Origin of the sequence: Streptomyces sp. SID5464, assembly GCF_009862985.1 — a bacterium.
Taxonomy (GTDB): Bacteria; Actinomycetota; Actinomycetes; order Streptomycetales; family Streptomycetaceae; genus Streptomyces; species Streptomyces chartreusis_D.
Genome location: NZ_WWIQ01000044.1, coordinates 123584 through 174571 on the forward strand (window position 1 = coordinate 123584; position 50988 = coordinate 174571).

Genomic DNA, 50988 nt, shown 5'->3' on the forward strand with positions numbered 1-50988 from the left:
CACTGGCGCTACGGCTACCCGGTGATCATGGGCATCACCGTGGTCATCTGCCTGGGCATCCACCGCACATTGAAGCGGAACGGGTGGCTGTGAACGGCGTGGATAGGCTGGGGGGCATGACAAGCGAGCTGCTCGGCCAGGCCCTCGTCGAGGAGGCCACGAAGAAGTCCGGCCTCGTCTGGGTCCAGGGCCCCGACGGCCCGGCGCGTGCGCTGTGGCACGTGTGGCACGAGGGTGCCGCGTGCCTGGTCGGCGACGGTCCCGGCGAGCAGCCGCTGCCGGGCCTGGCCGACGGGGCCGAGGCCCGGGTGACGGTCCGCAGCAAGGACAAGGGGGGCCGGCTGGTCTCCTGGACGGCCCGGGTCACCCAGCTCGCCCCGGGCTCCGAGGCGTGGGACGCGGCCGTCGCCGAGCTCAAGGGCAAGCGGCTGAACGCGCCCGACGGCGAGGCCATGACGGACCGCTGGGCCCGCGAGTGCCGGGTGCTGCGCCTGGAGCCGACCGGGGCGACGTCGCCGCTGCCCGACGACTCCCTGTCCGAGCCGCCGCTGCCGACTCCGGCGATCACCCGCCGGCCGATTCCGGCGGGCCTGCCCCGCCTGCTGCTGAGGAAGCGCAAACGCAGCTGACCGGCTACGACGTCGGCAGCTGCCTGCCGTAGTCCACCGTCTCGTTCTTCTCCGGCTCCCTCAGGGAGAAGTCCTGCCCCCAGGCGGAGAACGTGAGGGTACCCGCCCCACCGGCCCGCTCCAGGCGTAGCGGATACGGCTTGCCCTCCAGGGACACCTCCAGGGTGCCGCCGGAGCCCTTGCCGCCCGAGATGCGGATGGTGCGGATGCCCGCCTGCTCGTCGTGGCCGTCCGTCGCGAGCTTGCCGTGCAGGGTCAGCAGACCGTCGAGGAGGACACCCTTGTCCGTGAAACCGCTGAACTTCTGGTACGAAGGGTCGCCCTGGGGCACCTTCACGAACTTGCCGCCGAGCTTGGACGCCGCGGCGGCGTCCGCCTTGCCGCCCTCGCCCTGGCCCGCGCCATGACTCCAGAACTCCGCGTCGGCCTTGACGAAGAGCTGCTCGCCGACGCGCAGCAGCCGGAAGGTCGTCCCCTTGGTGGTGACCGACCCTTCGCCGCCGTCGTCCTTCAGTCGCATGTCGAGCGCGTACGTGCGCCCGCCGCTGACGACGCTGCCGTGCACCCGGACCGCCCCGGCGGACTCGGCCGCCGCACGGGTCTTGGCCTGGATCTTCTCGGCGGGCAGTCTGCCGACCCCGTTGGTGCCCTCGTTCGGGTCCTCCGCGCAGCCCGTGAGCACCGTTCCGGTCACGGCCAGTACGCACATCGCGCTCGCGAGTGCGGCACTGTGCTTGCGGCCCTGGCGAATCGGAGTCACAGGTGGGGCTGCCTCTCTGACGGGAGACCTGAACGGCGTACCGCAGGGTACCGGGGACGTGCGGGCAGGTCGGAGCCAGTCCGTCCGGACGGCCCGCCGACGCGCCCCCGATCAGGACGGGCTAGCCTGAAGCCCACCCGAGCGGGCAATTCGGAAAAGACAGGCACACAGACCGGCACACAGTCAGACACCACGGAACACCCCGCACGAAAAGGAGCCGCGGCCATGGCAGCGGGCGCCCCCCGGATCTTCGTATCGCACCTCTCCGGTGTCGCCGTCTTCGACCCCGCCGGCGACCAGGTGGGGCGTGTCCGCGATCTGGTCGTCATGCTGCGGGTGGCACAGCGACCGCCGAGGCTGCTCGGCCTCGTCGTCGAACTCGCCACCCGCCGCCGCATCTTCCTGCCGATGACCCGGGTCACCGCCATCCAGTCCGGACAGGTCATCACCACCGGCGTGCTCAACGTCCGGCGCTTCGAGCAGCGGCCCACCGAGCGGCTGGTCTTCGGGGAACTGCTGGACCGGCGCGTCGTCCTCACCGAGACCGGCGAGGAGGTCACCGTCCTCGATCTGTCGGTGCATCAGCTGCCGGCCCGCCGGGAGTGGGAGATCGACCGGGTCTTCGTCCGCAAGGGCAGGAAGGGCAGTGCCTTCCGGCGCGCCAAGGGCGAGGCGCTGACCGTCGAGTGGACCGCCGTCTCCGGCTTCTCCCTGGAGGAGCAGGGGCAGGGCGCCGAGAACCTGCTCGCCACGTTCGAGCAGCTGCGCCCCGCCGACCTGGCCAACGTCCTGCACCACCTCTCCCCCAAGCGCCGGGCCGAGGTCGCCGCCGCCCTCGACGACGACCGGCTGGCCGACGTGCTGGAGGAGCTCCCGGAGGACGACCAGATCGAGATCCTCGGCAAGCTGAAGGAGGAGCGCGCCGCCGACGTCCTGGAGGCCATGGACCCCGACGACGCGGCGGACCTGCTGGGCGAGCTGCCGACGGACGAGCAGGAGCGGCTGCTGAGCCTGATGCAGCCCGGCGACGCGGCCGACATGCGGCGCCTGATGTCGTACGAGGACCGCACGGCGGGCGGTCTGATGACCACCGAGCCGATCGTGCTGCGACCGGACGCCACCGTCGCCGACGCCCTCGCCCGCGTCCGCAACCCCGACCTCTCCCCCGCCCTGGCCGCCCAGGTCTACGTCTGCCGGCCACCGGACGAGACACCGACCGGCAAGTACCTCGGCACGGTCCACTTCCAGCGGCTGCTGCGCGAGCCACCGCCCTCCCTGGTCAGCTCGATCGTGGACAGCGACCTGCAACCGCTCGACCCCGACGCGGACCTGCCCGCCATCGCCGGGTTCTTCGCCACGTACGACATGGTCGCGGCGCCCGTGGTGGACGAGGCCGGCTCGCTGCTGGGCGCGGTGACCGTGGACGACGTACTCGACCACATGCTCCCGGAGGACTGGCGGGAGACGGAGTTCCACCTGGCCGAGGAGGAGGTGGCGACCGATGGTTCCTGAGCGCGAGACCCTGCGCGAGCGCACTCCGTCCGGTTCCACGGCCGCGGGCCGGCCGCGCACCGCCCGCCTCGACCAGCCGGGCGTGCCCAAGCGCCGGATCCTGCCCGAGTACGACCCGGAGGCCTTCGGGCGGTTGTCGGAACGCATCGCGCGCTTCCTCGGCACCGGACGGTTCCTGGTCTGGATGACGGCCGTCATCATCCTGTGGGTGGCCTGGAACAGCCTCGCCCCGCGCGACCTGCGCTTCGACGAGTACCCGTTCATCTTCCTGACCCTGATGCTGTCGCTCCAGGCCTCCTACGCCGCGCCGCTGATCCTGCTCGCGCAGAACCGGCAGGACGACCGCGACCGGGTCAACCTGGAGCAGGACCGCAAGCAGAACGAGCGGTCGATCGCGGACACCGAGTACCTGACCCGCGAGGTCGCCGCCCTGCGCATCGGCCTCGGCGAGGTCGCCACCCGCGACTGGATCCGCTCGGAACTCCAGGACGTGGTCAAGGAACTGGAGGAGCGGCACGACGGCCACCGTCACGACCCCGTCGTATTCCCGGCGGAACGGTCACGGGGACGTGACGCAGACGACCGCTGAGACGCTTTCCTACGCCCCGGTACGTCGCCGTACCATCGTCCTTATGGCTACGGAAGACGCGGTGCGCGAGGCACTGGCGACGGTGAACGACCCCGAGATCCACAAGCCCATCACCGAACTCGGGATGGTCAAATCCGTGGAGATCGGCGCGGACGGGGCGGTCGCGGTCACGGTGTACCTGACGGTCTCGGGCTGCCCGATGCGGGACACGATCACGCAGCGCGTGACCGAGGCGGTGTCCCGGGTCGAGGGCGTCACCCGCGTCGACGTCACGCTCGACGTGATGAGCGACGAACAGCGCCGCGAGCTGGCGTCCGCCCTGCGCGGCGGCCAGGCCGAGCGCGAGGTGCCCTTCGCCAAGCCGGGCAGCCTGACCCGCGTCTACGCGGTCGCCTCCGGCAAGGGCGGCGTGGGCAAGTCCTCGGTGACGGTGAACCTGGCGGCGGCGATGGCGGCCGACGGCCTCAAGGTCGGTGTCGTCGACGCCGACATCTACGGTCACAGCGTGCCGCGCATGCTGGGCGCCGACGGCCGTCCGACCCAGGTCGAGAACATGATCATGCCGCCGTCGGCGAACGGCGTGAAGGTCATCTCCATCGGCATGTTCACCCCGGGCAACGCCCCGGTCGTCTGGCGCGGCCCGATGCTCCACCGCGCCCTCCAGCAGTTCCTGGCGGACGTGTACTGGGGCGACCTGGACGTCCTCCTGCTGGACCTGCCGCCGGGCACCGGCGACATCGCGATCTCCGTCGCCCAGCTCGTCCCGAACGCCGAGATCCTGGTCGTCACGACCCCGCAGCAGGCCGCCGCCGAGGTCGCCGAGCGCGCCGGCTCCATCGCGGTCCAGACCCACCAGAAGATCGTCGGCGTGGTCGAGAACATGTCCGGCCTGCCCTGCCCGCACTGCGGCGAGATGGTCGACGTCTTCGGCACGGGCGGCGGCCAGGTCGTCGCCGACGGCCTGACCCGCACGACCGGCACGAACGTCCCGGTCCTCGGCAACATCCCCATCGACGTCCGCCTCCGCGAGGGCGGCGACGAGGGCAAGCCGGTGGTCCTGACGGACCCGGACTCCCCTGCGGGCTCGGCCCTGCGGGCGATCGCCGGAAAGCTGGGAGGACGCCAGCGGGGCCTGTCGGGCCTGTCCCTGGGGATCACTCCGCGGAACAAGTTCTAGACCCGCACCCGCACCCGCCCTCAAGCTGTACCCCTACGGCGAAGGGGCGCCGAACCGAACCCGGCGCCCCACAACTCACGCGTAGGCGGCGATGTCCTTGACCGCGGCGAAGCCGAGCCCGTACGCACTCATGCCCCTGCCGTACGCCCCGACGTGAACCCCGGCCGCGGTGGAACCGGCGAGCACCCACCCGAACTCGGACTCCCGGTAGTGGAACGCCGTCGGCACCCCGTCCACCGGAAGCGACAACGTCGACCAGTCGGCACCGTCCAGGTCGTCCGCCAGCACCCACGCCGTCTCCGTCTGCTGCTCCAGCCAGTCGTCCCGCAGGGAGTGGTCCATCTGCCCGGGCCAGGTGAAGGACAGCAGCCCCACACCCGCGAGCCACGCCGCCGAGGACACCGACGTCGCCTCCAGCAGCCCCGTGCCGTCCGCACTGCGCCGTGAGGGACTCGCCGCCACGGTCACCACGACCGCGAACTTCTCCTTGGCTTCCTGATCGCCCCCGGCGGCATGCTCGTTGCGCACCGTGGGCTCGTCGCCGTGGCCGATCGACCCGTGTTCCACGGCTCCGTCGGCCGTCGTACCGACCTGCATCAGCCAGCGCGGCCCCGTGAACGCCTCGTCGAGGCCGTACCACGGGAAGGGCGCGCGCAGGTAGCCGTCGACCGTGCGCCAAGCGGAGGGGGCCTGTTGTCCGCCCTCCGCGGCCGGCGCCTGTGCGACTGCCCGACTCGTCGTCTCCATATGCCCGGACGCCTCCTCGCTCTCGTCGGGCCGGAACGGCCCGCCCCCCTTCGGGCGGCGTTGCTGGTCCAGTACGGCCCGCCCATCAACTCGGCAGCATAGCCACACCGCCGCGAGCAGCAGGGAAACCGCCCGGCGCGTGGGCCGCACGGGCGCCTGGTTCAGGCCGTACGCAGCCCGACCGGAGTATGAAACGCGTCACGCGCGCCGGGGAGCGTGCGCCCCGGTGTGTCGCCTCAGGTGGCGTCCGCGTCGAAGGGCGGCCGGTCGTCCCGGTCAGGGATCTCGGGCTTCTTCGTCATGTCGATACGGCCGCCGGAGGAGCCTGCGGACGACGAGGAGGACGTGTCGGAGTCACGGCCGTGGACGGCGTCGGTGACCTCGGCCATCTCCTTCTTCAGGTCGAAGCCGTTGCGGATCTCCTTGAGCCCCAGGTCCTCGTTGTCCAGCTGCTTGCGGATGAACGTCTTGGGGTTGAGGTCCTCGAACTCGAAGTCCTTGAACTCCGGGCCCAGTTCCTCCCGGATGTCGTTCTTGGCGCTCTCCGAGAACTCACGGATCTTCCGGATCGTGCGCGTCACGTCCTGGATGACCTTCGGGAGCTTGTCCGGACCGAAGACGAGCACGGCGAGGACGATGAGCGTCACCAGCTCGAGCGGTCCTATGTCATTGAACACCTGAAGCTCCTTGCGATGTCCTCGGTCCTCGGCCCTCGGTGGTCATGCGGGTCTTGCCGTGGTCCGGGCCGGATCCACGGTACCCGGCGATCCTGTCCGACCGGTACCGTCCCGAGACCTCCGAGTGCGGGGAGTGGGAGCGCTTTCCCGAATGTTTGCCTTCTTCGTCCCTGTTCGTGCCGGACATCACGACTCAGCTTTCGCCGGAGGACCCGAGGACGAGCGACACCGTCCGCTCCTTGCCGGCGCGCTCCACGGTCAGCTCCAGCCGGTCGCCGGGACGGCGGGCACGGGTCTTGACGATCAGTTCCTCGCCGGAGTGGACGCGCTGCCCGTCGACCTCGGTGATGACGTCACCCGCCTTGATCCCGGCCTTGGCGCCCGGACCGCCCACGGTCACCGGCGGTCCGCCCTCACTGCCCTCGGCGGCGACGCGGGCGCCGTCGCCCGTGTAGTCCATGTCGAGGGTGATGCCGATCACCGGGTGGGTCGCCTTCCCGGTGTTGATCAGTTCCTCGGCGACGCGCTTGCCCTGGTTGATGGGTATGGCGAAGCCGAGGCCTATCGAGCCGGCCTGGCCGCCGTCCAGCTCGGAGCCGCTGTCCGCCGACCGGATGGCCGAGTTGATGCCGATGACCCGGGCCTTGGCGTCGAGCAGGGGCCCGCCGGAGTTGCCCGGGTTGATGGGGGCGTCGGTCTGGAGCGCGTCGACGTACGACACGTCGCTGCCGTCGCCCTTCTCGCCGCCCGCCGTGATGGGCCGCTGCTTGGCGCTGATGATGCCGGAGGTGACGGTGCCGGCCAGGTCGAAGGGCGCGCCGATGGCCACGACCGGGTCGCCGACCTGCACGTTGTCCGAGTTGCCGAGGGGCAGCGGGGTGAGTCCGCGCACGCCCTTCACCTTCACGACGGCGAGGTCGTAGCCGCTGTCCCGGCCGACGAGCTCGGCCTCGGCGGTCTCGCCGCCGTTGAAGGTCACCGTGATATCGCCGGCGGATCCGGCGGCCCGCACGACGTGGTTGTTGGTGAGGATGTGCCCCCGGGTGTCGAGCACGAAGCCGGTGCCCGTGCCCTGCTCGCCGGAGCCGCTCACATGCAGCGTGACCACGCTGGGCAGGGACCGCCCGGCGATCCCCGCCACACTGTCCGCGTCCCGCCCGGCGGGTTCCTTCCCGGCCTGTGGCAGCTCGACGGTCCCGATGCCGCCGTTCCGCTCCAGATATGTCCCTATGCCGCCGCCGATGCCCCCGGACACGAGCGCGAGCAGCACGGCACCACCGACCAGCGCCATCCGGCCCCGCCGGCGCCTCTGCTGCGTGCTGAGCACTCCGGCCCCGTTCTGCTGGAGAGGGCCGTGGCCGCCCGGGGGCACGGGGGCCGCCCAGGGGTCGTAGCGCTGCCAGGGGTCGGCGGCAGGTGCGGGGGCGCTGGGGGGCGGGAAGGGCGCGGTGGGCCCGGGGATGCCGGGAGAGACCGCCGGTGTCCCCTGCGGCGGCGGAACGGGCGTGCCGGGCACGGTCGGCCGGTCCGCCGTCATCACGCCGTGCGCCGGCGTCGCCGGATGCTGCACCGGCGGCGCGGGCGCCCAGGGGCCGGGTTCACCGTAGGGCGGTGTGCTGTACGGGTCGGGGTCGTGCAGGGGCTTGGGGGCGCCCTCGACCGGCCCGGCGGAGGTGGCGTCCCGGGCCTCCACGGCGCTGCCTGCTTCCACGGCGCTGCCGGTCTCCGCAGCACTCCCGGTCTCCGCCGTACTCCCGGCCTCCGCGGCGCTCCCCGCAGGCCCGCCCTGGGGCGGCACGGCGGGCGTGGCGGGAACGCCGTCCTCGGCATGCCCACCGGGCACCCCGGCGGGCGCACCGTCGGCCGGTACAGCCTCGGGGCGCCTCAACTCGAAGTCGCCACCGCCCGCGTCCTGCCGCACGGCAGGACGCGCCAGCTCGAAGTCACCGTCGGTGCCGGCCGAGTCCGCCGACGCCTGCCCCGTACTCTCCGGCTCCCCCGAAAGGCCCTGCGGCCGAGGACGGCTCCACCACTTGGCCTTCGTGGGCTTCCCCTCGTTCATGCTCTCCCCACAGCCGCGGCACGGCTCGACGGCGGTAGCCGCAGTTCGTCGAATCGGCGCCACGGCCACGCCTCGGCCGCGGGCGCCACCCCCGGATTCAATCAGGTTCGCTCGCCGCCGTGCAGCGGCCGGTCAGCGAGCCGTGCGGGAGGAGGCGGGAGAGGAGGGGGACGAGGTCGTGTCCGGGAGGGGCACGGCGAGCAGGGGCGCCGCGATCTCGGGGACCGTCGACCACGAGGTGAGGACGGCCGGCGGGGCGGCCTCGAGCGGACGTATCAGCGGGGACACCGCGGCGGCTCCGGCCATCACCGGGGCGGCCAGCGCGTGGACGGCGTGCTGCCCCGCGGCGGAGTGCGGCACACCCGGCAGCAGCGGCGCGGACACCTCGGTCGGGGCGACCGGGGTGTTGCCGAGCACACTCTGGCCGTGCACCTGCCCGAGCAGCGGCCCCGTACCGCGGCGCCGCTGGGATTCGGGCTGCGTCGCGGCGCCCGTGCCCTGCGTGCGCATGGGCGTCACGTTGCTTCCCGCGCCGGCACCGCCGCGGGCCTCCGCGTCGGTCGGAGTGCCGGCGGTGACGCCGCCGAGCGCGATCGCGGCCAGCGACACGGCTCCGGCGGCCGCGAAGGCGAACCGCAGTCGCGAGGAAGATCTGTCGGGCTCATGCCGCCCGACGTCGTGGATCCGGAAGCCCCGGCTGCCCGGAGGAAGGCCGCGGCCGTCGGACGGCAGGCCCCGCCCGCCCGCGGGGAGCCTCTGACTCCCAGCGGAGGACGGCAGCACGGGGACGTGCGGCCGGGCCGGGACGTACCCGAACTCGAACCGGTCGCCGCGCTTGGCTCCGAAGGCTCCGGATGATCCGAACCGCCCGGACAGTCCGCCGGGCAGCCCTCCCCCGCCCGGCGGTGTGGCATCACCGTCCGGGCCGCCGCCCGCGGGTAGTCCCTGCAGGCGGGCCAGGAAGCTCTCGGAGGGGGGCGGCGGGGCCGCCTCCGCGAAGACGTTCTTCAGCCGGCGCTGGGCGTCCACTTCCGCCTTGCACTTCGGGCAGGTGGCCACATGCGCCAGTACACGCTCACGCGCGTCATGACCGAGCTCTCCGTCCACCAGGGCGGAGAGTCGGTCTCCCAGGTGCTGCTCTGCGAGGTGTCCCTCGGAAGCTTTCGGCCGTGATCCGCTCACGCGCTCGCGCCCCCTCCTCCCAGTGCGGGAACACGGGGCACGAAGGAGCGGCGCTCGGCGCGCGCCTCCGGGGAGCGGTGCGCGAGGGCCTTGCGCAGCTGGGAACGGCCCCGGTGGATCCGCGAACGGACCGTGCCGAGCTTGACGCCGAGGGTCGCGGCGATCTCCTCGTACGACAGTCCTTCGATGTCGCACAGGACGACCGCGGCGCGGAACTCGGGGGCGAGGGTGTCGAGGGCCTGCTGGACGTCCGCGTCGAAGTGCGCGTCGTTGAAGACCTGCTGCGGCGTGGGCTCCTTGCTGGGCAGCCGCTCGGCCGCGTCCTCGCCGAGCGCGTCGAAGCGGATGCGCTGCTTGCGGCGGACCATGTCCAGGAACAGGTTCGTCGTGATGCGGTGCAGCCAGCCCTCGAAGGTGCCCGGCGTGTACGTCGACAGGGAACGGAAGACACGGACGAAGACCTCCTGCGTGAGGTCCTCGGCGTCGTGCTGGTTGCCGGTCAGGCGGTAAGCGAGCCGGTAGACCCGGCCGCTGTGTGTGCTGACGATCTCCTCCCACGTGGGCGGAGTCCACGCCTGCCCGTCCGCGTCGGTGGTGAAGGTCGCGGTCTGGGCGAAGTCAGCGGCGTGGCTGTGGTCAGCGGTGTCGTTCACGGATGTCGGCCTGCCCGCCGATGTGAAGAAGCGCCGGAGCACTCCTCCCCTATCCACAGGCGCAGCCGCACCTCCCCTGTCAGCTCTGGTGGTGTCCAGTGGAGCCCCTACCATAGCCACCTCGCCCGTTAGGACCGGATAAGCGGTTTTACGAGAATTTGATCTGTGCTGATACGCCTCGTACTGCTGCGTCGGCACTTGCTCGGCGCCTCGATCCACTGCCTGCCCCCCGTCACGACCCGCGCCACTCGCTCATCCCTCTAAACGACCGGTCCCATCTGCGGGTTCCCGGGCCCAACGGATACAGTCACGCCCAGGCATTCACGGGGACAGGAGAGGGTCATTACCGGCAACCGGCAGACGAGCTGGGCGTTCGCCGACGCCTATGTCGCCGAGGACGAAGCGCTGCACTGGGCCCGCGACCGGGCCCGTGAGGCGGGGCTGCGCTCGGTGACGCCCGGCACGGGCGCCGCGCTGCGGTTGCTGGCCGCGTCCGTCGACGCGAAGGCCGTCGCGGAGATCGGGACCGGCTGCGGCGTCTCGGGGATCCACCTCCTGCACGGTATGCGCCCCGACGGTGTTCTGACCACCGTGGATCCCGAGCCGGAGCACCAGCAGTTCGCGCGCCAGGCCTTCCGCGCCTCCGGCTTCGCCAGCAACCGGGCCCGCTTCATCCCGGGCCGCGCCCTGGACGTACTGCCCCGCCTCGCGGACGCCGGCTACGACCTGGTCTTCTGCGACGGCGATCGCCTGGAGGTCATGGACTACCTCGCTGAATCGTTGCGGCTGCTGCGCCCCGGCGGGCTGGTCGTCTTCGAGGGCGCTTTCGCCAACGGCCGGACGGTCGACTCCGGTCCCCAGCCCACCGAGGTGCTGCGGCTGCGGGAACTGCTGCGCGCGGTGCGCGAGAGCCAGGAGCTGGTGCCGTCCCTGCTGCCGGTGGGCGACGGGCTGCTGTGCGCGGTGAAACGGTAGCCGGACCGCACGTTAGTGGAGCGGAAGCCGGGGCATGCGAGAACCATCGGTTGAGAAAACAGCCGCCCCGGCACCTCATGTGATGCCGGGGCAGCTGAAAGGGTATGGTCGCTTGCGCGTCAGCCGACGACCTTCTTGAGGGCGTCGCCCAGGGCGTCGGCCTCGTCCGGGGTCAGCTCGACGACGAGCCGACCGCCGCCTTCGAGCGGAACGCGCATGACGATGCCCCGCCCCTCCTTGGTCACCTCGAGCGGGCCATCACCCGTTCGCGGCTTCATGGCCGCCATGCTCGTTCCCCTTCCTGAAACCCAGCTCATCGTCAAAGCCGACGGCCCCCTGAGAAGGGCACAGTGCGGTCCTTGAGACAGGACACGCGACACCGGCATCGAACACATTGCTTCCAAGCCATTATCCCGCATCTCAGGACCCGATGACCAACATCAGTCGGCATCGCTTGGGCAACGCACGCGAGCAAAACCACTCAATTCGGCGATGTGACTGCGATACTCCGCCACCACACCCACATCCGCGGAACGGATCCGGACGAGAATTCTTTGACGCAGGTCACACGTCCGGTCCGGTCGACCGTCGGCGATCTCCGTCATGCTGTCCTCAGACCCGGGACGTACCGGCCGGTACGTCCCCGCGCAGCGACACGGAGGGGATACTCCATGGCCGACACCGTGCTCTACGAGGTGAGCGACGGACTCGCGACGATCACGCTGAACCGCCCGGAGGCGATGAACGCGCTGAACGTGGCGGCCAAGGTCGCCCTGCGGGACGCGGTCCGGTCCGCGGCGGACGACACCGCCGTACGGGCGGTGCTGCTGACGGCCGCCGGGGACCGGGCGTTCTGCGTCGGGCAGGACCTCAAGGAGCACATCGGGCTGCTGGTCCAGGACCGGGAGACCGGTTCACGGCAGACCATGAGCACGGTGCGGGAGCACTACAACCCGATCGTGCGGACGCTGGCCGAGGCCGCGAAGCCGGTCGTCGCCGCCGTGAACGGGGTGGCGGCCGGGGCGGGATTCGGCTTCGCACTCGCGGCGGACTACCGGATCGTGGCGGACACGGCCGCGTTCAACACCTCGTTCGCCGGGGTGGCGCTGACCGCCGACTCGGGGATCTCCTGGACACTGCCGCGGGTGATCGGCCCCGGCAGGGCGGCTGACCTGCTGCTCTTCCCGAGGAGCATCAGCGCGCAGGAGGCGTACGAGCTCGGCATCGCCAACCGGCTGGTGCCGGCCGGCGAGCTGCGCGCGGAGGCCGAGAAGGTGGCGCGGGCGCTGGCCGAGGGGCCGACGGTGGCGTACGCGGCGCTGAAGGAGTCGATGGCCTACGGGCTGACGCACTCCCTGGAGGAGACGCTGGAGAAGGAGGACGAGCTCCAGACCCGGGCGGGCTCCTCCGAGGACCACGCGATCGCGGTGCAGGCCTTCGTCAACAAGGAGAAGCCCCGGTATCTGGGGCGCTGACCGGGCTGCCGACCTGCCGCGGGCAAGTCATGCGCCACGCGCGACGCAGGCCTGGAGGTGGTCGTCGACCAGTCCGCAGGCCTGCATCAGCGCGTACGCCGTCGTCGGGCCGACGAAGCGCAGGCCCCGCTTCTTCAGTGCCTTGGACAGGGCCGTCGACTCGGGTGTGACGGCCGGGACGTCGGAGAGCGCCTTCGGGACCGGGCGGGTGCCCGGCTCGGGGGCGTGCGACCAGATCAGCTCGTCCAGTTCGCCCGGGGCCCACCCGGCCAGCACGCGCGCGTTGGCGAGCGTCGCGTCGATCTTGGCGCGGTTGCGGATGATGCCGGCGTCGGCGAGGAGGCGCTCGCGGTCCTCGTCGGTGAAGCCGGCCACCGCGGCGATCTTGAAGTCGGCGAAGGCGGCGCGGAAGCCGGGGCGGCGACGCAGGATCGTGATCCAGGACAGGCCGGACTGGAAGGCCTCCAGGCTGAGGCGCTCGTAGAGCGCGTCGTCGCCGTGGACCGGGCGGCCCCACTCCTCGTCGTGGTACGTCACGTACTCCGGGGCGGACAGGGCCCAGGGGCAGCGCAGCGCGCCGTCCGGGCCGGCGAGGGCGGCGCCGTCGCTCATGGCCGGTCCTCCTGGCGCGGGGCCGGCTTGTCCATGGACACGCGGTGCTCCGTGGAGGTGTGGTTCTCCCCGGACATCGGGCCGTGGGTGGCGGCTGTTCTGGCACCCGCCAGGGCCGACTCCAGGTCGGCGATGCGGGCGTCGCGCTCGGCGAGCTCGGCGCCCAGGCGGCTGAGGGCGTCGTCCACGTCCGCCATGCGGTAGCCGCGGGCGGCGAGCGGGAAACGCAGGCCCTCCACGTCGGCACGGTCGACCGGGCGGTCCGGGGGCAGCGGGTCCCGCAGCCGCTCGGGGGCGGCCTCGGGCAGCGGGCCGTTCTCGCCGCCGCCCACCACGGCGAGGGTCACCGCGGCGACCACGACGGCTAGCGCGACGACCAGGAACAGGAACATAACCATCGCGGAGCCCCCACGGTCGGATCTGTCGGTGTCTTCGGACACGGATGGTGTCAGGCTCCGATCGTGCCATGCGAGTCCGACAGTTAGGGTCGCAGGCGGCGGAAGACGGGGACGTACCAGGAAAGGTCACAGCGGATGCTCAGGCTGGGCAGGCGGGAATTCGGGCCGCACGAACCGGTGATCATGGCGATCGTGAACCGGACCCCGGACTCCTTCTACGACCGGGGCGCGACGTTCCGCGACGAGCCGGCCCTCGCGCGCGTGGAGCAGGCGGTGGCCGAGGGAGCCGCGATCATCGACATCGGCGGCGTCAAGGCCGGGCCGGGCGAGGAGGTCACGGCCGCGGAGGAGGCCCGGCGGACGGTCGGGTTCGTCGCGGAGGTGCGGCGGCGGTTCCCGGAGGTGGTCATCAGCGTGGACACCTGGCGGGCCGAGGTCGGCGAGGCCGTGTGCGAGGCCGGGGCGGACCTGCTGAACGACGCGTGGGGCGGGGTGGATCCGGGGCTCGCCGAGGTCGCCGCGCGGTACCGGGTGGGGTTGGTGTGTACGCACGCGGGTGGTGCGCAGCCGCGGACCCGGCCGCATCGGGTGGAGTACGACGATGTCATGGCCGACATCCTGGACGTGACGGTCGGGCTGGCGGAACGGGCGCTGGCGCTGGGTGTGCCGAGGGAGTCGATCCTGATCGACCCCGGGCATGACTTCGGGAAGAACACCCGGCACAGCCTGGAGGCGACCCGGCGGCTGGGGGAGATGGTCGCCACGGGGTGGCCGGTGCTGGTGTCTTTGTCCAACAAGGACTTCGTCGGGGAGACGTTGGACCGGCCGGTCAAGGAGCGGGTGATCGGTACGTTGGCGACCACGGCCGTGTCCGCGTGGCTGGGGGCGCAGGTGTACCGGGTGCACGAGGTCGCGGAGACACGGCAGGTGCTGGACATGGTCGGGGCGATCGCGGGGCGCCGGGAGCCCGCTGTCGCCCGGCGTGGGCTGGCCTAGGGCGTCGACCTGAGGTACCAGGGGGCTCCGCCCCCTGGCCCCCCGCTACCGGCCCGCCTCCTTCGACACCAGCGCCACCGCCTCGTCCACGTCGTCCGTCACGTGGAACAGCAGCAGGTCCTTCTCCGCGGCCTTGCCCTGGGCGATGACCGTGCGGCGGAGCCAGTCGACCAGGCCGCCCCAGTACTCGCTGCCGAAGAGGACGATGGGGAAGCGGGTGACCTTCTGGGTCTGGACGAGGGTGAGGGCCTCGAAGAGTTCGTCGAGGGTGCCCAGGCCGCCGGGCAGGACGACGAAGCCCTGGGCGTACTTGACGAACATCATCTTCCGGACGAAGAAGTAGCGGAAGTTGAGGCCGATGTCGACGTACGGGTTCAGGCCCTGCTCGAACGGCAGCTCGATACCGAGGCCGACCGAGATGCCGCTCGCCTCGACGGCGCCCTTGTTGGCCGCTTCCATCGCGCCCGGACCGCCGCCCGTGATGACCGCGAAGCCCGCGTCCACCAGGCCCCGGCCCAGCCGGACGCCCGCGTCGTACTCGGGCGAGTCCGCCGGTGTCCGGGCCGAGCCGAACACGCTGATCGCCGGCGGGAGTTCCGCGAGCGTGCCGAAGCCCTCGATGAACTCCGACTGGATGCGCAGGACGCGCCACGGGTCGGTGTGGACCCAGTCGGAGGGCCCGCCCGCGTCCAGCAGCCGCTGGTCGGTGGTGCTCGCCTGCACCTGGCCCCGCCTGCGGAGGACCGGGCCCAGGCGCTGTTCCTCCGGCGGCTGCTTCTTCCCCTCGGGGTTGCCGGTCGCCATGTGCGCTCCCTCCGTTGTGCCAGTCGTTCCACGCCAGCGTAGATCTACGCGGGTTACGAACGAGGGACGTGAGCATGTCCGCGATGGAGCGCCGTAAACACGATGGCGTCCCGGCCGGTCAGGCCGTCAGCCAGTTCCTCAGGCGCTCCTCGCCGGCGAGGATCTTCGCGATCTCCACGCGCTCGTCCCGCTTGTGCGCCAAGTGGGGGTTGCCCGGGCCGTAGTTGACCGCGGGGACGCCCAGGGCCGAGAAGCGGGACACGTCCGTCCAGCCGTACTTCGGCATCGGGGTGCCGCCCACCGCCTCGATGAACGCCTTCGCCGCGGGGTGGGACAGGCCCGGCATCGCGGCCGAGCTGTGGTCGACCACCTCGAACTCGTCCACGCCGCAGTCCGCGAAGACCTCCCGGACGTGGGCCACGGCCTCCTCGGGGGTGCGGTCGGGCGCGTAGCGGAAGTTGACCGTCACGACGCACTCGTCGGGGATCACGTTGCCGGCGACTCCCCCGGTGATGCCCACCGCGTTCAGGCCCTCGCGGTACTCCAGGCCGTCGATCACCGGCCAGCGGGGCTCGTAGGAGGCCAGGCGGGCGAGGATCGGGGCGGCCGCGTGGATCGCGTTGGAGCCCATCCAGCCGCGCGCCGAGTGGGCCCGCTCCCCGGTGGTCTTCAGCAGCACCCGCAGCGTGCCCTGGCAGCCGCCCTCGACCTGGCCGTCGGACGGCTCCAGCAGGACCGCGAAGTCGCCCGCCAGCCACTCGGGGTGCGCCTCGGAGACGTGCTTGAGGCCGTTGAGCTCCGCGGCGACCTCCTCGTTGTCGTAGAAGACGAAGGTCAGGTCGCGGTTGGGGGCCGGGACCGTGGCCGCGATGCGCAGCTGCACCGCGACGCCCGACTTCATGTCGCACGTGCCGCAGCCCCACAGGACGCCGTCCTCGTCGAGCCGGGAGGGGACGTTGTCCGCGATCGGGACGGTGTCGATGTGACCGGCCAGGATCACCCGCTCCGCGCGGCCCAGGTTCGTCCGGGCCACGACGTTGTTGCCGAACCGCTCGACCGTCAGGTGCGGCAGCGCGCGCAGCGCGGTCTCGATCGCGTCCGCGAGCGGCTTCTCGGTGCCGCTCTCGGAGCGGAAGTCGACGAGCCGGGCGGTGAGCTCCGCGGCGTCCAGCGTGAGGTCAAGGGAGGTGTCGGCCATGCAGTCGACCCTAACGCGCCAGGCCTGTGCGCTCTGTCCACACCTGGCACAAGGCACTCCGTACTCTCCAGTACCTTGTACGGCGTGCCAGAGCCGTCCTCTCCCCCCAAGCGTCGCGGCCGCCTCTTCCGATGCGGGTCCGCGTTCGTGGTCCTGCTCGCGATCGCCGGTTACCTCGTGGTGCAGTACGTCACCGGAGGTACGGGCGGACCGGGCTGCAAAGTCGTCTCCGGCAAGGGCGACGGGGCCTCGTACGAGTTCACGCCCGAGCAAGCGGTGAACGCGGCCACGATCGCCGCCGTGGGCGACGGGCGCGGCCTGCCGGAGCGGGCCGTGACCATCGCGCTGGCGACCGCCCTCCAGGAGTCGGGCCTGCGCAACATCCGCCATGGCGACCGGGACTCGCTCGGCCTGTTCCAGCAGCGGCCCTCGCAGGGCTGGGGCACGCCGAAGGAGATCCTGGACCCGACGTACTCGGCCGGCGAGTTCTACGACCACCTGGTCAAGGTGCCCGGCTACACGCGCCTGCCGCTCACGGTCGCCGCGCAGCGCGTGCAGCGCAGCGGCTTCCCGCAGGCCTACGCCAAGCACGAGCCGGACGCGGCGCTGCTCGCCGCGGCCCTCACCGGGCAGTCCGCGGCCACGCTGACCTGCGAGGGCCGCCCGGCCGCGACCCGGGCGACGGGCCCGGACGGGGTGCGTGCCGCGCTCGTGCGGGACTTCGGGCGCGATGTGCTGGAGCCGGCCGGCGCGGAGGTGGGCCGCTCGTCGGCGGCCACGCCGACGCCGTCCGCGAGCGGTGCGGACGGGGCCGACGGGCGGACCATGAGGCTGCCGGTGACCGCCGACACGAGTTCCGCCGCCGGGCAGAGCCTGGAGCAGCGCGGCTGGCAGTTGGCGCACTGGGCCGTGGCCAACGCCTCCGAGCTGCACATCGCACGCGTCACGTACGCGGGGCGGGAGTGGGTCGCAGGGAACACCGCCAGCGAGTGGCGGGAAGCCGGGGCGAAGGGCACCGCGGGTGCGGAGCGGGACGTGGACGCCGTCCGTATTGTCACGATGCGCTAGATCGAACAGGGAGACGAGCACGCACCCGTGGGGGTTACCCGCGCTGCTCTGCCGCGATGGCGTGCGCAGGTTTTCGCACCCTCACCCGGGAGTCCGTGAAAACCCTTGGGGGCAAAGGGCTGGAAGGATTCGGCGGTCTTTCCGGCAGGGGCCTTTTTGCCCGTTTGTCCGCAGCCGATAATGCGACACATTGCCAACTCTTTACGTTGCGCCGCCGCAACCTTCGGGGGCTTCGAGCGGTAGTCACTGCGTCCGAGCCGGGGCGATCAACAGCCAGTCGATCAACTCCCGGACCCGGTCGGACACTTCAGAACCTCACTGTCCTCTCCCGTCGAAGGAGCACCATGTCCCTCCCCCTGACCCGCCGGATCGCCCGTGCCGCGCTGATCGTCGCTGCGGGGGCGGCTGCCGGGGTCGGTGCGGCCGGCTCCGCCAGTGCGGCCCCCGAGCTGCCGGCCAACCCGAACCTCGGCGGGCTGACCGCCCTGGACGGGGCGAACGTCGGCAACACGGTCGACGGCGCGGCGCAGGACGTCACCAAGTCCGCGGGTGACACCGGCAGCAAGACCGTCAAGAAGGCGGTGCCGGCCGCGGGCAAGATCGGCGGCAAGACGGTCAAGAAGACCACGCCCCTCGCGCAGAAGGCGGCCGGTGACGCGGCGGGCTCCGCCGGGCAGATCGTCGGGGACGCGGCCGGTTCGGCGCAGGGGGGTCTGCCGACGGACTCCCTGACGAAGGGTGGGGTGCCGTCCACGGGGCTGCCGGCGAAGGGCCTGCCGGTCGGCTGACACCGGGCTTCCACCGCCGATGGGGTCCAGGGAGTTTCCCTGGACCCCATCGGTTTGTTCCGCACCGGCCGAACGGCTGATCGCGGCGGCAGCCGCTACGTGCTCAGCCGGTCCACTGCCGCCCGCACCCGCTCGTCCGTCGCCGTCAGGGCCACTCGGACGAACTCGGCGCCCGCCGGGCCGTAGAAGTCGCCGGGGGCGACGAGGATGCCTCGTTCGGCCAGGTGGGCCACCGTGTCCCAGCAGGATTCGCCCCTCGTGGCCCACAGGTACAGGCTGGCCTCGCTGTGGTCGATGCGGAAGCCGTGGGCGAGCAGGGCCTCGCGCAGGAGGGTGCGGCGGGCCGCGTAGCGCTCGCGCTGGACGCGGACGTGTTCGTCGTCGCCGAGGGCCGCGATCACCGCGGCCTGGGTCGGTGCCGACGTCATCATGCCGCCGTGCTTGCGGATCTCCAGGAGGGGCGCCAGGACCGCGGGATCACCCGCCAGGAACGCCGCCCGGTAGCCGGCCAGGTTCGAGCGCTTGGAGAGGCTGTGGACGGCGACGATGCCCTCGTACGAGCCGCCGCTGACGTCCGGGTGCAGCACCGAGACCGGGTCGGCCTCCCAGCCCAGCTCCAGGTAGCACTCGTCGGAGAAGAGCAGGATGCCGTGGTCGCGGGCCCAGGCGACGATCCGGGTGAGCTCCTCCTTCGGCAGGACCCGGCCCGTGGGGTTGGACGGGGAGTTCAGCCAGAGGAGCTTCAGGCCCTCGGGGTCCAGCTCCGTCGGGTCGTCGTAGGCCTCGTACCCGGCGCGGGCCAGGCGGGCGCCCACCTCGTACGTCGGGTAGGCCAGGCGCGGGTAGGCCACCCGGTCGCCGGGGCCGAGGCCCAGCTGGGTCGGGAGCCAGGCGACGAGCTCCTTGGAGCCGACGATCGGCAGGACGTGGCGGTGGGTGACGTCCCGGGCGCCGAGGCGGCGCTCGACCCAGCCGGTGATCGCGTCGCGCAGTTCGGGCGTGCCCCAGACGGTCGGGTAGCCCGGGGAGTCGGCCGCGGCGACCAGCGCCTTCTGGACCAGCTCGGGGACCGGGTCGACCGGGGTGCCGACGGACAGGTCGACGATGCCGTCCGGGTGGGCGGCGGCCGTGGCCTTGTACGGCGTCAGCTTGTCCCAGGGGAAAGTGGGGAGACGGTCGGAGACTGCGGACACGGTTTCTGGCTCACTTTCTGGTACGTACGAGCCGTCGCACGGCAAACGCCTCGGCCCCGTACGGCGACCAGGGCGTGGTCGGGCCGTACGGGACCGAGGCGGCACGGATGTGCCGGCCGCTTGCGGTGACTAGGCCTGCGGCGGCAGCGCGGCGATGAAGGGGTGGTCGCGCTCGATCAGCCCCAGCTTGCTGGCGCCGCCGGGCGAGCCGAGCTCGTCGAAGAACTCGACGTTCGCCTTGTAGTAGTCCTTCCACTCCTCCGGAGTGTCGTCCTCATAGAAGATCGCCTCGACCGGGCAGACCGGCTCGCAGGCACCACAGTCGACGCATTCGTCCGGGTGGATGTACAAGGACCGGGAGCCCTCGTAGATGCAGTCGACCGGGCACTCCTCGATGCACGCCTTGTCCTTGACGTCGACACAAGGCTGCGCGATGACGTAGGTCACGCTGTCGTTCCTCCTCGATAGGGCGCTGGCGGGCCTCCTCAGGCTCCGCCGCCTGGCGCGCGGGAGCGCGGCGTCGTCGATGCCCGCCCCTAGTATCTCCGTTCCTGGGCATGATCCGAACAGGAGGGGTGAACTGACCTGTGGAAATCTCTGCCGCTGGGCGACTCGAGGTCCGTATCACCGCTGCTGACGTGGGAAAACGGGTCTCCGTACGGAGCTTGATCGAACACGCGGCTCCGGGTGAGAAGTTCACCGACACGGTCGGAGTTCTCACATCATGGGACAACGGTGTGTTGCTGATCACACGCAGGGACGGCGAGAGCGTCCGCATCGCGGAATCCGCGCTGGTCGCGGGCAAGGTCGTGCCCGCCGCGCCGGCGCGTCGCCGGGGTCCGGCCGCCTCCTACGAGGAACTGGCCCGGGTCGCAGCGCGGGCCTGGCGGCCCGTGGAGAGCGAGCGGCTCGGGGACTGGGAGCTGCGGGCCGCGTCCGGGTTCACGCGCCGGGCGAATTCCGTGCTTCCGCTCGGTGACCCGGGCGTGTCCCTCGACGAGGCCCTCGACACCGTTCGGCGGTGGTACGGCGAGCGCGGCCTGCCCGCCTACGTCCAGACCGCGACCGGCGCCGAGGGCACGCAGGAGCTGCTGTGCGCGGAGCTGGAGGAGCGGGGCTGGGTGCGTGAGGTGACGGCCGAGTTGTGGGTCGGGCCGCTGGCGCCGGTCGCCGACCTCGCCGAGCCGTCGGCGGTCGTGCTGTCCCGGGAGGCCGACGAGGCGTGGCTGGCCCGGTACCAGCGCAAGGGCGTGAGCGAGGTCGCGCTGCGAGTGCTCCAGGGTGGGCCGTCCGTGTGGTTCGCGACCGTGCCGGGGGCGGCCGAGGGGGCCCCTCCGGCCGCCATAGGGCGGTGTGTCGTCGACGGGCGGTGGGCCGGGTTCGCCGCCGTCGAGGTCGATCCGGATCTGCGGCGGCAGGGGCTGGGCACGGCCGTGATGGCGGCGCTGGCCCGGCGGGCCCTGGACGAGGGCGCGTCGGCCGCGTGGCTCCAGGTGGAGGCCGAGAATGAGGGTGCGCGGGCGTTGTACGCCGGGATGGGTTTCGCCGCGCACCACGCCTACCACCACTACCGGGAGCCGGATGCCCGGGCTCCCGGCCGGTAACCGATCGTCGTGAGAGGGCACGAGCCAGGTATGCGTCCCCCCTACCCACCGTCCCCGGAGCGTTCCGCCGAGCTGCGGCGGCGGTTCGCCGAAGAGGCCCGGTCCGAGCGGCCCGATCTGTCGACGCTGTGCCTGCTGGTGGGCGCGGTGGCGGACGGCGCGCTGGACGAGGCGGGCATGGACGCCGCGCAGGTCGAGCTGGACCGGCTGGCCGGGCTGCTGCCGTACCGGCCCGGACAGCCGCGGGCGTGGGCGGTCGCCCTGCGGGAGCTGCTCGGGGACCGGATGGGGTTTCACGGCGCCCCGGCCGACTACCAGCGCCTGGAGTCCTCACTGCTGCACGAGGTGCTGGTGCGGCGTCGTGGGCTGCCGATCCTGCTGTCCGTGGTGTGGATGGAGGTGGCCCGGCGGGCCGGGGCGCCGGTCTACGGCGTGGCGCTGCCGGGGCATTTCGTCGTCGGCTTCGGGCCGGACGAGGGGCAGGTGCTCGCCGATCCGTTCGACGGGGGGCGGGTGCTGACGGGGGCGGACGCCGAGCTGCTGGTCGCCGGGGCGACGGGGACGCACCTGGATCCGTCGATGCTGCGGCCGGCCGACCCGCTGGACGTGGTGTTGCGGATTCTGAACAACGTGCGGGCCTGGGCGGCGGCTCGGCCGGAGCGGTCGGACGTGGCGCTGTGGGCGGTCGAGTTGTCGTTGCTGCTGCCCTCGCATCCGGCTCGGCTGCGGTACGAGCGGGCGCGGTTGCTGGTGGGGCGGGGGGACTTTCTGGGCGGGGCCGTGGAGTTGGAGGCCTATGCGGAGGTCGTGGGGGCGGTGGACGAGGGGGCCGCTGAGCGGGTGCGGGGGGAGGCGCACGCGGCCCGGGCGATGCTCAACTGAGGCCTTGTCGCCGTAGGGGTCTTGTGAGGTGGGCGTGTGCGGGTTGTTCGTGGTTGATCGCGCAGTTCCCCGCGCCCCTGGAAATGTCGGACTACAACCAGCCCTTTTCGCGGGCTGCCCGGACCGCCTCCGCACGGTTCCTCACTGCCAGTTTCTGGATGGCCGTGGAGAGGTAGTTGCGGACCGTGCCCTGGGAGAGGTGCAGGGATGCTGCCAGTTCCGCGTTCGTGGAGCCGTCTGCCGCTGCTCGGAGGACTTCTCGTTCCCGCTCCGTAAGCGGGTTGGCACCTTCCGCCAGGGCCGCGGCCGCGAGCGTGGGGTCGATGACGCGTTCGCCGGTCAGGACCCTGCGGATCGCCTCGGCCAGCTGGGCGGCGGGGGCGTCCTTGACCAGGAAGGCGTCGGCGCCGGACTCCATGGCGCTGCGGAGGTAGCCGGGGCGGCCGAAGGTGGTGAGGATCACCAGCTTCACGTGCGGGAGTTCGGCGTGCAGGCGGGCCGCGGCCTCGATGCCCGTCGCGCCGGGCATCTCGATGTCCAGGAGGGCCACGTCGACGGCGTGTTCGCGGGCCGCGCCCAGGACCTCGTCGCCGCGGGCCACCTGGGCGACGACCTCGATGTCCTCCTCCAGGCCGAGCAGGGCGGCCAGGGCCTCGCGGACCATCGACTGGTCCTCGGCGAGCAGGACCTTGATCGTGCGGCTCATGCCGGGGATCCTACGTCCGCCGGTCCGGCCGAGGGCACGCGGGCGACCAGGCGGAAGCCGTGCTTGAGCGGGCCCGCCTCCAGGGTGCCCCCCGCCTTGGTGAGGCGTTCGGTGAGGCCCGTGAGGCCGTTGCCGTGGCCGTCGCCCGGGCCGCCCGAGCCGTCGTCCTCGACGGCGAGTTCGAGCACCGGTCCGTCGAGGGTCTGGCGGTGCAGCAGCTCGACCGCGCAGCGGCGTGCGCCGCTGTGCCGTACGACGTTGGTGACCGCCTCGCGCAGCGCCCAGGCGAGGGCGGACTCGCTCTCCTCGGGGACACCGGTGAGGTCGGGTTCGGCGGGCAGTTCGGCGGCGACACCGGCCGCGGTCAGGGCGACCCGGGCACCGGCGAGTTCGGCGCTCAGGCGGGGGCGGCGGTAGCCGGTGACGGCCTCGCGTACGTCGACGAGGGCCTGGCGGCTGACCTGCTCGATGTCGGCGACCTGCTGGGCCGCCTTGCCGGGGTGGTCGGGCAGCATGCGGCCGGCCAGCTCGCTCTTGAGCGTGATCAGGGAGAGGGAGTGGCCGAGCAGGTCGTGCAGGTCCCTGGCGAGGCGCAGGCGCTCCTCGTTGGCGGCGAGCTGGGCGACGGTGGCGCGGGCCTCGCGCAGCGCGATGGTGGTGCGTACGAGCTCGCGTACGCCGGTCATCGCGAAGCCGCCGAGCAGGGCCGGGATGAGCAGGCTCGCCAGGTAGGACTTACCGCCCGGCACCGCGAGCGCGACGGCGGTCAGCAGCGCGCACGCCCCTGGGATGGTCCAGCGGGCCAAGCGCGGGGGCAGGGCCGCGCCGGACGCGATCGAGACGTACACGAACAGCACCAGCCACTCTCGGCCCAGAGTGAGGGCGAGGAGCGCGGACTGGGCGGCGAGCACCCCGAGCGAGCCGAGGACCAGACTGTTGCGCTCGCCCCGGCCGGTGCGGAAGACCAGCAGCATGTACCAGGCGACGAAGGCGGCCAGGCCGATCCAGCCGAGGACGCGGACGCCCGTGCCGTGGCCGCCGTGCAGCAGGTCGGTGACGGGTGCGCTCAGGTAGACCAGCCAGATGCCGGTCCACAGTGACTTCACCACGCGCTGCCTGCGGTTCACCGGGCGCTGCCCGATACCGAACCCGACGCCGCTCACGCCTTCAGGGTGTCCTTCCGGTACAGCCAGGCCGCGCCGCCCGCGAACAGGGCGAACGACACCACGAGGACGACGAGGTCCTGGACGTGCGGGGCGCGGCTCTGCTCGATGGCCTGCCCCAGGGCAGCGTACGCGTGCGTGGGGAGCCACTTCGCGATGTCCTGGAGCCAGCCCGGGAACGTCGTGGTCGGCATCCACAGGCCGCCGAGCATCGACAGGCCGAAGTAGGTGATCATGGTGATCGGGCGGACCGCGTCGCCGCTGGCCAGGTAGCCGAGGGCGACGCCGAGCGCGGCGAAGACGAGGCTGCCGGCCCAGATCGCGCCGGTGAGGGCGAGCCACTGCCAGGCGTCGAGGCGTACGTCCTTCACGGCGGCCGCGACGGCGAAGACGATGACGATGGACGGCAGGCTGACGACGGCGGCGCTCGCGGTCTTGGCGAGGACGTAGCCCCGGCCCGGCAGCGTCGTCAGGCGCAGCTGCCGTACCCAGCCGCCCTCGCGCTCCTTGGCGATGCGTTCGCTGTTGCCCATGAGGACGGCGGTGAGGGCGCCGAAGGAGGCCATGGAGACCATCATGTAGGTCGGGAGGGTCAGGGTGCTGCCGGGGACCTTCGTGGTGCTGTCGGCATTGCCCGCGATGATGAGGAACAGGACCGACGGGTAGATCACGGAGAAGAACAGGAACTTGCGGTTGCGCAGGGCGCGGGTGAGTTCCAGCTTGATCAGGCTGTTCACTTCGACTTCGCCTCCTCGGCGGTCGTGATCGCGACGAAGGCCTGCTCCAGGCCGAGCCCGGCGACTTCGAGGTTGCGGGGGTAGACGCCGAGGCCGTACAGGGCGTGGACGGTGGCGTCGGCGTCGGTGGACTGGATGCGGACGGTCCGGCCGGAGACCGTCAGGGAGGTCAGGAAGGGCAGGTCGCGCAGTGCGGCCTCGTCCACGGTGCCCGCCAGGTCGAAGGAGATGCGGCGGGCGCCCGCCTTGGCCTTGATCTCGGCCGCCGTGCCGTCGGCGAGGAGCCGGCCGCGGTGCAGGACGAGGACCCGGTCGGCGACGGCGTCGGCCTCTTCGAGGTAGTGGGTGGCGAAGAGGACGGTCCGGCCCTGGTCGGCCTGCTCGCGCATGGTGGCCCAGAAGGCCTGGCGGGTGGTGACGTCCATGCCGGTGGTGGGCTCGTCCAGGACGATGAGGTCGCTGTCCCCGGCGGTGGCGAGGGCGAAGCGGACGCGCTGGGCCTGACCGCCGGAGAGCTTGTTGACCTTGCGGTCGGCGATCTGCTCGATGCCCGCGCGGGACAGCACCTCGGAGGGCCGGTACGGCTTCGGGTGCAGGTCGCAGGCGAGCCGCACCAGTTCGGCCACCGTGACCTCGTCCATCAGCCCGCCGCTCTGCAGCATGGCGCCCACCCGCCCGGCGACGATGGCGTCCCGGGGGCTGGTCCCGAAGAGGCGGACCGTGCCGCTGTCGGGCTTCTTGAGGCCGAGGAGCAGGTCGAGGGTGGTGGACTTGCCGGCGCCGTTGGGGCCCAGCAGCGCCACGGTCTGCCCCGGGCGCAGGGTCAGGGTCAGTGCGTCCACCGCCCGGACGGCGTCGTATGCCTTGCTCACCTGGTCGAACGCGACCACCGAGGCTGTCGTTGTCATGCGGCCATCGTGGCTTCGGGGGTGTGGGCGGGGGCAGTGCCGGGCGTCCGGAGTGCCGCATGACAGATGTCATGCCCGCGGGATGACCGGGGGGGGACGACGAGAGCCCCCGCCCTCACCGGGCGGGGGCTCTCGTGCGGCGGGTGGCCGGAGGTCAGTTCGGCTTGGTGTCGATGACTCCGACGCGCTCCGCGGGCGTCTTGCCTCGCAGGGCCTTGCGCAGGGCCGTGACGACGTCCTGCGGCGTCACGTCGCGCTTCCCGCTCGCGCCCTCGATCTGCACCCCCTCGAAGGTCTTGCCGTACGCCTCCTGGAGGGCCTTGAGGTTGTACGTGTCCACCAGCTTGCCGTCGACGGCCTTGAAACCGAGGATCTTCGGCAGGGACACGGGGCCGAAGTCGATGCTGTGCGCCGCGTCGGTGCGAACGGTGGCGAGGTCGGACATCGCGGGCTGCGCGAACTCCTTGAGCATCCGGTCGACCTCGGCGTTCGAGACGGTCGGCTGCCGGATGGTGGTCGGGAGGTTCACCGTGCCGGCCGAGCCGGTCTCCACCTGGGTGCGGTACGCCTCCTCGATCGACGCGGTCGCCTTGGCGACGTCGATGCCCTTGCCCGGCTTGCCGTAGACGGGGACGGCCTTGCCGCCCTCGAACTTGATGGTGCCGTCGCTCGCCGAGCCGGAGCCGCCGGCCGCGTTCTCCAGGGCGGCGTGCAGCTTCTCCTCGTCGACGGGCATGTCCGGGGCGACGACCCGGTGGTTGCCGAAGAGCGAGCCGATCACGGAGACCGGGTTGTAGTCGCTCTTCGCCGCCGCGTCGGCCGTGGCGTCCATGTCGAACTGGAGTCCGGCGTTGTCCGGGTCGAGGGACACGGTCTTGCCGTCCACCGACAGCTTCAGCGGCTTGCCCACACGGTCGTCGAAGGCGTCGTCGAGCTTCTTGACCGCGCCGTCACGGGTGGTGCCGCCGATGTCGACGCCGAGCACCGTGGTGCCCTTGGGCACGTCGGTGCGGTTCATCAGCAGCCCGGCGCCGTAGACGCCACCGGCCACGACCACCAGGCCGGCGGCGAGCAGCACGAGCTTGTTGCGCCCCTTCTTCTTCGGCGCCTTCGCGGAGCTGGCCGGGGGCGGGGAGACCGGCTCGGGCAGCTTCGGGGCCGTGTGGGGCACCGGGCCGTCACCGGGCGCGCCCGGACCGAACGACGAGCCCGCGCCGGGCGGTACGACGGGGATGCCGCTGGTGACGGTGTGCCCCGAGACGTTGTCGTGCCGGGCGGCGTAGCCCTGGCCGTCCGGAGGCTCGGGGGCCGGCTTCTGCGGGGTGAGGATGGCGGTGTCGTCGCTCATCCCGCCCCCGGGGCCTTGGCCGTGGCCTGCGGCGCCGTGGCCGGTGGGAGCAGCGGTGCCGGGACCACCGGGACCTCCGGGGCCAGGACCAGCGGGGCCGCCAGGGCCGCCGGGCTTGGCCGTACCGGCAGGTGCGCCGGGGCCGCCCGGGCCGGCGGGGCCGCCTATGGCTCCGGGACCGGCAGGCGCGCCGGGGCCGCGCGGTCGGCCGGGGTCGTTGAAGGCGCTCGGGGCGCCGGGGCCACCGGGTTCGTCGAAGGCACTGGGGGCACCGGGCCTGCCCGGCTCGTTGAAGCCGCCGGAGTTACCGGAACGACCAGGGTCGTCGAAGCTGCCCGGGCCACCAGGACCACCCGGCTCACTGAAGCCACCCGGGCCACTGGAGCGACCAGGCTCGTTGAAGCCGCCGGAGTTACCGGAACGACCAGGGTCGTCGAAGCTGCCCGGGCCACCAGGACCACCCGGCTCACTGAAGCCACCCGGGCCACTGGAGCGACCAGGCTCGTTGAAGCCGCCGGAGTTACCGGAACGACCAGGGTCGTCGAAGCTGCCCGGGCCACCAGGACCACCCGGCTCACTGAAGCCACCGGGGCCACCGGAACGACCAGGCTCGTTGAAAGCGCCGGGCCCGCCGGGGCCGCCCTGCTCGTTGAAGCCGCCCCGGCCGCCCGGGCCGCCGGCCGGTGGCGCCAACGGGCCGTCGCCGGTGACCGGACCGCCCGTCGGGCCGGCCGGGCCCTGGACGCCGGGGCCGCCCGCGTCGCCGAAGCCATGGGGAGCGCCCTGGCCGCCGTAGCCGCCCTGGCCGTTCTGGCCGAGGCGGTCGTTCTCCGAGAAGTACGGCAGGTCGTCGCGGCGCGTCTCGCCACCGTCCGTGCCCGGGGCCGGACGTGAACCGTTGCCGAGCGGGCCCGCCGCCAGTGCCTCGGTGACGTCGAAGGAGCCCGTGCCGCCGCCGTGCCCGGGCGCGACGGGGCCGCCGGTCGCACCGCCGGGAAGCCCCGCACCGTTCGTGCCGCCGGACCGGGAGCCGCCCGGCCTGCTCATGGAACCGACCACGCCTCCGGGCCGCCCGGCACCGGAACCGCCCGCGCCGGAGCCGCCCGCAGCGGGGCCGCCCGAGCCGGTACCCCCGGAACCGCCCGGCAGACCTGCCCCGTTGGTGGAGCCGCCGTCCTGAGCGGGCTTGCCCGAGCCGGACTTGCGGGGCGCGAACCAGTCGCTGGTGGGCTTGTCGTCGGCCGACTGGGCGGGTTCGGCGGAAGGCTCGACCGTGCCGGTGCCCCTGGGCGTGGCGGCGCCCGGGGCCTTCGCTTCGGTGCCCGCTCCCGCGCCGGAACCGGTACTGGTGTCGCCGGAGCCCTCCGCATCCGCGACGGGCTTGCGCACCACCACCGGCGGAATGGGCCGTGACCCGGGGATGTTGATCCGGATCCGGGTCGTCAGCGTGGTCTCGGTCTTGCGTTCCTCCGGCCGCGTGGCCGAACGGCCCGCTTCCGTACCGCCGTCGGAGACCGCCGGGGTCCCGTACGGCGGCGTACCCGACGGGTAGGCGGCTCCGCCGCGCCCGTTGGGCCCGGAGGACGGAGTGTCAGTTTCACGACTCAAGGCAGGTTCTCCCGGTTGGCTCCGCCGCCCGACACAACCTCACGCGGGCAGCTCGGCGGCGCGCACCACCATACTGGCCACTTCTGGCCTGTATCCCATGACCGCTATGGAAACCCACACCGGACCCCCACGCGCGCGTCCTGGCGAAGTGGTACGTCACTTGCCAAGTCGGACGTGGTCTCCGTCCGGTTGCCGCCCCAGGGCGAGGGTGGCGCAGATCACAGCCACACCGATGCCTCCGAGCAGGAAGAGATAGGAGCCGCCGCCCGCCGCGAAGAGGAAGTCGCCCTCCGGGCGGCTGGCGGTGAGCAGGACGACGGCGAGCATCCAGCCGGCGGCGGCCGCGACACCCCCGGCCCGCCCGCGAGTGACACGCGCCGCGCCGAGGACGAGCCCGGCCTCACCGGCGAGGGCGAGCAGCAGCCCGCCCGGGAACCACCCCGGCTGCACCAGTGCCCCGGCCGCGCCGACCACGGTCCCGAGCAGGAAGAACCCCGCGCAGGCGGCGACCCGGCCGACGGAGGGCGGCCGCATCGGCTGGGCGAGCATCGGACTGCGGTCGCTCATGAGGCCTCCTCGACACCGGCGAACAGGTCCGTCTCCCGCTCGCCGGGGCCCCGCTCGCCCCGCACCAGCTCGTAGTACTCGGTCGTGAGGATCGGCTGGGCGAGTGCGTTGGACAGCACGAAGTACGGCCCGGACACCGTGATCTGGGTGGCGTGGGCGCGCATGGCGGCGGCCTTGGCGGCGGCGTGCGCGGTGCCGTCGACCGCGGTGGTGATCCGTGCGTCGGCCACGACGCCCGGTACGTCGTCGACGTCCGCCGCCTCGCCGAAGGGGAGGCCGGGCAGGTCCTCCCTGAGCCGGGCGAAGGACTGCTCCACAACCGACCGGGGGGCCCGGTTCCAGTAGACCTTCGGGATCGGCCGGCCGGCCTCGGCGGACAGCTCGACGGCCCGCATGGCGACGCGGTGGGCCTGGATGTGGTCGGGGTGGCCGTAGCCGCCGTTGTCGTCGTAGGTGACGAGGACCTGGGGGCGTACCTCGCGGATCACCTCGACGAGGTGTGCGGCGGCCTCGTCGACGTCGGCCTGCCAGAAGCAGCCGGGGTCGTCGTTGTCGGGCAGGCCCATCATCCCGGAGTCGCTGTAGCGTCCGGCGCCGCCGAGCAGGCGGAAGTCCTGGACGCCGAGCTCGGCCATGGCGGCGTTGAGTTCCCGGCGGCGGTGCTGGCCCAGGGCGGGACCGGTCAGGTGCGCGAGCTCGGGCGGGATGACCTCGCCGCGTTCGCCGAGGGTGCAGGTGACCAGGGTGACGTGGGCACCCTCGGCCGCGTACCTGGCCATGGTCGCGCCGTTGTTGATCGACTCGTCGTCCGGGTGCGCGTGCACCAGCAGCAGACGCCGGTCGGGCAGTTCCGTCATGGGACCCACCCTACGAGGTCACCCGGTCAGAACTTGATGCTGCCGATCATGCCCGCGATGTTGGTCGTCAGCTCGTTGATCGTGGGAGCGACCGTCGAGGAGGCGAGGTAGAAGCCGAGCAGCATGCACACCACCGCATGCCCGGCCTTCAGTCCTGACTTCTTGATGAGCAGGAAGACGATGATCGCCAGCAGCACCACCGCCGAAATCGAGAGTGCCACGGCGGCTCACCTCCAAAGATCCACGAGGGCGCGGGGGGGTCGGACTATGGGGGCATCAAATCCGTACAACAGCCAGCAGGTTCATACCCACTATGCGTCATTGATCATAACTATCCGTCCGTGCGCATCGATCGGCGCATGGCCGCACAAGGGGGCGCATGGCCAATATGGTCAGGGCATGACGACCGAGCCTGACTCCTTCCCCCGACGGCACGCCCGTACCCAGCGCTTCACGCTCGGCGCGCCGCGTTCGTTCACTGTGGCGCCCGATGGTTCACGTGTCGTGTTCCTGCGCTCCGGTTCCGGTACGGACCGGGCGAACTCCCTGTGGGTCCTCGACACGGAGGAGGGCGGGGAGCGCGTGGCCGCCGACCCGCGCGCCCTGCTGGGCGGTGCCTCGGAGGATCTCTCGCGCGAGGAACGCGCCCGGCGTGAGCGCAGCCGGGAGGGTGGCGCCGGCATCGTCGGGTATGCCACCGATACAGCCGTCGAGTTGGCCTCTTTCGCCTTGTCAGGGCGGCTTTTCGCGGCCGAGCTGCGGGCCGGGACGGCGCGGGAACTGCCCACGCCCGGGCCGGTGATCGACCCGCGTCCGTCGCCCGACGGACGGCATGTCGCCTATGTCGCGCAGGGTGCGCTGCGCGTCGTGGGCGCGGAGGGGGAGGGCGACCGGGCGCTCGCCGAGCCGGAGTCGGAAAATGTCTCATATGGACTGGCCGAGTTCATCGCGGCCGAGGAGATGGGGCGGTCGCGCGGTTTCTGGTGGGCTCCGGAGTCGGACCGGCTGCTCGTGGCGCGGGCGGACGACACTCCGGTGGCGCGGTGGTGGATCTCCGACCCGGCGCATCCGGAACGGGAGCCGCAGCGGGTGGCGTATCCGGCGGCGGGCACCGGCAACGCGGACGTACGGCTGTTCGTGATCGGGCTGGACGGGGCGCGCACGGAGGTCGCCTGGGACCGGGCGCGGTACCCGTATCTGGCGCGTGTGCACTGGTCAGCGGCGGGCGCGCCGCTGCTGCTCGTACAGGCGCGCGACCAGCGCAGCCAGCTGATTCTCGCGGTGGATCCGGAGTCGGGCGCGACGCGTCTGGTGCACGCCGACGAAGATCGAACTTGGCTTGATCTTTTCGCCGGGGTGCCGTGCTGGAGTCCGTCCGGGCAGCTCGTGCGGATCGCGGACGAGGGCGGTGTGCGGTTGCTGGCGGTCGGGGACCGGCCGCTCACGGGGGCGCAGCTGCACGTGCGGGCCGTGCTGGACGTCTCCGACGACGACGTGCTGCTCTCGGCGTCGGCGGGCGAGGAGGCCACCGAGGCGGAGACGGGCCAGGTGCATGTGTACCGGGTGAACGAGCTGGGGGTGGAGCGGGTCTCGCAGGAGCCGGGCGTGCACTCGGCGGTGCGCGCCGGGGACGTCACGGTTCTGGTCTCGGCGACGCTGGATCGGCCAGGTGCGCGGGTGCAGGTACTGCGCGACGGGAAACCGACGGTTGTTGTCCCGTCGTACGCCGAAGATCCTGGTATGTCCCCCCGCGTGACGCTCACCGAGGGGGGCGCACGGCGTATCCCGTGCGCCGTGCTTATGCCTCGGGACTACGCCGGTGACACCCCCCTGCCGGTGCTCATGGACCCGTATGGCGGGCCGCACGGGCAGCGGGTCCTCGCGGCCCACAACCCGCACCTCACCTCGCAGTGGTTCGCGGACCAGGGATTCGCGGTGGTCGTCGCGGACGGCCGGGGCACCCCGGGCCGCTCCCCCGCCTGGGAGAAGGGGATCCACCACGACTTCACGCTGACCCTGGACGACCAGGTGGAGGCCCTGGAGGACCTCGCGAAGAGGTATCCGCTGGACCTGTCCCGGGTGGCGATCCGCGGCTGGTCCTTCGGCGGCTGGCTGGCGGGCCTCGCGGTGCTGCGCCGCCCGGACGTCTTCCGCGCGGGGATCGCGGGCGCGCCGGTGACGGACTGGCGCCTGTACGACACGCACTACACCGAGCGCTACCTGGGGACTCCGGCCGAGCAGCCGGACGCGTACGCGCGCAGCTCCCTCGTCACGGCGGACGGTCTCACCTCCCCCGCCGAGCCGCACCGCCCGCTGATGATCGTGCACGGCCTCGCCGACGACAACGTGGTCGTCGCCCACGCCCTGCGCCTCTCCTCGGCCCTCCTGGCCGCCGGCCGCCCGCACGAGGTGCTGCCGCTGTCCGGGGTCACCCACATCACCCCACAGGAACAGGTAGCGGAGAACCTGCTCCTGCTCCAGGTCGACTTCCTGAAGCGGTCCCTGGGGATCACCGGCGACTGAGCACGGCAACGGGCCGGGGCGACATGGCGCGCCCCGGCCCGTTTACGGCACCCGCACGGCCGTACGCTGTTCAGCCTGACGCGTCCGTATATCGGAATCGGGTCGGCGAAGTTGCCTGCGTGTTAACGCAGTTCGCGGGGGTTTGCGGCGGTGTGCGCCCCGGGGTGTCCAGCCGTGGGCGGGCGCCTCGACGGCCGGCGCGTCGACCCACGCGGCAGGTCCCACGTGGAACGCGAGGTGGTTGAGCCCGGGCCGCATGCGGTCGTGCTCGGCGGCGTCCACCGCCGATGGCTGTTCGACGACGAGGCACGTCGGCCCGAGGCGCCGGCTGCGGCCGTGGCCCAGGACCGGTCCTCCAATGCCGGTTCCCGGCGCCCCATCAGGGCTGCCGGGAACCGGGAGTGGGCGGTCAGGCCGCGTGGACCACGTCCTTCTCCTCGGCGAAGTGGCAGGCCGACTCGTGGGCCGCCGGGGTGTCCTCGCCCTTGAAGCGCTCGGGGACCGCGAGGAGCGGGACCTCCTGGGCGCACTTGTCCTGGGCCTTCCAGCAGCGGGTGCGGAAGCGGCAGCCCGAGGGCGGGTTGGCCGGGGACGGGACGTCTCCGGTGAGGATGATGCGTTCGCGGCCCTCGCGGGACTCCGGGTCGGGGACCGGGACCGCGGAGAGCAGGGCCTGCGTGTAGGGGTGGGTCGGGTGGTCGTAGATCTCCGTGTCCGTACCGATCTCGGCCATCTTGCCCAGGTACATCACACCCACCCGGTCCGAGATGTGCCGGACGATCGACAGGTCGTGCGCGATGAAGAGGTAGGACAGGTTGAACTCGTCCTGGAGCTTCTCCATCAGGTTGATGACCTGCGCCTGGACGGACACGTCCAGCGCGGAGACCGGCTCGTCGCAGATGATGATCTCGGGGTTGAGCGCCAGGCCGCGGGCGATGCCGATGCGCTGGCGCTGACCGCCCGAGAACTGGTGCGGGTACCGGTGGATGTACTCCGGGTTGAGACCGACCACGTCCAGCAGGTCCTGGACCTTGCGGCGGCGGTCGCCCTTCGGCGCCACCTCGGGGTGGATCTCGAAGGTCTCCCCGATGATGTCGCCCACCGTCATACGGGGGTTGAGCGAGGTGTACGGGTCCTGGAAGACCATCTGGATGTTGCGGCGGACGGCCTTCAGGGCGCGGCCGGACAGCTTGGTGATGTCCTGGCCCTTGTAGAAGATCTCGCCCGCGGTCGCCGTCTCCAGCATCATCAGCAGCTTGGCGACCGTGGACTTGCCGCAACCGGACTCGCCCACGATGCCGAGCGTCTCGCCCTGGTACAGGTCGAAGGAGACCCCGTCCACGGCCTTGACCGCGCCGATCTGACGCTTCAGCAGGATGCCCTGGGTCAGCGGGAAGTGCTTCACCAGGTTGCGCACCTGGAGGATCGGCTCACCGCGCTCGACCGGTGCCTCGATCGCGGCCACGGCCTCCTCGTCGGTGGCCGCGTCGACCGTCTCGACCTCGGTGACGTTGGGGGTGGCGTCCATGGACTCGTCCGTCTTCTCCAGGTCAGCCATGGATCGTCTCCTTCCAGAAGTGGCACGCGCTGCCGCGGCCGACCAGCTCGCCGCCGTCCCGCTCGGTGACCGGGTGCAGCGGCGGGACCTCCGTACGGCAGATGTCCTGCGCCTTCGGGCAACGCGGGTTGAAGGCGCAACCGGACGGGATGCGGGTCAGGTTGGGCGGCAGGCCCTTGATCGCGTACAGGTCCTGGCCCTTCTGGTCCAGGCGCGGGATCGAGTCGAGCAGACCCTTGGTGTAGGGGTGCGCGGGCCGCTTGTAGAGCTCGTGCACCGGGGCGGTCTCCACGATCCGGCCCGCGTACATCACCGCGATCTTGTCCGCGACGTCGGCGACGACGCCGAGGTCGTGGGTGATCAGGATCAGGCCCATGTTGTACTCGCGCTGGAGCTCCGCGAGCAGGTCCATGACCTGCGCCTGGACCGTCACGTCGAGGGCCGTGGTCGGCTCGTCGGCGATGATCAGGTCCGGCTCCAGGGCGAGCGCCATCGCGATCATGATGCGCTGGCGCATACCGCCGGAGAACTGGTGCGGATAGTCGCCGACGCGCTCCCTCGCGGCCGGGATCTTCACGCGGTCCATCAGCTCGATCGCCTTGGCCTTGGCGTCCTTCTTGCTCAGGCCCTGGTGGACGCGGAACATCTCGCCGAGCTGGTAGCCGACGGACAGCACCGGGTTCAGCGCGGAGAGCGCGTCCTGGAAGATCATCGCGATCTTGCTGCCGCGGATCTTGCGCCGGGCGTCGCCCGACATGGTGAGCATGTCCTCGCCCCGGTACAGGATCTGGCCCTTGGGGATCCGCCCGGGCGGCATGTCGAGGATGCCCATGATCGCCTGGGCGGTCACGGACTTGCCGGAGCCGGACTCACCGAGCACGGCGAGGGTCTCGCCGGAGCTCACGGTGTAGTTGACGCCGTTGACGGCCTTGGCCACGCCGTCGCGGGTGTGGAACTCGACGTGCAGGTCGCGCACTTCGAGCAGGGGAACGTCGCCGCCGGCCGCGCCTCGCGGCTCGGGCACGTTACGGGTCTCTTCGATGGTGGTCACGTACGCCCTCCTCAGCGCAGCTTCGGGTCAAGGGCGTCGCGCACCGCGTCGCCGAGCATGATGAACGCGAAGACCGTGAGGCTGAGCATGCCCGCCGGGAACAGCAGCGTGTGCGGGTTGTCCCGGATCACCTTGCTGCCCTCGGAGATGTCGATGCCCCACGAGATCGTCGGGTCGCTGAGGCCGAGACCGAGGAACGACAGCGTCGCCTCCGCGGAGATGTAACCGCCGAGGGCGATCGTGGCCACGACGATGGTCGGCGCGATGGCGTTCGGCATCACGTGGCGGAACAGGATCCGCGGGGTGCCGGCGCCGAGTGCCCGGGCCGCCGTCACGTAGTCCGCCTGCTTGGCCGTGATGACCGAGCTGCGGGTGACCCGGGCGATCGAGGTCCAGCCCAGCGAGGCCAGGGCCAGGATGACCACGTACACCTTGCGCTCGGTGAAGGCGTTCAGCACGACCATCGTGCCGAGCAGGAACGGCAGGCCGAAGAAGATGTCGACGATCCGGGAGATCACCGAGTCGATCCAGCCGCCGAAGTAGCCCGCCAGCATGCCGAGCAGTCCGCCGAGGAACGTGACGGCGGCGGTCACGCCGACGCCCACGAGGATGGAGGCGCGGGTGCCGTGGATGACGCGGGCGTAGATGGAGCGGCCCTGCTGGTCGTAGCCGAACCAGTCGGGCTGGAAGAAGTGCCCCAGTTCCGGCTTGCCCAGGTAGTGGTGGACGAGGTCGCCGTCGCGCGGGTCGACGCTGGTGAACCAGCCGGGGAAGGCGGCGATCACCAGCAGCAGGAGCAGCAGCACCGAGGAGATCCAGAACATGGGCCGGTGCCGCAGGTCGTACCAGGCGTCGCCCCACAGGGAGCGCGGCTTGTCGCTCTTCTTGCCGCTCTCCTTGGCGGGGACGTCGACGGCCGGCGGTGCCACGGCGTCCACGGCCGCGGAGTCGGTGGTCTGGGCCTTGGTCACGTCAGGCATACCGGATCCTCGGGTCCAGGACCGCGTACAGCAGGTCGATGAGCAGGTTGATCAGGAGGATGACGAGGACGAGCACCGTCACCACACCCGTGACCGTCGAGCCCTCGCTCGTCTGGATCGCCCTGTAGAGGAGGTTGCCGACACCCTGGATGTTGAAGATGCCCTCGGTGATGACCGCGCCGCCGATGAAGCCGCCGACGTCGGTGCCGACGAAGGTGACCACGGGGATCAGCGAGTTGCGCAGCAGGTGGACACCGATGATGCGGCGCCGGGGCAGGCCCTTGGCGAGCGCGGTGCGCATGTAGTCGGCCCGCAGGTTCTCGGCGAAGGTCGTCCGGGTCAGCCGGGCCACGTACGCCATGGACAGCATGGCGAGGACGAAGGCCGGCAGGAACAACTGCGAGAAGTCCGTGGAGTCCTGGACGTTGGGCGGCAGCCAGCCGAGTTCGTCCGCGAAGATGAACCGGGCGATGAAGCCGAGGACGAACACCGGGATGGAGATCACCGTCAGGGTGAAGACCAGCACACCGGTGTCGGCGGCCTTGCCGGCCCTCAGACCGGCCCAGGCGCCGAGGCCCACACCGATGACGATCTCGATGGTGATGGCCAGCAGCGTCAGCCGCAGCGTCACCGGGAAGGCCTCGGACATGAGCTCGGTGACCGGACGGCCGGCGAGGTTCTTGCCGAAGTCTCCCTGGAGGAGATTCCACATGTAGTGGACGTACTGTTCGAGGACGGGCTTGTCGAAGCCGTACTCGCGCTTGATCTGCGCGATCTGTGCGGGATCGGGAGCCTTGTCCCCGTAGATGGCCCGGACCGGGTCGCCCGGCAGGATGTGGACCATCAAGAAGATCAACAGAGTTGTCCCGATGAAGATCGGGATCATCTGGAGCAGTCGCCTGGCGGCGTAGCGCCCCATCTTGCGCCTCCATGCCGTGAGGGGTCGGCGAGGCCTGCGCACTCATCTACCGCAGGTGAGGGGGTGAGGTGGAGGCCTGTGCCTACGGGCCGGTGCCGCCGCTCCCCTTTTTCCGGGAGGGGCGGCACCGGCCTGCGGTCGTCTTCTTACTTCTGCTTGACCTGGATCGAGTCGAAGATCGGGTCACCGTCCTGGCCGTACTTGATCTTGCCCAGGATGTTGGTGGACTGACCGCTGTTGACCTTGTAGAACCAGAGCGGGATCGCCGGCATGTCCTTGGCGAGGAGCTGCTCCGCGTCCTGGTACAGCTTCACGGTCTCGTCGATCGAGCCGGCCTTGTCCGCCTCGGAGCTCAGCTTGTCGAACTCCTTGTTGGAGTAACCGCTGGTGTTACCGGCCGACGTGGTGCCGTACAGGTCGCGCATGAAGTTCGAGTTGACCGGGTAGTCGAGCACCCAGCCACCGCGGTACATGGACTTGACCTCGTGGGCGTCACGGGCGTCGAGGTCGGCCTGGAAGGTCGCCTTCGGGTCGCCGGTGCACTCCACGCCGGTGGACTTGCGGATCGAGTTGCAGACCGCGTCGACCCACGGCTTGTGGTCCTGGTCGGCGTTGTACTGGATCTGGATCTTGTTGCCCGGGACGCCGCCACCCTCCTGGATGAGCTTCTTGGCCTGGGCCGGGTCGAACTTGACGACGTCGCCGAGCGCGCCCTTCTTGTAGCCGAGGACGCCGGGGGCGACGTAGGAGTCGGCCGGGGTACGCGTGCCCTGGAGGACCGTCTTGGTGATCGTCTGGCGGTCGATCGCCATGGACAGACCCTGGATGACCTTGGGGTCGATGTCCTTGAACTGCTTGGTGTAGAACGCCGGGACGATCGACTGGACGGCCGAGTACGGCTGGTCGATCGCGCGGTCGCCGAGGTCCGTCTTGTAGCTGGCCAGCGCGGTGGTCGGGACCTGCTCGATCCAGTCCACGTTGTTGGAGCGCAGGTCCGAGTAGGCGGCGTCGGCGGTCGTGTAGTTCTTGAAGTCGATGCCGCCGTTCTTGGCCGCGTTCGGACCCTTGTAGTCCGCGAACTTGCGGACCTTGATGAGCTTGTTGTGCTCCCAGGAGACGAACTTGTACGGGCCGTTGCCGACCGGCTTCTCGCCGAAGCCCTTCGGGTCCTTGAAGAAGGCCTCGGGCAGCGGCGCCCACACGTCGTAGCCCAGCTTGTACGCGAAGTACGAGACCGGCTGCGTCAGCTTGATGGTGAAGGTGTTGTCGTCGACGACCTTCAGGCCCGACATCTTGTCGGTCTTCGGCTCACCCTTCTCCGGGTGCACGTCCGCGAAGCCCACGATGTCGGAGAACCAGCTGGAGTTGGTCTGGTTGTTCTTGATGTTGGCGGACCAGTTCCAGGAGTCCACGTAGGACTTGGCGGTGACCGGGGTGCCGTCGTGGAACTTCCAGCCCGGCTTGAGCTTCACGGTCCACTCGGACGAGTCGTCGTTCGGCGTGACCGACTCGGCGTTGACGTACTCGAGCTTGCCGGTGCCGGGCTCGTAGTCGACCAGGCCGGCGAAGATCGTGCGCAGGACACGGCTGCCCTGGCTCTCCTTGGCGTTGGCCGGCTGGAGCGGGTTCTGGGGTTCGCTCAGCTGCGCAGTGACGATGCCGTTCGGGTCGGCCTTCCCCTTGTTCATGTCGTCGCCGGCACTGTCGTCGCCGCCGCCGCAGGCGGTGGCGGCCAGGGCGACGACTATCGCCCCCGCGACCCACTTGGCGCTCTTGGCACCGCGCATGGGTTCCTCCTATGAAGTCATTGGTTCACCGCAAAGGGAGCACAGGACAGATCACCGCCACCGCCCGTCGCCGGTGCCGGATTTCGTCAGGTGCCCCCGCGCTCGTGAGTCGGCGCCGCCTCCAGCGCATGACCCGTTCATCCGAGCTCTACGCGCCTAACTATCTGCCATGCGCCAGGAGCGAACCACACTCTCGAGGTCTCGGTTCGATCACAGCTCGCGCCTACTTCTTCCAAAATCCGGACAAAGGGTTTGGTGAAAGATCCCTGCGAAACGGACTTGTTACACATCTATCGGTGGCGCGTGTCCGCATTCCGGACGCGAGAATGAGATATACCGCTTGCGGCTGCCGTGGCTGCCGTGCAGGCTGCCACCGGTGGCTGTCGCGCACTCGTCGCGCGCTCAAGAGGCCTCCACCGCAAGGCCGTTGTACGGGCCTGTGCGCGGGCAGAGCGCGGCACTTCCGCAGCAGGGTAGTGCGAACGGGGCGCTCCGGACGGCCGTCCCCGGCAAATCGAGGGTTTTCCCTAACCCTTCCCTTCGCGTTCCCTCCGCTTTACGACGACACCGGGCACCCCGCGAGGCGGGGTGCCCGGTGTCGTCGAACGGCAGGTGTCAGCCGTGCTTGGCGCGGCTGGCGGCGCGGGCGCGCTCGCGGGCGTCCAGGTTCACCTTGCGGATGCGCACGGCCTCCGGGGTGACCTCGACGCACTCGTCGTCGCGGCAGAACTCCAGGGACTGCTCCAGCGACAGCTTGCGCGGCGGGACGATCGACTCGGTCACATCGGCCGTCGAGGACCGCATGTTGGTGAGCTTCTTCTCCTTGGTGATGTTGACGTCCATGTCGTCGGCGCGGGAGTTCTCGCCGACGATCATGCCCTCGTACACCTCGGTGCCCGGCTCGACGAACAGCACGCCGCGCTCCTGGAGGTTGGTCATCGCGAAGGCGGTGACCGCACCGGCGCGGTCGGCGACCAGGGAGCCGTTGTTACGGGTCTGGAGCGTGCCGAACCAGGGCTCGAAGCCCTCGTGGATGGAGTGGGCGATGCCCGTGCCGCGGGTCTGCGTGAGGAACTCGGTCCGGAAGCCGATGAGGCCGCGGGAGGGCACGACGAACTCCATGCGGACCCAGCCGGAGCCGTGGTTCGACATGTTGTCCATGCGGCCCTTGCGGACGCCCATGAGCTGCGTGACGGCGCCCATGTGCTCCTCGGGGACGTCGATCGTCATGCGCTCGACGGGCTCGTAGACCTTGCCGTCGACGTCCTTGGTGACGACCTGCGGCTTGCCGACGGTCAGCTCGTAGCCCTCGCGGCGCATGGTCTCGACGAGGATGGCCAGGGCCAGCTCGCCACGGCCCTGCACCTCCCAGGCGTCCGGGCGCTCGGTGTCGAGCACGCGGAGGCTGACGTTACCGATCAGCTCGCGGTCGAGGCGGTCCTTGACCTGGCGGGCGGTGACCTTGCGGTCCTTGACCGCCGCCTTGTTGTCGGCGCCCTTGCCGGTGGCGCCGCGGCCGACCAGCGGGGAGGTGTTGGTGCCGATGACCATGGAGATCGCCGGCTCGTCGACGGTGATCAGCGGCAGCGCGACCGGGTTCTCCGGGTCGGCCAGGGTCTCGCCGATCATGATGTCCGGGATACCGGCGACCGCGCAGATGTCACCGGGGCCGGCCTTCTCCGCCGGCTTGCGGGTGAGCGCCTCGGTCATCATCAGCTCGGAGATCCGCACGCTCTGGACGGACCCGTCGCGCTTCATCCACGCGACCGTCTGCCCCTTCTTCAGCTCGCCGTGCTGGACGCGCAGCAGGGCGATACGGCCGAGGAAGTTGTCGGCGTCGAGGTTGGTGACGTGCGCCTGGAGCGGGGCTGCCTCGTCGTAGGTCGGGGCCGGGATGTGCTCCAGGATCGTGGAGAAGAACGGCTCCAGGCTGGTGGAGTCGGAGGGGACCGTCCCGTCCTCCGGCTTGGTGAGGGAGGCGATGCCGTCACGGCCGCAGGCGTAGACGATCGGGAACTCGATCTGGTCCTCGTCCGCGTCCAGGTCCAGGAACAGGTCGTACGTCTCGTTGACGACCTCGTCGATCCGCGAGTCGGGGCGGTCCGTCTTGTTGATGCAGAGAATGACGGGCAGCCGCTGCTGGAGCGCCTTGCGCAGCACGAAGCGGGTCTGCGGCAGCGGGCCCTCGGAGGCGTCCACGAGCAGGACGACGCCGTCGACCATCGACAGACCGCGCTCGACCTCGCCGCCGAAGTCGGCGTGGCCGGGGGTGTCGATGATGTTGATGGTGATCGGGTCCCCGCCGTCCTTCGGGTGGTACTTCACCGCGGTGTTCTTGGCGAGGATCGTGATGCCCTTCTCACGCTCCAGGTCGTTCGAGTCCATCATGCGGTCGTCGACGGAGTCGAGCTGGTGCGCGGCGAAGCTGCCGGCCTGCTTCAGCATGCCGTCGACGATGGTGGTCTTGCCGTGGTCGACGTGGGCGACGATGGCGACGTTGCGGATGTCGTGGCGCGTGGCCATATTGAGGCGTACTCCCGGAGTGGTGAGGAATGCCCTGCGCGTACGTCGGTGGTGCGCGGGCCCTGCCGGGCTCAACATGCCACGGCCTCACCCCATGGTACGGGTCCGCTACCGCTGGGGTGAGCCGGGATACGTCGGTGCAGGTCAGGGTCTTGCTGTGTGGTGCTCGGCGTCGGTGCCGGGGCCTGCTGGGGGCTGCCACCCCCAGAGCCCCGCTTCGGCCCTGAACGGGCCTCGTCCTCAAGCGCCGGACGGGCTGGGAGTGCCAGACCTGGCCTGTCCGCAAGCGTGCTGGGCGGCCTCCCGTGCCAGAGCCGAGTCCGGGCGCTCGTCGCAGTCGGCCACGCCGGCGAGATCGACCGTCCAGTTCCGGGCCCGGCCGGAGACGGTCCTGCCGTCCGGGCAGGTGTAGCGGAAGTCCGCCGACACCTCCCGCACACCGGCGTACCGGTAGAACTCGCCCGCCGCGCGGGGCGAGATGCGGTCGTCGTCGAGTCTCGGGGCCGGTTGCCGGACGTCGGTGAAGGCCCAGGTGTCCCCGCCCGCCTCCGCCAATGCGGGGGCGTCGGAGTCGATCTCGCCGGTCTTCCTGCCGAGCGAGAAGAGGATCTCCGCGGCGGACGGGGCCGGTCCGTTTTCGGCGCGTACCGAGGGGCTCGGGGTGTACACCCGCCGCATCGGGTTGCGCCGTGCGCCCCCGCCCGCCCCGAGCCGCTCCGGGTCGGAGATCCCGGTCAGCCGGTCGCGCGTGGTGACGTGGGACCAGCCGAAGGTGCCGTTGGCGCAGGCCGCTGCGGTGGGCCTGCCGGCCTTGTGGTCCTGGGCGGCCCCGCCGTCACCCGTGCACGCCGTCAGCCCTGTCATCAGCACGCCGATGACCAGCCCGGCCGCGTGGGCCCGCCGTACCGTGCCGCGCATTCGCCGGCTCCTCTTCCCCCGTGCACGAACGCCCGGCGCCCGCACCATGATCACTGCTGGGTTCATGGTGCGGGCGCCGGGCGGGAACGGCAAAGGAGCTACGGAGCGGATGACCCCTTCGCCGACGGGCCGGACGCCGGCTTCGCGCCCTTCTTCAGGAAGCCCATGTCCTCGTAGGCCGGGGTGCCGAAGCCGAAGGCGCCGGTGTTCACGAGGTTCTTGCGGGCCGCGATGAGCTGGGGGCGCTGGAAGAGGGGGATGGAGCCGGCCGCCGCCCAGATGCGGGAGTCGGCCTTGCGGATCAGGGAGCGGGACTCGCCCTCGTCGAGGGTGGACACGGCCTCGTCGAAGAGCTGGTCGACCTGGTCGGTGCCGACGCGGGTGTAGTTCTGCTCGACGTTCAGGGAACCGTCGGCGGCCGGGACCGGCTTGGCGTAGACGGGGCGGGCGTCGGTGGCGGGGAAGGCGGTGGCCGGCCAGGAGTAGAGGGCGAGGTCGTACTGGCCGGAGGCGATGTGGTCCTTGAAGTAGGAGTCGTCGGACACCTTGGAGATGTCCGTGCCGATGCCGACGCGCTCCAGCATGCGCGAGATGCGGTCGGCGACGGTGCGCAGCGTCTGGGAGCCGGGCCCGGAGGGGAGCACGAAGCGGAGAGTGAGGGGCTTGCCGTTCTTGGCGAGCGGGGCGGCCTCGCGGTTCGCGGGGGCGGCGGTGCCCTCGGGGGCGTACGCGCCGGGGGCGCCGCCCTGGTTCGGGTGCTTGTACTGCTTGCCGTCCTGGGCGAGGTGGTCGGCCGGGTCCTGCTTGCCGTACGCCTTGTTGTCCTCGCCGACGATGTACGTGTCGTCGTCCGACTCGTCCTCGGAGGAGCCGGAGGCCTTCTCGCCCTCGGCGCCGGCCGCCTTCTCCTCCTTCTTCTTCTGCTCCTTGACGGGGCCGCCGCTCACCCACCCGGCGTCCGCGAGCAGGGCCAGGGCCTCCTTGGTGTCCTGGCCGCCGAGGGCGCCGCTGTTGTCGGCGTAGTGGGCCTGGCCGGACAGGGCCAGGTGGCTGCCGACCGGGACGGCGGGCAGGCCCAGGGGCTTCAGGACCGCCTCGGCGAGTTCCTTGCGGTCGAGGGCACGGGCGACGGCCCTGCGGACGCGCTCGTCGGCGAGCGGGCCCTCGGCGCCGTTCAGGGCGAGCTGGGTGAAGGCCGGCTCCAGGGATTTGCGCACCTCGAAGCCGCGCAGGGCCTGCTGCTGCCGGGCGTACTTGGCGGACGCCTTGCGCAGCTTCTTGCGGGCGACGGTCTCCTCGTCGGCGGCGTCCTCGTCGGTGCCGTTGGCGACGGCCCAGGAGTGCAGGGCGTCCGCGGCGGACCGGTCGGCGCCGGGGCCCATCAGCGGGCTGCTGGAACTCTGCGGGCGGGCGGCGAGCGTGATGCGGCGGGCGGCGGTGGGGTCGATCTCGGCCACGTCGAGGGTGCCGGCGGCCAGCTCGGCGGCCCGCTTGTCGCGCGGCACGGTGCGCAGCACGATCTCGGAGAGCTTGGCGGGCTCGTCCCACCAGCGCGGATTGCGGGCGAGGGTGATCTCGTCTTCCCCGCGGTCGACCTTCTTCACCGTGAAGGGGCCGGCGGTGACCTTGAGCTTCTTGCGCGCCCCGTCGTTGAAGGAGTCCGGGGTGCCCATGACGTCCTTCGGGTACAGCGGCGAGAACAGGGAGCGCCAGTCGGCGTAGGGGCGGCTGAAGGTGACCCTGACCTCCAGGGCGTTGTCTCCGCGCTCGATCTTCTGGATGCGGTCGTAGCCCGCGTTGCGGGCGGTCCAGTAGGCGGTGTCCTTGCCGGACAGGGCGCGCCACTGGGCGGCGAAGTCGGCGGCGCCGATCTCCCGGCCGTCGCTCCAGACGGCCTGCTGGTTCAGCTTGTACAGGACGACCTGTTTGGGCTCGGTCTCGACGACCTTCGCGGACTCCAGGTAGGCGGGGTTGCGCTCGGGACGGCCACTGGCGTTCATCCGGAACATCGACGGCAGGACCGCCTGGGCGACGCGGGCGGTGGTGGCGTCGGCGTCCGACTGGAAGGTGTTCAGGGTGTCGGGCACGGAGTCCACGGCCCAGCGCAGGGTGCCGCCGTCGGCGATCCGGTCGCGGCCCGCGGGCTGGATGTCCGGTGCGGCGAGCGGCTTGCCCGCCGGGTCCTCGGAGCCGCATCCGGTGAGCGCGGGCACCGCGAGCACACCCGCGGTGAGGAAGGCGACCGAACGCGTGATCGCACGCGGGCCGACGCCGTGCTGGGGGGACATCTGTGCTACCTCCGGGAAGCCGCGGGCGTTATGATCACTTTTGGCGGTATTTGGAGTTCATCTGATGTATGCGGCCACTGAAGAGGAAAGGGTTCGGCAACACAGGGCGACACGGCGGTCACGGACGGGAAGCCACCCGTGCGGCCCAACGCACCGCACGGTGCACCCACACGCCTCGGCCAATCGATGCACATCCCTTCACAGCACAAGGTGTGACGCGCAACACTCGCAGGCGCATGAACGTTGCCGCCTTGGGCCTCGAAGGACCCGCGGAAGTGAGGGCAAGTCATGTCCGTTCACGACGAACTGACGTCAGTCCAACGCAGTCTCGACGAGCTGTTCCGGTCGTTGGGACGCCTGGAGAAGCAGCTCGGCACCGGCGGCCTGGAGATGCGCCGCGTCCGTGCCGACGCCAACCACCTGCGCGAGAGCGTCGCCCTGCTGCGCGACGTCGCCGCCACACCGGCCGCACCGAAGCGCCCGGACCTCGTCACCATCTCGGACGCGCCGTACGACCCCTCGCTGTGGGTCGACTCGGACGACGAGGGGCTCGGCGCCCGGGACCGGCGCGCTCCCTGACCCGGAGGGCGTCGAGCGACCGGCACCTCCCCCGAACCGACCGGAGTCGTCACGTGGCCACTGGTACGGAACCTCCCGCCACAGAACCCCATCCCCGAAGCGGCGGCGTACGGGCGGGTACGCGCGCCGCGATCGACGCCCCGCACCTGCGCACCGACCGCTGGTGGCTGGCCCCGGCCGGCACGGTCGCCGGCCTGCTGGCCTTCGTCGTCTACTCGACGTGGCGGGCCTTCGCCGACGCCGACTACTACGCGGCGCCGTACGTCTCGCCCTTCTACTCGCCGTGCCTGGCGGAGCGCTGCGAGCCGATGAGGGCCGGACCGAACTGGGAGATCTTCGGCAGCTGGTGGGGCATCTCGCCCGCGATCATCATCCTGATCTTCCCGCTCGGCTTCCGTCTGACCTGCTACTACTACCGCAAGGCCTACTACCGCGGCTTCTGGGCCTCCCCGCCGGCCTGCGCGGTGGCCGAGCCGCACAAGAAGTACACGGGTGAGACCCGCTTCCCGCTGGTGCTCCAGAACATCCACCGGTACTTCTTCTACGCCGCGCTCCTGGTCGCCGGGATCCTCACCTACGACACCGTGCTCGCCTTCCGCGACGAGCACTACGAGTGGGGCCACATGGGCCTCGGCACGCTCGTGTTCCTGGTCAACATCGTGCTGATCTGGGCGTACACGATCTCCTGCCACTCGTGCCGGCACATCGTCGGCGGCAAGCTCAAGCACTTCTCCAAGCATCCCGTGCGCTACCGGATGTGGCAGTGGGCGGGCCGGCTCAACGCCCGGCACATGCAACTCGCCTGGGCGTCGCTGGTGACCGTGGCGCTCGCCGACTTCTACGTCTACCTGGTCGCGTCCGGGGCCTTCGACGATCCGCGGTTCTTCTGATGAGGGGTGCGTTCTGATGTCCGTGGTCGACCGTCAGGAGTGGGACGTCGTCGTGGTGGGAGCGGGCGGCGCGGGCCTGCGCGCCGCCATCGAGGCCCGCGAGCGGGGCGCCCGTACGGCAGTGATCTGCAAGTCGCTGTTCGGCAAGGCGCACACGGTGATGGCCGAGGGCGGCATCGCGGCGGCGATGGCCAACGCCAATGAGAACGACAACTGGCGGGTCCACTTCCGCGACACCATGCGCGGCGGCAAGTTCCTCAACCAGTGGCGGATGGCCGAACTGCACGCGCAGGAGGCGCCGCAGCGGGTGTGGGAGCTGGAGACCTGGGGGGCGCTGTTCGACCGGACCAAGGACGGCCGGATCTCCCAGCGCAACTTCGGCGGCCACGAGTACCCGCGCCTCGCGCACGTCGGCGATCGCACGGGCCTGGAGCTGATCCGCACCCTGCAGCAGAAGATCGTCGCGCTCCAGCAGGAGGACTTCAAGGAGACCGGCGACTACGAGTCCCGGCTGAAGGTCTTCCAGGAGTGCACGGTCACGCGGGTGCTGAAAGAGGACGATCGTGTCTCGGGCGTCTTCGCCTACGAGCGCGAGTCGGGCCGTTTCTTCGTCCTGGAGGCGCCCTCCGTGGTGATCGCCACGGGCGGCATCGGCAAGTCCTTCAAGGTGACGTCGAACTCGTGGGAGTACACCGGCGACGGCCACGCGCTGGCCCTCCTGGCGGGTGCTCCCCTGCTGAACATGGAGTTCGTGCAGTTCCACCCGACGGGCATGGTCTGGCCGCCGTCGGTGAAGGGCATCCTCGTCACCGAGTCGGTGCGCGGTGACGGCGGCGTGCTGCGCAACTCCGACGGCAAGCGGTTCATGTTCGACTACATCCCCGACGTCTTCAAGGACAAGTACGCCGAGACCGAGGCCGAGGCCGACCGCTGGTACGACGACCCGGACCACAACCGGCGTCCCCCCGAGCTGCTCCCCCGCGACGAGGTCGCGCGGGCGATCAACGCCGAGGTGAAGGAGGGGCGCGGCTCGCCGCACGGGGGCGTGTTCCTCGACGTGTCGACCCGGATGCCCGCCGAGGTCATCAAACGGCGGCTGCCGTCGATGTACCACCAGTTCAAGGAGCTGGCCGACGTCGACATCACGGCCGAGGCGATGGAGGTCGGGCCCACCTGTCACTACGTGATGGGCGGGGTCGCGGTCGAGTCCGACACGGCGGCGGCCCGCGGGGTGCCGGGCCTGTTCGCGGCGGGTGAGGTGGCCGGCGGTATGCACGGCTCCAACCGGCTCGGCGGCAACTCGCTGTCCGACCTGCTGGTGTTCGGGCGCCGGGCGGGCTGGCACGCGGCCGAGTACGCGGCGGAGCTGGCCGGGGCGCGGCCCGTCGTGGACGACGACCAGATCGACTCCGCCGCCGCCGAGGCCCTGCGGCCGTTCTCCGCCGAGGCGGAGACCGAGGAGCCGAAGGGCGGTCCGCCGGAGAACCCGTACACCCTGCACCAGGAACTCCAGCAGACGATGAACGACCTGGTCGGCATCATCCGCCGTGAGCCGGAGATGAAGCAGGCCCTGGAGAAGCTGGCCGAGCTGCGGGCCCGGGCGCGCCGGGCCGGGGTGGAGGGGCACCGGCAGTTCAACCCGGGCTGGCACCTCGCCCTGGACCTCAGGAACATGCTGCTGGTCAGCGAGTGCGTGGCCCGGGCCGCGCTGGAGCGCACCGAGTCGCGCGGCGGGCACACCCGCGAGGACCATCCGGGGATGGACCGCAAGTGGCGCCGGATCAACCTGCTGTGCGCGCTCACCGACCCGACGGGCGGGCTGGCGGCGACGGACCCGGTCCGCGGCCAGATCACCCTCACCCGCGAGACCACCGAACCCGTCCGTGCCGACCTGCTCGCCCTGTTCGACAAGGAGGAGCTGGTCAAGTACCTCGCCGAAGAGGAGCTCTACGAATGAGCGGCTATACGGCCCACTTCAAGGTGTGGCGCGGGGACGTGGGCGGCGGCGGCCTGGAGGACTTCAAGGTCGAGGTGAACGACGGTGAGGTGGTGCTCGACATCATCCACCGCCTCCAGGCCACCCAGGCGCCCGATCTCGCCGTGCGCTGGAACTGCAAGGCGGGCAAGTGCGGTTCCTGCTCGGCGGAGATCAACGGCCGGCCCCGGCTGATGTGCATGACGCGCATGTCGGTCTTCGACCGCGAGGAGACCATCACGGTCACGCCCCTGCGCGCGTTCCCGGTGATCCGCGACCTGGTCACGGACGTCGGCTTCAACTACGCCAAGGCCAGGGAGGTCCCGGCCTTCGTGCCGCCACCGGACCTCGGTCCCGGCGAGTACCGGATGATGCAGGAGGACGTGGACCGCTCGCAGGAGTTCCGCAAGTGCATCGAGTGCTTCCTGTGCCAGGACACCTGCCATGTGGTCCGTGATCACGAGGAGAACAAACAGGCGTTCGCGGGGCCGCGTTTCCTGATGCGGGTGGCGGAGCTGGACATGCACCCGCTGGACGCGGCTGCGGAATCCGGCCTGGACCGAAAGACCACCGCCCAGGACGAACACGGCCTGGGCTACTGCAACATCACCAAGTGCTGCACGGAGGTCTGCCCGGAGGGCATCAAGATCACGGACAACGCGCTGATCCCCCTGAAGGAACGGGCGATCGACCGCAAGTACGACCCGCTGGTGTGGCTGGGCTCGAAGATCAGGCGGCGCTCCTCAGCAGGCTGAGCGCCTGCTGGAGGTTGTGCTCGGCGATCTCCCGCATCCGCTCCGGGTGCGGGAAGTCGCCCTCGATGAGGGTCAGCGGCCCCGAGACCAGGCTGAGGTGCATCGACAGGCGGTAGAGCCGCAGGCGCGCCTCGTCCAGGCCCGGGGCGCGCAGGGCGTCGTAGTGGGGGCCGAAGCGGAGCCTGAGGAAGACGTGCTCGTGCTCCACGTCGAAGTACATCAGGCCCTCGATATCGATGAGGGCCGGCTGCCCGTCGGACGTGAGCAGGACGTGGTCCGGGCCGAGTTCGCCGTGGATGAGGGTCTGGCGGTCGCGCGGGCGGACCTCGGCGGCCAGGGCGTGGATCATGTCCTCCAGTTCCCGGCGTACGGCGGCGGCACGGGGCTCGCGCCGGGCCGCTTCCGCGAGGCAGCGCAGGGCGCCGTCGGTGACGCGCTGTTCGCAGGAGACGCCGTGGGAGGAGCCGCCGCCGTCGACGACGGCGACCTTCCCGAAGCGGGGGCCGGTGTGGGCGTGCAGGGTGGCGAGCAGCTCCGCCAGCCGCTCCAGGGCCTCCGGCGCCGCCTGCGGGTCCCGGTCGAGGGCGTCCTCCAGACTGCCGCCGGTCATGTCCTCGACGACGGCCGCGTCGGCCGGGAGGTGCGTGTGCGTGCCGTCCGCGTACCGGAGGCGGGGGGTGCGGACGCCGGCGGCGGCCAGGCGGTCGTGGGCCGCCGTGAACAGGCCGAGGCCGGTGCCGTGGGAGAAGACGTCCCGGGGGTCGGGGTCCGGCTGGTCCCAGTAGTCCTCGTCGGCCGACCAGATGTAGGCGATGGCCGTGGAGTCGTCGTCGAGGGTCAGTCGGTAGACGCCCTTCTTGGTACCGCCGCGCAGGCGTTCCACACCGGACAGGCTGCGGGCCGGGCCGAGCGCGGCGCGGGTCAGGGGGGCGAGGTCGGTGCGGGTGAGTGTCCGCCGGGTCCTGGTCACCGCACCCAGTCTTCCTCGTACGCACGCCAGTCCGCGTCGGTTGCCGCGAAGTCGATGTACAGCGCGACGCCGAAGCGGGCCCGGTCGGCGTCCGTGCGGGACAGGCCCAGGCGGACGCCCCGGACGGCGGCGGGCACCGTCTCGGCGTGACCCCAGTGGTCGAAGTTGCTCTCCCAGTAGAAGGGCAGGCCCATCAGCAGGTCGGTCGAGGGCGGGGTGACCTCCAGGGCGAGGGAGGTCTGCTGGGCCACGTAGCCGCCGTAGGTGCCCTCCAGCGGCTGCGCGGTGTCGTACGACATGACGGCGATCTGGTCGACGCGGCGGGCGACCTGGCCGAAGAACTCCTGCGACCACCACTTGGGCTGGTCGGTGAAGACACCGAACACGGTGTGCAGAGCCGGCAGCGGGTCGATCTGGTGGGCGGCGACGGAGAGTTGCGCGTCCCGGGATCGGGTCTCGCGGCGCAGGGAATCGAGCAGGCTGAGGTAGGCGCTGTTGCCGGACGGCATGGGCTCCAGGTCGAGGTGGATGCCCTCGTAGCCGGTGTCCAGTATCTGGCGGGCGGAGCGGAGCACGGCGGCACGTGTCTTCGGGTCCTCCACGCGCATGCCCTCGGAGCTCTCGGTCGCCAGGACGTCGCCGAGGAAGGCCTGGACGCGGATGCCGGGGAGCTTCTCGTGGACGGCGTCTATGAACCAACGCGCCCTCGGATACACCGACTCCGGGAGCGTGCCGTCGTGTTCCAGCGGCCCGGAGTGGACGTACAGGTCACGGATACCGGTGCCTTGCAGGCGGCGGGCCAGGGCGGTGACGTCGGCGTCCTTCTTACGGCCGTCGACCCAGGCGTGACCGAGCCAGAGCGCGTCGCGGTTGCGGGTCCGGGTGCCCTGTGCGGGGTCGCCGGTGTAGTTGATGTAGAGGGCGGTTTCGACGGTGAGGAGGGGGAGGAGGGCGATGAGCAGGGTTAAGGCTGCGCGTTTGAGCCAGCGGCGGCGGCGTGGGCGAGCGGCACCGGGTTCTGGGTCGGTCTGAGGCTCGAGTTGGGGTTGGTGTTGGGGTTGAGGTTGGGGCTCGGCAGGGTCGTTCCCGTTCCGGGCTGCGCTCTCCGTGCGGTCCATGCCGTCTCCCCTCGAACCGGTGGTGCAGCTCCACCCTGGTGGTGACAGAGGTGACGAGCGGAACGGACGTTCGGTTGCGTGTGAGGGTTCGGTATTAGGTCACTGACCACCCCCGTGACTATTCCTATGATGATCTGACTGACTGAAGCTCGGAGGGGCTAGGTCCGGAGCAGGCGTCAACAGGCTTACGGGGGTTGGGAAAGCGTGATCCAGCCGGAGAAGATCCCGCAGTTCACCGGGAATCTGGAGCAGCTGGAGACGGACTACGCGGATCTGAAG

Annotated in this window: 48 protein-coding genes and 1 pseudogene; 16 read left to right on the plus strand and 33 right to left on the minus strand. The window is 71.2% G+C overall.

Features of this window, described 5'->3' with window-relative positions; genetic code table 11:
* The first annotated feature begins 116 nt into the window (after positions 1 to 116).
* Positions 117 to 629 (plus strand): hypothetical protein, encoded by a 513-nt coding sequence (locus GTY47_RS21720; protein WP_010047739.1) that lies wholly within the window; start codon positions 117 to 119, stop codon positions 627 to 629.
* A 4-nt stretch (positions 630 to 633) separates the two neighbouring features.
* Here GTY47_RS21720 and GTY47_RS21725 read toward each other — a convergent pair whose 3' ends face one another.
* Positions 634 to 1338: a hypothetical protein gene (locus GTY47_RS21725; RefSeq protein ID WP_086012603.1), complete on the minus strand. Its 705-nt coding sequence runs from the start codon at positions 1336 to 1338 to the stop codon at positions 634 to 636.
* 276 nt (positions 1339 to 1614) lie between these two features.
* Between GTY47_RS21725 and GTY47_RS21730 the strand changes: the two genes are divergently transcribed.
* Genes GTY47_RS21730 through GTY47_RS21740 form a run of 3 tightly spaced genes read left to right on the plus strand, consistent with a single transcriptional unit; the run spans position 1615 to position 4667 of the window.
* Positions 1615 to 2901 carry a CBS domain-containing protein gene (locus GTY47_RS21730; protein WP_010047743.1) on the plus strand — a complete coding sequence of 429 codons (1287 nt, stop codon included), beginning with the start codon at positions 1615 to 1617 and terminating at the stop codon, positions 2899 to 2901.
* Entirely contained in the window at positions 2891 to 3490 is a 600-nt protein-coding gene (locus GTY47_RS21735; protein ID WP_010047744.1) for a DUF1003 domain-containing protein, read from the plus strand. The genes GTY47_RS21730 and GTY47_RS21735 overlap by 11 nt, the downstream gene beginning before the upstream one ends.
* A 43-nt stretch (positions 3491 to 3533) precedes the next feature.
* Positions 3534 to 4667: an Mrp/NBP35 family ATP-binding protein gene (locus GTY47_RS21740; RefSeq protein ID WP_010047745.1), complete on the plus strand. Its 1134-nt coding sequence runs from the start codon at positions 3534 to 3536 to the stop codon at positions 4665 to 4667.
* Positions 4668 to 4742: 75 nt separating this feature from the next.
* Here GTY47_RS21740 and GTY47_RS21745 read toward each other — a convergent pair whose 3' ends face one another.
* From GTY47_RS21745 to sigE, 5 genes are all read right to left on the minus strand, one after another.
* The gene (locus GTY47_RS21745; RefSeq protein WP_010047746.1) at positions 4743 to 5414 is read right to left on the minus strand and encodes a hypothetical protein; all 672 of its coding nucleotides are present in this window, start codon (positions 5412 to 5414) and stop codon (positions 4743 to 4745) included.
* A 236-nt stretch (positions 5415 to 5650) separates the two neighbouring features.
* Positions 5651 to 6091 carry a sec-independent translocase gene (locus tag GTY47_RS21750; RefSeq protein ID WP_010047747.1) on the minus strand — a complete coding sequence of 147 codons (441 nt, stop codon included), beginning with the start codon at positions 6089 to 6091 and terminating at the stop codon, positions 5651 to 5653.
* A 193-nt stretch (positions 6092 to 6284) separates the two neighbouring features.
* The gene (locus GTY47_RS21755; RefSeq protein ID WP_010047749.1) at positions 6285 to 8153 is read right to left on the minus strand and encodes a trypsin-like peptidase domain-containing protein; all 1869 of its coding nucleotides are present in this window, start codon (positions 8151 to 8153) and stop codon (positions 6285 to 6287) included.
* A 132-nt stretch (positions 8154 to 8285) separates the two neighbouring features.
* Positions 8286 to 9212, minus strand: a complete 927-nt coding sequence (locus GTY47_RS21760; protein WP_231911120.1) for a zf-HC2 domain-containing protein — start codon at positions 9210 to 9212, stop codon at positions 8286 to 8288.
* Between the two features lie 119 nt (positions 9213 to 9331).
* Positions 9332 to 10102, minus strand: a complete 771-nt coding sequence (gene sigE, locus GTY47_RS21765) for an RNA polymerase sigma factor SigE (RefSeq protein ID WP_173937249.1) — start codon at positions 10100 to 10102, stop codon at positions 9332 to 9334.
* A gap of 162 nt (positions 10103 to 10264) precedes the next feature.
* Between sigE and GTY47_RS21770 the strand changes: the two genes are divergently transcribed.
* Positions 10265 to 10963 carry an O-methyltransferase gene (locus tag GTY47_RS21770; RefSeq protein ID WP_269462189.1) on the plus strand — a complete coding sequence of 233 codons (699 nt, stop codon included), beginning with the start codon at positions 10265 to 10267 and terminating at the stop codon, positions 10961 to 10963.
* Between the two features lie 119 nt (positions 10964 to 11082).
* Here GTY47_RS21770 and GTY47_RS21775 read toward each other — a convergent pair whose 3' ends face one another.
* Both GTY47_RS21775 and GTY47_RS21780 read right to left on the minus strand, forming a co-directional pair.
* On the minus strand, positions 11083 to 11250 hold the full coding sequence (locus tag GTY47_RS21775) for a DUF3117 domain-containing protein (protein ID WP_003966491.1): 168 nt from the start codon (positions 11248 to 11250) through the stop codon (positions 11083 to 11085).
* Positions 11251 to 11403: 153 nt separating this feature from the next.
* Positions 11404 to 11568 (minus strand): hypothetical protein, encoded by a 165-nt coding sequence (locus GTY47_RS21780; protein WP_158688475.1) that lies wholly within the window; start codon positions 11566 to 11568, stop codon positions 11404 to 11406.
* A gap of 66 nt (positions 11569 to 11634) precedes the next feature.
* On the opposite strand from GTY47_RS21780, the gene GTY47_RS21785 reads away from it, so the two are divergent.
* On the plus strand, positions 11635 to 12438 hold the full coding sequence (locus tag GTY47_RS21785) for an enoyl-CoA hydratase-related protein (protein ID WP_010047784.1): 804 nt from the start codon (positions 11635 to 11637) through the stop codon (positions 12436 to 12438).
* A 27-nt stretch (positions 12439 to 12465) separates the two neighbouring features.
* Here GTY47_RS21785 and GTY47_RS21790 read toward each other — a convergent pair whose 3' ends face one another.
* Together GTY47_RS21790 and GTY47_RS21795 are read right to left on the minus strand one after the other, a co-directional pair.
* On the minus strand, positions 12466 to 13050 hold the full coding sequence (locus tag GTY47_RS21790) for a DNA-3-methyladenine glycosylase I (RefSeq protein WP_010047787.1): 585 nt from the start codon (positions 13048 to 13050) through the stop codon (positions 12466 to 12468).
* Positions 13047 to 13448 carry a DivIVA domain-containing protein gene (locus GTY47_RS21795; RefSeq protein ID WP_086012607.1) on the minus strand — a complete coding sequence of 134 codons (402 nt, stop codon included), beginning with the start codon at positions 13446 to 13448 and terminating at the stop codon, positions 13047 to 13049. Before GTY47_RS21795 ends, GTY47_RS21790 begins: the two co-directional genes overlap by 4 nt.
* Positions 13449 to 13583: 135 nt before the next feature.
* On the opposite strand from GTY47_RS21795, the gene folP reads away from it, so the two are divergent.
* Positions 13584 to 14444: a dihydropteroate synthase gene (gene folP / locus GTY47_RS21800; protein WP_010047792.1), complete on the plus strand. Its 861-nt coding sequence runs from the start codon at positions 13584 to 13586 to the stop codon at positions 14442 to 14444.
* Between the two features lie 45 nt (positions 14445 to 14489).
* Here the strand turns inward: folP and GTY47_RS21805 are convergent, their stop codons facing one another.
* Together GTY47_RS21805 and dapE are read right to left on the minus strand one after the other, a co-directional pair.
* Complete coding sequence (locus GTY47_RS21805; protein ID WP_010047794.1) at positions 14490 to 15248, minus strand: TIGR00730 family Rossman fold protein; 759 nt, start codon at positions 15246 to 15248, stop codon at positions 14490 to 14492.
* 118 nt (positions 15249 to 15366) lie between these two features.
* Positions 15367 to 16446: a succinyl-diaminopimelate desuccinylase gene (dapE, locus tag GTY47_RS21810; protein ID WP_010047796.1), complete on the minus strand. Its 1080-nt coding sequence runs from the start codon at positions 16444 to 16446 to the stop codon at positions 15367 to 15369.
* Between the two features lie 84 nt (positions 16447 to 16530).
* Between dapE and GTY47_RS21815 the strand changes: the two genes are divergently transcribed.
* Together GTY47_RS21815 and GTY47_RS21820 are read left to right on the plus strand one after the other, a co-directional pair.
* On the plus strand, positions 16531 to 17514 hold the full coding sequence (locus GTY47_RS21815) for a heavy metal transporter (RefSeq protein ID WP_086012604.1): 984 nt from the start codon (positions 16531 to 16533) through the stop codon (positions 17512 to 17514).
* Positions 17515 to 17858: 344 nt separating this feature from the next.
* Positions 17859 to 18302, plus strand: coding sequence for a hypothetical protein (locus GTY47_RS21820; RefSeq protein ID WP_010047802.1), 444 nt, complete (start codon positions 17859 to 17861; stop codon positions 18300 to 18302).
* Positions 18303 to 18397: 95 nt separating this feature from the next.
* Here the strand turns inward: GTY47_RS21820 and GTY47_RS21825 are convergent, their stop codons facing one another.
* Both GTY47_RS21825 and fdxA read right to left on the minus strand, forming a co-directional pair.
* The gene (locus GTY47_RS21825; protein ID WP_010047803.1) at positions 18398 to 19495 is read right to left on the minus strand and encodes a bifunctional succinyldiaminopimelate transaminase/glutamate-prephenate aminotransferase; all 1098 of its coding nucleotides are present in this window, start codon (positions 19493 to 19495) and stop codon (positions 18398 to 18400) included.
* A 129-nt stretch (positions 19496 to 19624) separates the two neighbouring features.
* Positions 19625 to 19942, minus strand: a complete 318-nt coding sequence (gene fdxA, locus GTY47_RS21830) for a ferredoxin (protein WP_010047804.1) — start codon at positions 19940 to 19942, stop codon at positions 19625 to 19627.
* 140 nt (positions 19943 to 20082) lie between these two features.
* On the opposite strand from fdxA, the gene GTY47_RS21835 reads away from it, so the two are divergent.
* Positions 20083 to 21099, plus strand: a complete 1017-nt coding sequence (locus GTY47_RS21835) for a GNAT family N-acetyltransferase (RefSeq protein ID WP_029181734.1) — start codon at positions 20083 to 20085, stop codon at positions 21097 to 21099.
* A 30-nt stretch (positions 21100 to 21129) separates the two neighbouring features.
* Positions 21130 to 21981, plus strand: coding sequence for a transglutaminase-like domain-containing protein (locus tag GTY47_RS21840; RefSeq protein WP_010047813.1), 852 nt, complete (start codon positions 21130 to 21132; stop codon positions 21979 to 21981).
* A gap of 91 nt (positions 21982 to 22072) precedes the next feature.
* Here GTY47_RS21840 and GTY47_RS21845 read toward each other — a convergent pair whose 3' ends face one another.
* The 8 genes from GTY47_RS21845 to GTY47_RS21880 form a co-directional block, all read right to left on the minus strand.
* Positions 22073 to 22687 carry a response regulator transcription factor gene (locus tag GTY47_RS21845; RefSeq protein ID WP_010047815.1) on the minus strand — a complete coding sequence of 205 codons (615 nt, stop codon included), beginning with the start codon at positions 22685 to 22687 and terminating at the stop codon, positions 22073 to 22075.
* Positions 22684 to 23850, minus strand: a complete 1167-nt coding sequence (locus GTY47_RS21850) for a histidine kinase (protein WP_010047817.1) — start codon at positions 23848 to 23850, stop codon at positions 22684 to 22686. Before GTY47_RS21850 ends, GTY47_RS21845 begins: the two co-directional genes overlap by 4 nt.
* Entirely contained in the window at positions 23847 to 24587 is a 741-nt protein-coding gene (locus GTY47_RS21855) for an ABC transporter permease (RefSeq protein ID WP_010047819.1), read from the minus strand. Before GTY47_RS21855 ends, GTY47_RS21850 begins: the two co-directional genes overlap by 4 nt.
* Complete coding sequence (locus GTY47_RS21860) at positions 24584 to 25495, minus strand: ABC transporter ATP-binding protein (RefSeq protein ID WP_040904329.1); 912 nt, start codon at positions 25493 to 25495, stop codon at positions 24584 to 24586. Before GTY47_RS21860 ends, GTY47_RS21855 begins: the two co-directional genes overlap by 4 nt.
* Positions 25496 to 25649: 154 nt before the next feature.
* Positions 25650 to 28451 (minus strand): hypothetical protein, encoded by a 2802-nt coding sequence (locus tag GTY47_RS21865; RefSeq protein WP_199784623.1) that lies wholly within the window; start codon positions 28449 to 28451, stop codon positions 25650 to 25652.
* A 156-nt stretch (positions 28452 to 28607) separates the two neighbouring features.
* Positions 28608 to 29018: a DUF6113 family protein gene (locus GTY47_RS21870; RefSeq protein ID WP_010047826.1), complete on the minus strand. Its 411-nt coding sequence runs from the start codon at positions 29016 to 29018 to the stop codon at positions 28608 to 28610.
* On the minus strand, positions 29015 to 29875 hold the full coding sequence (gene mshB, locus GTY47_RS21875) for an N-acetyl-1-D-myo-inositol-2-amino-2-deoxy-alpha-D-glucopyranoside deacetylase (protein ID WP_010047828.1): 861 nt from the start codon (positions 29873 to 29875) through the stop codon (positions 29015 to 29017). Before mshB ends, GTY47_RS21870 begins: the two co-directional genes overlap by 4 nt.
* A gap of 26 nt (positions 29876 to 29901) precedes the next feature.
* Positions 29902 to 30096: a hypothetical protein gene (locus GTY47_RS21880; RefSeq protein ID WP_010047829.1), complete on the minus strand. Its 195-nt coding sequence runs from the start codon at positions 30094 to 30096 to the stop codon at positions 29902 to 29904.
* A gap of 178 nt (positions 30097 to 30274) precedes the next feature.
* On the opposite strand from GTY47_RS21880, the gene GTY47_RS21885 reads away from it, so the two are divergent.
* Positions 30275 to 32398, plus strand: coding sequence for a prolyl oligopeptidase family serine peptidase (locus tag GTY47_RS21885; RefSeq protein WP_029181737.1), 2124 nt, complete (start codon positions 30275 to 30277; stop codon positions 32396 to 32398).
* A 165-nt stretch (positions 32399 to 32563) separates the two neighbouring features.
* Here GTY47_RS21885 and GTY47_RS41100 read toward each other — a convergent pair.
* From GTY47_RS41100 to GTY47_RS21925, 9 genes and pseudogenes are all read right to left on the minus strand, one after another.
* Positions 32564 to 32734, minus strand: a pseudogene (locus tag GTY47_RS41100) (glyoxalase); the annotation flags it as partial.
* 73 nt (positions 32735 to 32807) lie between these two features.
* Entirely contained in the window at positions 32808 to 33956 is a 1149-nt protein-coding gene (locus tag GTY47_RS21890; RefSeq protein ID WP_010047833.1) for a dipeptide ABC transporter ATP-binding protein, read from the minus strand.
* A complete protein-coding gene (locus GTY47_RS21895; protein WP_010047835.1) occupies positions 33949 to 35007 on the minus strand; it encodes an ABC transporter ATP-binding protein in 1059 nt (352 codons plus the stop codon). The genes GTY47_RS21890 and GTY47_RS21895 overlap by 8 nt, the downstream gene beginning before the upstream one ends.
* Positions 35008 to 35018: 11 nt before the next feature.
* A complete protein-coding gene (locus GTY47_RS21900) occupies positions 35019 to 35987 on the minus strand; it encodes an ABC transporter permease (protein WP_010047839.1) in 969 nt (322 codons plus the stop codon).
* Positions 35980 to 36906 (minus strand): ABC transporter permease, encoded by a 927-nt coding sequence (locus tag GTY47_RS21905; protein WP_010047843.1) that lies wholly within the window; start codon positions 36904 to 36906, stop codon positions 35980 to 35982. Before GTY47_RS21905 ends, GTY47_RS21900 begins: the two co-directional genes overlap by 8 nt.
* A 146-nt stretch (positions 36907 to 37052) precedes the next feature.
* Positions 37053 to 38693, minus strand: a complete 1641-nt coding sequence (locus GTY47_RS21910) for an ABC transporter substrate-binding protein (RefSeq protein WP_010047844.1) — start codon at positions 38691 to 38693, stop codon at positions 37053 to 37055.
* A gap of 615 nt (positions 38694 to 39308) precedes the next feature.
* On the minus strand, positions 39309 to 41216 hold the full coding sequence (typA, locus tag GTY47_RS21915) for a translational GTPase TypA (RefSeq protein ID WP_010047846.1): 1908 nt from the start codon (positions 41214 to 41216) through the stop codon (positions 39309 to 39311).
* A gap of 240 nt (positions 41217 to 41456) precedes the next feature.
* On the minus strand, positions 41457 to 42134 hold the full coding sequence (locus GTY47_RS21920; RefSeq protein WP_010047848.1) for a hypothetical protein: 678 nt from the start codon (positions 42132 to 42134) through the stop codon (positions 41457 to 41459).
* Between the two features lie 98 nt (positions 42135 to 42232).
* The gene (locus tag GTY47_RS21925) at positions 42233 to 44422 is read right to left on the minus strand and encodes an ABC transporter family substrate-binding protein (protein ID WP_010047849.1); all 2190 of its coding nucleotides are present in this window, start codon (positions 44420 to 44422) and stop codon (positions 42233 to 42235) included.
* 288 nt (positions 44423 to 44710) lie between these two features.
* On the opposite strand from GTY47_RS21925, the gene GTY47_RS21930 reads away from it, so the two are divergent.
* Genes GTY47_RS21930 through GTY47_RS21945 form a run of 4 tightly spaced genes read left to right on the plus strand, consistent with a single transcriptional unit; the run spans position 44711 to position 48621 of the window.
* Positions 44711 to 45001 (plus strand): hypothetical protein, encoded by a 291-nt coding sequence (locus GTY47_RS21930; RefSeq protein WP_010047850.1) that lies wholly within the window; start codon positions 44711 to 44713, stop codon positions 44999 to 45001.
* Positions 45002 to 45054: 53 nt separating this feature from the next.
* Entirely contained in the window at positions 45055 to 45891 is an 837-nt protein-coding gene (locus GTY47_RS21935; protein WP_010047852.1) for a hypothetical protein, read from the plus strand.
* 16 nt (positions 45892 to 45907) lie between these two features.
* Positions 45908 to 47848, plus strand: a complete 1941-nt coding sequence (locus GTY47_RS21940; protein ID WP_010047854.1) for a fumarate reductase/succinate dehydrogenase flavoprotein subunit — start codon at positions 45908 to 45910, stop codon at positions 47846 to 47848.
* Positions 47845 to 48621, plus strand: coding sequence for a succinate dehydrogenase/fumarate reductase iron-sulfur subunit (locus GTY47_RS21945; RefSeq protein WP_010047856.1), 777 nt, complete (start codon positions 47845 to 47847; stop codon positions 48619 to 48621). Before GTY47_RS21940 ends, GTY47_RS21945 begins: the two co-directional genes overlap by 4 nt.
* Here the strand turns inward: GTY47_RS21945 and GTY47_RS21950 are convergent.
* The gene (locus GTY47_RS21950) at positions 48596 to 49591 is read right to left on the minus strand and encodes a phosphotransferase (protein ID WP_010047861.1); all 996 of its coding nucleotides are present in this window, start codon (positions 49589 to 49591) and stop codon (positions 48596 to 48598) included. The genes GTY47_RS21945 and GTY47_RS21950 overlap by 26 nt on opposite strands.
* Positions 49588 to 50709 (minus strand): glycoside hydrolase family 18 protein, encoded by a 1122-nt coding sequence (locus GTY47_RS21955; RefSeq protein ID WP_010047863.1) that lies wholly within the window; start codon positions 50707 to 50709, stop codon positions 49588 to 49590. Before GTY47_RS21955 ends, GTY47_RS21950 begins: the two co-directional genes overlap by 4 nt.
* Positions 50710 to 50988: the final 279 nt, after the last annotated feature.

Coding starts and splice junctions, on each gene's coding strand:
- GTY47_RS21720 (WP_010047739.1), top strand. CDS start 117: ATGACAAGCGAGCTGCTCGGCCAGGCCCTCGTCGAGGAGGCCACGAAG.
- GTY47_RS21725 (WP_086012603.1), bottom strand. CDS start 1,338: ATGTGCGTACTGGCCGTGACCGGAACGGTGCTCACGGGCTGCGCGGAG.
- GTY47_RS21730 (WP_010047743.1), top strand. CDS start 1,615: ATGGCAGCGGGCGCCCCCCGGATCTTCGTATCGCACCTCTCCGGTGTC.
- GTY47_RS21735 (WP_010047744.1), top strand. CDS start 2,891: ATGGTTCCTGAGCGCGAGACCCTGCGCGAGCGCACTCCGTCCGGTTCC.
- GTY47_RS21740 (WP_010047745.1), top strand. CDS start 3,534: ATGGCTACGGAAGACGCGGTGCGCGAGGCACTGGCGACGGTGAACGAC.
- GTY47_RS21745 (WP_010047746.1), bottom strand. CDS start 5,414: ATGGAGACGACGAGTCGGGCAGTCGCACAGGCGCCGGCCGCGGAGGGC.
- GTY47_RS21755 (WP_010047749.1), bottom strand. CDS start 8,153: ATGAACGAGGGGAAGCCCACGAAGGCCAAGTGGTGGAGCCGTCCTCGG.
- sigE (WP_173937249.1), bottom strand. CDS start 10,102: ATGGTAGGGGCTCCACTGGACACCACCAGAGCTGACAGGGGAGGTGCG.
- GTY47_RS21775 (WP_003966491.1), bottom strand. CDS start 11,250: ATGGCGGCCATGAAGCCGCGAACGGGTGATGGCCCGCTCGAGGTGACC.
- GTY47_RS21780 (WP_158688475.1), bottom strand. CDS start 11,568: ATGACGGAGATCGCCGACGGTCGACCGGACCGGACGTGTGACCTGCGT.
- GTY47_RS21785 (WP_010047784.1), top strand. CDS start 11,635: ATGGCCGACACCGTGCTCTACGAGGTGAGCGACGGACTCGCGACGATC.
- GTY47_RS21790 (WP_010047787.1), bottom strand. CDS start 13,050: ATGAGCGACGGCGCCGCCCTCGCCGGCCCGGACGGCGCGCTGCGCTGC.
- GTY47_RS21795 (WP_086012607.1), bottom strand. CDS start 13,448: ATGGTTATGTTCCTGTTCCTGGTCGTCGCGCTAGCCGTCGTGGTCGCC.
- folP (WP_010047792.1), top strand. CDS start 13,584: ATGCTCAGGCTGGGCAGGCGGGAATTCGGGCCGCACGAACCGGTGATC.
- GTY47_RS21805 (WP_010047794.1), bottom strand. CDS start 15,248: ATGGCGACCGGCAACCCCGAGGGGAAGAAGCAGCCGCCGGAGGAACAG.
- dapE (WP_010047796.1), bottom strand. CDS start 16,446: ATGGCCGACACCTCCCTTGACCTCACGCTGGACGCCGCGGAGCTCACC.
- GTY47_RS21820 (WP_010047802.1), top strand. CDS start 17,859: ATGTCCCTCCCCCTGACCCGCCGGATCGCCCGTGCCGCGCTGATCGTC.
- GTY47_RS21840 (WP_010047813.1), top strand. CDS start 21,130: ATGCGTCCCCCCTACCCACCGTCCCCGGAGCGTTCCGCCGAGCTGCGG.
- GTY47_RS21845 (WP_010047815.1), bottom strand. CDS start 22,687: ATGAGCCGCACGATCAAGGTCCTGCTCGCCGAGGACCAGTCGATGGTC.
- GTY47_RS21860 (WP_040904329.1), bottom strand. CDS start 25,495: ATGACAACGACAGCCTCGGTGGTCGCGTTCGACCAGGTGAGCAAGGCA.
- GTY47_RS21870 (WP_010047826.1), bottom strand. CDS start 29,018: ATGAGCGACCGCAGTCCGATGCTCGCCCAGCCGATGCGGCCGCCCTCC.
- mshB (WP_010047828.1), bottom strand. CDS start 29,875: ATGACGGAACTGCCCGACCGGCGTCTGCTGCTGGTGCACGCGCACCCG.
- GTY47_RS21885 (WP_029181737.1), top strand. CDS start 30,275: ATGACGACCGAGCCTGACTCCTTCCCCCGACGGCACGCCCGTACCCAG.
- GTY47_RS21890 (WP_010047833.1), bottom strand. CDS start 33,956: ATGGCTGACCTGGAGAAGACGGACGAGTCCATGGACGCCACCCCCAAC.
- GTY47_RS21900 (WP_010047839.1), bottom strand. CDS start 35,987: ATGCCTGACGTGACCAAGGCCCAGACCACCGACTCCGCGGCCGTGGAC.
- GTY47_RS21905 (WP_010047843.1), bottom strand. CDS start 36,906: ATGGGGCGCTACGCCGCCAGGCGACTGCTCCAGATGATCCCGATCTTC.
- GTY47_RS21910 (WP_010047844.1), bottom strand. CDS start 38,693: ATGCGCGGTGCCAAGAGCGCCAAGTGGGTCGCGGGGGCGATAGTCGTC.
- typA (WP_010047846.1), bottom strand. CDS start 41,216: ATGGCCACGCGCCACGACATCCGCAACGTCGCCATCGTCGCCCACGTC.
- GTY47_RS21920 (WP_010047848.1), bottom strand. CDS start 42,134: ATGCGCGGCACGGTACGGCGGGCCCACGCGGCCGGGCTGGTCATCGGC.
- GTY47_RS21925 (WP_010047849.1), bottom strand. CDS start 44,422: ATGTCCCCCCAGCACGGCGTCGGCCCGCGTGCGATCACGCGTTCGGTC.
- GTY47_RS21930 (WP_010047850.1), top strand. CDS start 44,711: ATGTCCGTTCACGACGAACTGACGTCAGTCCAACGCAGTCTCGACGAG.
- GTY47_RS21940 (WP_010047854.1), top strand. CDS start 45,908: ATGTCCGTGGTCGACCGTCAGGAGTGGGACGTCGTCGTGGTGGGAGCG.
- GTY47_RS21945 (WP_010047856.1), top strand. CDS start 47,845: ATGAGCGGCTATACGGCCCACTTCAAGGTGTGGCGCGGGGACGTGGGC.
- GTY47_RS21955 (WP_010047863.1), bottom strand. CDS start 50,709: ATGGACCGCACGGAGAGCGCAGCCCGGAACGGGAACGACCCTGCCGAG.